The organism is Pantoea sp. 9140 (assembly GCF_000745295.1).
GTDB lineage: Bacteria > Pseudomonadota > Gammaproteobacteria > Enterobacterales > Enterobacteriaceae > Pantoea > Pantoea vagans.
Map to the genome: position 1 here is coordinate 4,018,794 of NZ_JQNO01000001.1, position 57,671 is coordinate 4,076,464.

The window sequence follows — 57,671 nt, forward strand, 5'->3', positions numbered from 1 at the left end:
ATCATAGTCGGGCGGGTAGTCGTTTTTGTACTCTTCAATCGGCGGCAGGCCACAGGATTGCGGCGTGTCACGCATCAGTGCAAAGGCAATAATCGCAATGGCAATGGCACCAAACGCGGGCATATAGAGTGCCGCTTTCCAGTCGTTGAACCACGCCATGCCGAGCAGGAAGAGCAGTGGCGGAATACCACCGCCCACGTTATGCGCACAGTTCCAGACCGAAACGATCCTGCCGCGCTCCTTCTGCGACCACCAGTGAACCATGGTGCGCCCACAGGGTGGCCAGCCCATGCCCTGGAACCAGCCGCAGATAAACAGCAGTACGAACATCACCATGATGCTGGAGGTCGCCCAGGGGACGAATCCCATGATAAGCATCACTGCTGCGGCCAGAATCAGGCCAGCCGGTAAGAAGACGCGCGGGTTTGATCGGTCAGAGACCGAGCCCATGATGAATTTTGAAAAGCCGTAGGCAATGGAGATGCCGGACAGGGCAAACCCGAGATCGCCACGTGAAAAACCCTGCTCGACCAGATAGGGCATGGCGAGTGCGAAGTTTTTTCTGACCAGGTAGTAGGCAGCATAACCAAAGAAGATCCCGATGAAAATTTGCCAGCGCAGACGACGGTAGAGCGGATCAACGTGATCCGCCGCCACCTGCGGCTGACGTTGTGCAGGTTTAAAAATGCTCAGCATCAGTGAGGCCCTCCAGGGCACATTATGGTTTTTCATTCCCGGCAGGTTGGAGCAGGAAAGTGCAGAACAAAATGGATGCAGAATGTTCCATTTCGCGCAAAGAATAGTGTTAGTTGCGCAACGTTACTGTGATGAATGACACATTTGTTACAGTTTTATTACAGCAAGGAGCGGAAGTGATCACCGGATGGATCATTTCGCGCATTTTATCTGGCTGAAAACCTATTCTGTCGATTGATGTGTCAGGAAGTGTAAGCAGGCTATCCGGTCGGCTGTTTAATTGCCTGGATTATAATCAGATGTCAACCAGATTTCACAGCCTGACGGCGGCACATTGTTTACACTGTCGGCCTGTTAATTTCGGGGTCGTTGCCGTGTTTTTATTGATTATTACCACCATTCTGTGGGCCTTTTCGTTCAGCCTGATTGGCGAATACCTCGCCGGGCAGGTGGATAGCTGGTTCTCTGTGCTGATGCGGCTGGCGCTGGCTGCGCTGGTATTTTTGCCTTTCCTGCGCAGGCGGGGTTATCGCCCTTCGACGCTACTGCTGTATATGCTGGTGGGAATGCTGCAGCTGGGCGTGATGTATCTGCTGAGCTTCGAAGCCTATCTCTACCTTAGCGTGTCAGAATTCCTGCTGTTTACGGTGATGACGCCGCTCTATGTGACGCTGATTTACGATCTGATCAGCCGTCGTCCGCTGCGCATCGGCTATATCTTCAGTGCGTTACTGGCGGTAGCGGGTGCGGCCATTATTCGCTATGACAAAGTCAGCGATCATTTCTGGTTTGGTCTGCTGTTAGTACAGCTGGCTAACATCTGCTTTGCGGCAGGCATGGTGGGCTATAAGCGTCTGCAGGAGACCCGACCCATGCCGCAGCACACGGCCTTCTCCTGGTTCTATCTGGGGGCGGTGTTGATTGCCGTCATCGCCTGGTGCGCCTGGGGCAACCCACAGAAGTTACCGACCACCTCATTGCAGTGGGGCATTCTGGTCTGGCTGGGCGTTGCGGCTTCCGGTCTCGGCTATTTTATGTGGAACTACGGTGCGACACAGGTCGATGCCGGTACGCTGGGCATAATGAATAACATGCACGTGCCCGCCGGGCTGCTGGTGAATCTGGCTATCTGGCAGCAGAAACCGCACTGGCCGAGCTTTATTGCGGGCGCGCTGGTGATCTTCGCCTCGCTGTGGGTGCATAAGCGCTGGGTGGTGGGGCGCGGTGACCGGTCATAAGGTGAAAGGGGTGCGCTGCCACAGACCATAAACAGGCTTTGAAAAGTGGCTGTTGAATGGGTGCCGCCTCCCGGGCTGGGGCGTCCGATCGCGAAGGAATCTCACCTCCCTGTCGATCGGCCGGGCCATCCCTGGCCCGGACGCTTCGCTCTTCTGACGCGCCAGCCCATGAGGTGCGACAGCCTCATCGCTGTTAAATGCGTGGCTCAGCGCGAGCATGAAGGAGGGAATGGCGGGCTGAGAAGTAAAGCGTCCGCCGCATGGCTGGCCCGGTGCTGCTCTTGTCAAAGCAATGATGAAGCGGGAGGGAAGGGGGGCGCAGCTGAGGAGCAAAGCGTCCGAGCCAGGGATGGCGAGGCCGTACTGCATGGATGCAGGCTTTCTTTGCGATCAGATGCGCCACCTCGCGATCAGATGCGCCACCTCTGACCACGCAGGGGTCAGAAGCGATCAGAAATTAAGCTGGCTTCTCACTCTTAGGGCGCTGAATCATCGCCAGCCCTTTCAGGAAGTTACGCAGAATCTGATCGCCGCACTCGCGGTAATTTTTATGATCGGGCTTGCGGAAAATCGCACCGACTTCCGCCTGCGAAACGGTAAAGTTCACGCGTTTGAGCACATCAGGGATATCAGTGGTTTTTAAATCGAAAGCGATACGCAGTTTTTTCATGAAGATGTTGTTCGTCATCTTGCGTTCAATCGACGGTGCGGGCGCATCTTCACTCTTGCCGCGACGGTAAAAGATCAGGCCATTCAGGAAATAACCCATCAGCACATCGGGGCAGGGACGGAACGCCGCATCGTCATCTTTTTTCAGCCACGCCTGAATATCTGTCTGCGGCACGTCACATTCTGCCAGCGCAAAAATCTCCACCATTTTGGCATCGCTCAGGTTGAGCATGTAGCGCACGCTGCGCAGAATATCGTTGTTAGTCATGGTGAGATCTTCTCATGGTCAGTCGACAGGCTGCGCATTATAGGGGATTTTGCCCGCGTTCGCGCAGGTTTGTGCTGGCCGGATTACCGTTGCAACACCGTACCGGGCAGCGCGGCATCGCGCACAAAAGGCAGATGCTCACAGGCGTGCTGACGGGCAAAACGGATAAACGCCTCCAGCACCGGCTGACGCTGCTCACCTTCACGCACGGCGGCATAAAGACGGCTCCACAGACCCTCACCCAGCGTGCGCGTGACGACCAGACCCTGCTTCTCAAAACTCTCCACCACCCAATGCGGCAGTGCGGCAATCCCCATCCGTGCCGACACCATCTGAATCATCAGCAGGGTGTTATCCACACTTTTCAGGGCCGGACTGACGCCAGCGGGCTGCAGGAAGTGACGCCAGATATCCAGACGCTGACGCTGCACCGGATAGATCATCAGCACTTCATCGGCTAAATCTTCCGGTGAAATCTGCTCAACCTGCGCCAGCGGGTGATCCGTCGCCAGCACCAGCCGCACTTCATAATCAAACATCGGCGAGTAGAACAGGCCCGAGCGCGCCAGAATGTCGGAGGTCAGCACCACATCCAGCTCACCCTGTTGCAGAGCGGGCTGGGGATCAAAGGTCACACCCGATTTAAAATCCATCACCACCTGCGGCCAGCTCTGCCGGAATTTATCCAGCGCGGGCGTCAGCCACTGAATGCAGCTGTGACACTCAATCGCTACCCGCAGCGTGGTCTGATGCGGCTCATGGCAGGCCTGCAACGCCTGCTGAATCTGCGGCAGCACCTGTTCCGCCAGCTGCAGCAGAATATCGCCCTGCGGCGTAAAACGCAGTGGCTGACTTTTACGCACGAACAGGCGGAATCCCAGCCGCTGCTCCAGATCGCTGAACTGGTGAGACAACGCCGATTGCGTCTGATGAAGCTGGGCCGCCGCCGCCGCCAGCGATCCGGTATTGCGCAGAGCCTGAAGCGTCCGCAGGTGCTTGAGTTCGATCATGAGAGTCCTTCACATCGAAAATGAACATATTGCGCTTGAGCAACATACAGTACCCGCAGAGTATAGCAGTGTAAACATCTGGACGGCTAAACATCTTTGGCTGCCCATTTAAGCCAAAGTGAAAGATTATCTGGAGAACAGCATATGACTATCCTGAACCATACTCTCGGCTTTCCCCGTATTGGCCTGCGCCGTGAACTGAAAAAAGCCCTGGAGAGTTACTGGGCGGGCGACAGCACGCAGCAGGCATTACTGGCAACGGGCCGCGAGCTGCGTGCCCGACACTGGCAACAACAGAAAGAGGCGGGTGTCGATCTGCTGCCGGTCGGCGATTTCGCCTGGTATGATCATGTGCTGACCACCAGCCTGCTGCTGGGCAACGTGCCCGCGCGTCATCAGAACAAAGAAGGGACCGTTGATCTCGACACGCTGTTTCGTCTGGGGCGCGGTCGTGCGCCGACTGGCGAGCCTGCGGCGGCGGCAGAAATGACGAAATGGTTTAACACCAACTATCACTACATGGTGCCGGAATTTACTCAGGACCAGACCTTTAAACTGACCTGGACTCAGCTACTGGATGAAGTGGATGAGGCGCTGGCGCTGGGCCACAACATCAAACCGGTGCTGCTGGGACCGGTGACGTATCTGTGGCTGGGTAAAGTTAAAGGTGAGCCGTTTGAACGTCTGTCGCTGCTGGAAAGGATTCTGCCAGTCTACCGGCAGGTGCTGGCAGAACTGGCGAAGCGCGGCATCGAATGGGTTCAGATCGATGAACCCGCCCTGGCGCTGGAGCTGCCGCAGACGTGGCGCGATGCGTTTAAACCGGCGTATGACGCCCTGCAGGGGCACAGTAAGCTGCTGCTGACCACCTATTTTGACAGCATCGGCCAGAACCTTGATGTCATTCGTAAGCTGCCGGTGCAAGGCCTGCATGTCGATCTGGTCCATGGCCACGATGATATTGAGCAACTGAATCAGCAACTGCCCGCCAGCTGGCTGCTGTCGCTGGGCGTGATTAACGGTCGTAACGTCTGGCGAGCCGATCTGAGCCGCTGGTTCAGCCGTCTGCAACCGCTGATCACTCAGCGTGAACAGGTATGGATTGGCTCTTCCTGTTCTCTGCTGCACAGTCCGATCGATCTGAGTGTGGAGACCCGGCTGGATGATGAGGTCAAAAGCTGGTTCGCCTTTGCGCTGCAGAAATGTGCTGAGCTTTCACTGCTGAGTCAGGCACTGAATAACAATGATGCGACGCTGCTGGACGCCTGGAGCGCACCGGTACGTGCCCGTGCTCACTCCCGCCGCGTGCATAATGCGGCGGTGGGACAGCGGCTGCAGGCCATTACGCCGCAGCACAGTGAACGCCAGAACGCCTACCCGGTGCGGGCAGCGCTGCAGCGTCAGCGTTTCAATCTGCCCGCGTGGCCCACTACCACCATCGGCTCATTTCCGCAGACCACTGAAATTCGCGGCCTGCGCCTCGACTTTAAACAGGGCCGTCTCGACAGCAATCATTACCGCACCGGCATCGCGGAGCACATCAGACAGGCGATTACCGAACAGGAGCGGCTGGGACTGGATGTGCTGGTACACGGTGAAGCGGAACGTAACGACATGGTTGAGTACTTCGGCGAGCATCTGGAGGGATTTGTCTTTACCCAGAATGGCTGGGTGCAGAGCTACGGTTCCCGCTGTGTGAAACCGCCTGTGATCATCGGCGATGTCAGTCGCCCAGAGGCGATTACCGTTGAGTGGGCGAAGTATGCGCAGTCGCTGACCGACAAGCCGGTAAAAGGAATGCTGACCGGCCCGGTGACGATTCTGTGCTGGTCATTCCCGCGTGAAGATGTATCACGGGAAACCATCGCGAAGCAGATCGCGCTGGCGCTGCGTGATGAGGTGGAAGATCTGGAGAAAGCAGGCATTGGTATTATTCAGATCGATGAACCTGCCCTGCGTGAAGGTCTGCCACTGCATCAGTCTGAGTGGGCGGACTATCTGAACTGGGCGGTGGAGGCGTTCCGGCTGAATGCGGCGGTGGCGCGGGATGAAACCCAGATTCATACGCATATGTGTTACTGCGAGTTTAACGACATCATGGACGCCATCGCGGCGCTGGATGCGGATGTGATCACGATTGAAACCTCACGGTCTGACATGGACTTACTGGAGTCGTTCGAACACTTCGACTACCCGAATGAAATCGGCCCCGGCGTCTATGACATTCACTCGCCTAATGTTCCCAGTGTGGCGTGGATAGAGGCACTGTTGCTGAAGGCGGCGAAACGGATTCCGGAAGCGCGGTTGTGGGTGAACCCGGACTGCGGTCTGAAAACGCGTGGCTGGACGGAAACACGTCAGGCGCTGGCGAATATGGTGACGGCGGCAAAGAAACTGCGTGGTGAGACGGCGTAGGAAAGGGACCGGGTGGCAAAAACAGGGGCGCAGAAGCGCCCCTTGTTCATTTATTTTGCTGCCACGCCATACTGCCTGAACCAGGCCAGCATCCGCTGCCAGCCATCATTGGCTGATTCAGCATGGTAGCTCGGGCGGTAGTCAGCATTAAACGCATGTCCCGCCTCGGGATAGACGATGATCTCGGCGGTCGCATTGGCGGCATGCAGCGCCTGACGCATCTGCTCGACGCTCTCCAATGGAATACCGTCATCCTGACCACCATACAAACCTAACACCGGCGCACTCAAATCGACCGCAACATCAATTGGATGCTTCTGTTGCTTCAGCGTGCGCTCACCGATTAATCGTCCATACCAGGCAACCGCGGCGCGTAGCTGTGGGTTATGCGCGGCGTAGAGCCAGGTAATGCGGCCACCCCAGCAAAAACCGGTGATGCCCATGCGACGGATATCACCGCCGTTACGTGCTGCCCAGTTAGCGGCATGATCGAGATCGGCCAGCACCTGCGTATCCGGCACTTTGCTGACCAGTTCGCTGAACAGGGTCGGGATATCGTTATACTCAGTCGGGTCGCCTTCGCGGAAATAGAGCTCAGGCGCAATCGCCAGATAGCCTTCCAGTGCCAGACGACGGCAGATGTCCCGGATGTGTTCATGGACGCCAAAGATCTCCTGCACCACCAGCACCACAGGCAATGGGCCTTCCGCTGAGTGCGGTTTTGCAAAAAACGCTGGCATGTTTTCGCCCTGGCTGGGCACTGAGGTTTCACCTGAGTGAATTGCCGGGCTTTCGGTAATAATGGTGGTAGAGGCGGTGGGCTGCACGGCAGGGGCAAAGCCGCCCGTCGCCGGTTTTTGTGCCATAGTGTCACTGGGTTTCATTATTCTCTCCGTGCAAGCATTTGCGCAATCACGTAACTATAGCCTGGCCGTAAAGCGTCTGCGTCCAGGTGTCGGGTAACAGAATCAGCAGTGAATAAAATCATCCACCTCTTTAACACTGCGCCGACCCTGACACAGCCTCGCTAAGGGCTATCCGGAAGAATAAGACGTAATTGTGTGATTAAGATCACATTTTATCTTTCGGGAAATGTAACTTTCATTTTCTTAAGTGAATGTTGTCACATATTTATCGAGCGTGCTGGCGTAGAGTAGCGCGCTACCTTCCCTTAACAGGAGTCTGAAAATGACACAGTCTGACGTTTTCCATCTTGGCCTGACAAAAGCCGATCTGCAGGGCGCGACCCTGGCGATTGTGCCTGGCGACCCGGAGCGTGTGAAGAAAATTGCCGGACTGATGGAAGATGCCACGCATCTCGCCTCACACCGTGAATTTACCTCCTGGCTGGCAAAACTTGATGGTAAGCCGGTCGTGGTCTGCTCAACAGGCATCGGCGGTCCTTCTACATCGATTGCGGTCGAAGAGCTGGCGCAGCTTGGCGTGCGGACCTTCCTGCGTGTCGGTACCACGGGTGCTATCCAGCCACACATCAACGTTGGCGATGTGCTGGTGACCACCGCGTCCGTTCGCCTGGACGGAGCAAGCCTGCATTTTGCCCCGATGGAATTCCCGGCTGTCGCTGACTTCGCCTGCACCACCGCACTGGTTGCCGCCGCTGAAGCCTGTGGCGCGAAAACCCATATTGGCATCACCGCCTCTTCTGACACCTTCTATCCGGGCCAGGAGCGCTACGACACTATTTCAGGCCGCGTCGTCAGTCGTTTCAAAGGATCGATGAAAGAGTGGCAGGAGATGGGCGTGCTCAACTATGAGATGGAATCTGCAACGCTGTTAACCATGTGCGCCAGCCAGGGTCTGCGGGCCGGCATGGTCGCGGGCGTGATTGTGAACCGTACTCAGAAAGAGATTCCGGATGCGGTCACCATGAAGCAGACAGAAAGTGACGCAGTGAAGATTGTGGTCGAAGCGGCGCGTCGTTTATTATAACGCCTGCGTCTGGCAGCAGGTTTTTTGTCCAGACTCAAAACCTGTTGCCGGTAGTTAACGGCGCGTAACATCAGTGAAATCTGAGAGTTTTTATGCGCAATACGATTCCTGTCCGACGTCCTGTCCCTGGTGCTAATCCTGCGGCAATCAATGCCCGGCTGGAACGCAGTGCCGAACGTTTTCGCGCTGCCATGCAGGAGGGTGACCACGCGCTGGCTGCCCGGTGCTGCGAAGAAGTCTTGCGCTCAATGCCCAATCAGATGCAGGTGCTGAGCGACTACGCGCTCTGCCTGCTGCGTCTGGGTCAGTACAATAAATCGTACAAAATCTACCAGAAAATTTATCAGTCACCGCCCGCCGTGCAGGCCATGGCCTCTGAAACCTGGCTGGATGGCTTAACCGAAGTGTGCGGCTGGCTGGGCAAAAAGGAAGAGGTGGTACGTTTCGGTCTGGCGTCGCTGATGCGCTCTGATGCGCGTTTCAGTCAGGGACAACGTGCCGCGTTTCCTGCTTCGCAACCTGAGCCTGTCGATCTCAGCCAGCCACATCAGAATGTCATCGCTTTCTGCCTGTATGGCGATCAGCCACGCTATTGCGAAACGCTGATTAAAAACGTTGAGGTGGCGCCTGAGTTCTATCCCGGCTGGGTTTGCCGCATCTACCTTGATGACAGCGTGCCGCAGCATGTCTGGCAGCGCCTGAACCAGCCACACGTCCAGCTGGTCGATATGTCTCACGAGAAAACGCTGTTTCCGACCCTGTGGCGTTTTCTGGTGCTCGACGATCCGACGGTGAAGCGCTTTATCGTGCGCGATGCCGACTCGCTGCTTTCGGAGCGCGAAGCGGCCGCGGTTAACGCCTGGCTGGCATCGCCTTACTGGTTCCACCACATGCGCGACTACTTCTCTCATACCGAACTGCTGCTGGCGGGAATGTGGGGCGGCTGTCACGGCGTCTTTCACAACGTGGAACAGGCGATGCGTGATTTCATTGCCCGGTATCAGGGCAGTCAGCGCTTCACCGATCAATATTTTCTTAAAGTGGCGTTATGGCCGACAGTGCGTGAAAGCCTCCTGAGCCATGATGAGCTGTTCAGTTTTCATCAGGCCCGGCCGTGGCCTGATCATGCGCCCGTGCGCTGGCAGACGCCGCATTTCCACGTTGGCAGCAATGCCGGTTTTGCCAGTATGACCGGTAAATCCAGCGCCCCTGAGGGCAGCAGACAGCGCGTTGCGATCACCTCCGGCGAGACAACCTGGCATTATCTGGCGCAGGTCAAAAACGGCGAGTGGCTATTACCGATGCCATTCTTCCTGATTGATGAGTGGCAGGCTGGAAAGCTGACGGTAGCGGCCCTGTAAGGCGCTGAATGCCGGTAAATTTATCTGGACATTCATACAGTGCGACTCTACCTTTTTCCTCAGCAGCCTGAGTCGCGGGGAAATCATGGATCAGCACATCATTATCAGCGCCTGTCTGGCGCTGGCCGGGTTGGGGATTGGCTGGATGCTGGCACAGTTACGTGCCGGCCATCAGGTCGCCAGTTTTCAGACCGAGCGCCGTCTGCAGGAAGAGGCGCAACAGCGCCAGCAGCAGCAAATCGAACAGCTTCAGCAGCAGACGCAGCAGCGTGAGCAGGAGCTGCGTCAGCTTCATGGCGCGCTGAGCGGGGCGAATGAGCGCCTGCAACAGCTCGATTACTGGCGCAATGAAAGCGAACAGCTTAATCGTGAACTGCGTAATCAGCTGGAGGTGAACAGCGCGCAGGAAGCAGAGCTGCGCGAAGTGACCATCCGCCTTGAAGAGACCCGTTTTGCCGCTGAAGAGAAACAGCGCCTGCTGACCAACAGCGAACAACGCCTGAGCGCCCAGTTTGAAAACCTCGCCAACCGTATTTTCGAAAACAGTGGCCGTCGCGTCGATGAACAGAACCGCCAGAGTCTGGACGGGCTGATTGGCCCGCTGCGTGAACAGCTGGATGGTTTCCGCCGTCAGGTGCATGAAAGCTTTGGCGCAGAGGCACGTGAACGGCACACACTGACTCATGAAATCCGGCAGTTACAGCAGCTGAATGCGCAGATGGCGCAGGAGGCGCTTAACCTGACCAAAGCGCTCAAGGGCGACAATAAAATCCAGGGTAACTGGGGTGAAGTGGTGCTGAGCCGGGTACTGGAAGCCTCCGGGCTGCGTGAAGGCTACGAATATGAAACTCAGGTCAGCATCCAGTCAGAACAGCACGGCAGGATGCAGCCGGATGTCATTGTGCGTCTGCCGCAGGGCAAAGATGTGGTGGTGGACGCCAAAATGACGCTGGTGGCCTATGAGCGCTACTTCAATGCGGATGATGAGATCGAACGTGAGCAGGCGATCCAGGAACATGTCAGCGCGATGCGAGCGCACATTCGCCTGCTGGGACGAAAAGATTATCAACAATTGCCCGGTTTACGGTCGCTGGATTATGTGTTGATGTTCATTCCGGTCGAGCCGGCTTTTTTGCTGGCGATTGACCGTCAGCCTGAGCTGATTGGCGAGGCGCTGCAGCAGAACATTATGCTGGTCAGTCCCACCACGCTGCTGGTGGCGCTGCGTACCATTAACAATCTCTGGCGCTATGAGCATCAGAGCCGCAATGCGCAGCGTATTGCTGACCGGGCCACGCGCCTCTATGACAAGATGCGACTGTTTGTCGATGACATGAGCGGCATTGGTCACAGCCTGGATAAGGCGCAGAACAGCTATCGCGAGGCGATGAAAAAGCTGGCAGAAGGGCGCGGCAACCTGATTGCGCAGACGGAAGGATTTCGTGCGCTGGGCGTGGAGATCAAACGCCCCATCAATCCCCAACTGGCCGAGCGGGCCATGCCGGAAAACCGGGCCGCTGACGACGCAGATGACGACAGGGATGCGGATGAAAGTGAGAGTCGTGTGAGACGCCTCCACGAATAGTATGGGCGCAGCGTGCCTGACTTCCGTGACTCTGATACACTTCGGGAAGTATTGTTTGTGGAGCAGGTAAAACCGATGGCAGATGAATCACAGCAGGAAACTACCCATTTTGGCTTTCAGACGGTCGCCAAAAGCGAAAAAGCTGACAAAGTCGCGGATGTGTTTCACTCCGTAGCAGCAAAATATGACCTGATGAACGATTTGATGTCGTTTGGCGTCCATCGTATCTGGAAGCGTTTTACCATTGACAGCAGCGGCGTACGTCGCGGTCAGCGCGTGTTAGATCTGGCGGGTGGTACCGGCGATCTCACCGCCAAATTCTCTCGCCTGGTGGGCGAAACCGGTCAGGTTGTCCTGGCGGATATCAACAGCTCCATGCTGAAGATGGGCCGCGAAAAACTGCGCAATCAGGGCGTGGTGGGCAACGTAAGTTACGTCCAGGCCAACGCAGAAGCGCTGCCTTTCCCCGATAACTATTTCGACTGCATCACCATCTCTTTTGGTCTACGCAACGTCACGGAAAAAGAGAAGGCGCTGGCCTCCATGTTCCGTGTCCTTAAGCCGGGCGGACGCCTGCTGGTGCTGGAGTTCTCTAAGCCTGTTCTGGATCCGCTGAGCAAAGCGTATGACGCTTACTCGTTCCACATTCTGCCGCGCATCGGACAGCTGGTAGCGCAGGATGCAGAGAGCTATCGCTATCTGGCCGAATCAATCCGCATGCATCCCGATCAGGAGACCCTGAAAGCGATGATGAACGATGTCGGTTTTGAAAATACCACTTACTCCAATATGACCGGCGGCATTGTTGCGCTGCATCGCGGATTTAAGTTCTGAGTGAGATGGTAATGAACCTGACTCCCTTGATTACCGCAGGTCTGGAAACGGCGCTGAACCGTATCCTCTATCGCGATCGTGGCCTGAAAGCGGCGCGGCAACGCCTGAATGGCAAAGTGCTGACGCTGCGCCTGAGTGAGTTTTCGCATCCGCTGGTGCTGGTTTTCAGTGAGCAGCAGCTCGACGTATTAGCGGACTGGCAGGATCGCAGTGACTGCACGGTGATCACCTCGCTGAAAACGCTGCCTAAGCTGCGCGATCGCCAGCAGCTGACGCCGCTGATCCGCAGCGGTGAGCTGCAGGTTGAAGGTGACCTGCAGGTGGTGCAGCAGTTCTCCGCGCTGATGGATCTGGCTGAGCTGGATCCGGCAGAATATCTGGCTCCCTGGGTCGGCGATATCGCCGCTCAGGGCATCAGTCAGCGCTCACAACAGGCATTCCGCTTTTTCAAAGGTGAAGTGCAGCGTCGCCAGGATTATCTCGGACAGGCCATTACCGAAGAGTGGCGTGTTGCGCCTGGCTCGCTGGAGTTAGCCTGGTTTTCTGAGGAGGTCGACGCGATGGAACGTTCGCTTGAGGCGCTTGATGCGCGTCTGGCGCAGCTGGAGGCAAAATGAGTTTTGGAGAGATCCGCCGTTTATATCTGATCATGAAGGTCTTTCTGACCTATGGCCTTGATGAACTGATCCCTCAGACACGCCTCACTTTCCTGTTTCGTCTGTGGCGTCGCTCTGTTTTCTGGATCCCGAATCTGTATAAGCATGAACCGATTGGCGCACGCATGCGCATGGCGATGGAGCAACTTGGGCCGGTCTGGATCAAGTTTGGCCAGATGCTGTCGACGCGTCGCGATCTTTTCCCGCCGCTGATCGCCGATCAACTGGCAATCCTGCAGGACCGCGTTGCGCCGTTCGATGGCGTCAAAGCCAAAGCGCAGATTGAAGCCTCAATGGGCGCACCGATTGAAACCTGGTTTGATGATTTTGATATCAAGCCCCTGGCGTCGGCATCCATTGCGCAGGTACACACCGCCACACTGAAATCGACCGGTAAGAAAGTGGTCATCAAGGTGATTCGCCCCGATATTTTGCCGGTCATCAGAGCGGACATGAAGCTTATCTATCGCCTGGCACGCTGGGTTCCGCGTCTGCTGCCGGATGGCCGTCGTCTGCGTCCGGTCGAGGTGGTGCGCGATTATGAGAAAACCCTGCTTGATGAACTGAATCTGTTACGCGAAGCCGCCAACGCCATTCAGCTGCGCCGGAACTTTGAAGATAGCCGCATGCTCTATGTGCCGGAAGTCTATTCAGATTACTGCAGCGAAACCATGATGGTGATGGAGCGCATATACGGCATTCCGATTTCAGACGTAGCGACGCTGGAGCGTCATGGTGTGAACATGAAGCTGCTGGCAGAGCGTGGCGTGCAGGTCTTCTTCACCCAGGTTTTCCGCGACAGCTTCTTCCATGCGGATATGCATCCGGGCAACATTTTTGTCAGCTATGAGCATCCGGAAGACCCGCAATATATCGGCATCGACTGCGGTATCGTGGGTTCGCTGAACAAAGAAGATAAGCGTTATCTGGCAGAAAACTTCATCGCCTTCTTCAACCGTGACTACCGTAAGGTTGCAGAGCTGCACGTTGACTCAGGCTGGGTACCGCCCGATACCAACGTTGAAGATTTCGAGTTTGCGATCCGTACAGTCTGTGAGCCGATTTTTGAAAAACCGCTGGCTGAGATCTCCTTCGGCCATGTGCTGCTGAATCTGTTTAACACTGCACGTCGCTTTAATATGGAAGTGCAGCCGCAACTGGTATTACTGCAAAAAACGCTGCTCTATGTGGAAGGGATTGGCCGTCAGCTCTATCCGCAGCTCGACCTGTGGAAGACGGCTAAGCCGTTCCTGGAAGACTGGATTAAGGATCAGGTCGGTTTGCCCGCTATTATTCGTGCGGTCAAAGAGAAAGCGCCATTCTGGGCTGAAAAGTTACCTGAGTTGCCAGAACTCTTTTACGACAGTATGCGCCAGCACAAACTCTTACGGCACAGCGTCGATAAGTTAGTGGGCGACATGAACGCGCAACGCGTCCGTCACCATCAGGCGCGATACCTGTTTGGCGTCGGTGCAACGTTGCTGTTAAGTGGAACGGCGGTGCTGCTCACCCGCCCGGATTGGGACTTCTTCCCGGCGGTATTGATGGCTGCGGGAATCGTCTCCTGGTTAATCGGCTGGCGTAAGACAAACTGATTGTCACGTCTGTTTAAAAAAAGGTAATGTCGCTGGCTAAAGCCCGGTTAAAAAGGGCACTCTGTCCTGCATTACCTTATCGTTTTCACAGAATATTAGAGGCTATCTCATGGGCGGTATCAGTATCTGGCAATTGTTAATCATTGCCGTGATTGTTGTTCTTCTGTTCGGTACCAACAAATTACGTAATCTGGGTTCAGATTTAGGTTCTTCGATTCGTGGCTTCAAAAAAGCTATGAGTGACGAGGATGACAAAAAGGATCAGCCGAAAGAGCAGGACGCTGACTTCGCAGCCAAAACACTGGCGGACAAACAGCAAACGTCGGCTAACAAAGAAGAAGCCAAGAACGACAAGCAGGTGTAAACCGTGTTCGATATTGGTTTTAGTGAACTGGTATTGGTGTTCGTTATCGGGCTGATTGTTCTCGGCCCGCAACGTTTACCGGTTGCGGTGAAAACCGTGGTCGGCTGGATCAGGGCGATTCGCTCGCTGGCAGCCAATGTACAACATGAACTGGCGCAGGAGCTCAAGCTGCAGGAATTGCAGGAGAGCCTGAAAAAGGTGGAAGAAGCGGGCCGCGGTACGCTCTCCCCTGAGCTGAAAGAGTCGATGGAAGAGCTGCGTAAAACCGCGGATTCAATGAAACGCTCGGTCAGTCAGAGTATCGACATTGAAAAAGAGGAAGATGAGGCGAACACCATTCATTCGGCTCAGCACAGGCATGTACCTCAGGCGGCTTCTGAGACGGTGCAGGCATCTGAACCTGGCCCGGTTGAACTTTCGGCAACGCCGGCTAGCGCAGAACATCAGGCCAGTGCCCCGGCACAGGCTCCATCAGCGGTTTCATCCGCTCCGGCTGTGCAATCCTCTGCCGTACCTGCCGCTGTGGCCAGCGCTCCGGCACAGGCACCTGCAGGTGATGTTGCCAGACCGGCAGATTCTGCGCGTAATCCCGCAGCCTCCCCTTCTGCAAGTGATGAACGATAATGGCCGTTGAAGATACCCAACCGCTCATCAGTCATCTGATTGAGCTGCGTAAGCGACTACTGAATTGCATTCTCGCTGTATTAGCGATCTTCCTGGTGCTGGTTTACTTCGCCAATGACATCTATCAGCTGGTCGCGGCACCGTTGATCAGCCAGATGCCGGTTGGATCGAGCATGATCGCGACCGATGTGGCCTCACCGTTTTTCACCCCGATTAAGCTGACCATTATTGTGTCAGTGTTTCTTGCGGTGCCGGTGATCCTCTATCAGGTCTGGGCCTTTGTCGCTCCGGCGCTCTACCGGCATGAGCGTAAGCTGGTTATGCCGCTGCTCTTTTCCAGCACCTTCCTGTTTTATTTCGGCGTGGCCTTTGCCTATTTCGTGGTCTTCCCACTGGCATTTGGTTTTTTCACCAAGACCGCACCGATTGGCGTCACCGTCGCAACGGATATCTCTAAGTACCTCGATTTTGTCATGACGCTGTTTATGGCATTTGGCGTGGCGTTCGAAGTACCGGTGGCGATTGTGTTGCTGTGCTGGACCGGGATCACTAGTCCGGAAGAGTTGAAGAAGAAGCGTCCCTATATTCTGGTGGGTGCCTTCGTGGTCGGGATGTTGCTCACACCGCCGGATGTTTTTTCCCAAACTTTGCTCGCTATTCCGATGTACTGCCTGTTTGAAGTCGGCGTATTCTTTTCCCGGTACTACGTGGGTAAAGGCCGACGCTTACAGGATGAGGAAGAGAACACCGACGCCTGATGCTGACAGCCTTACCCGCACTGGCGGGAAGCGTTCACTCCAAACCGCCCTGATGGGCGGTTTTTGTTTATAAACAGTGGGAAATATTATGTTTGATATCGGTGTAAACCTGACCAGCACGCAATTCGCCTCCGACCGGCAAAAGGTGGTTAAACGCGCGCGTGATGCGGGCGTCACCGGCATGCTTATTACCGGCACTAACGCGCTGGAGAGCCAGCAGGCTCAGCGACTGGCTGAAGCTCAATCCGGCTTCTGCTGGTCTACTGCGGGCGTTCATCCTCACCATGCCAGCGAATGGTCCACGGAAATCGCCAGCACTCTGCGTCGCCTGGCTGAAAAACCGGAAGTGGTGGCCATTGGTGAGTGCGGGCTCGATTTCAACCGCAACCTGTCGGCGCATGAGCAGCAGGAGTATGCGTTTGACGCGCAGCTGGCGCTTGCGGCCGAACTCAACATGCCGGTGTTTCTGCACTGCCGTGAAGCCCATGCCCGTTTCGCCGCGGTACTTGAACCCTGGCTGCCGAAACTGGCTGGTGCGGTGATCCACTGCTTTACCGGCACGCGTGATGAGCTGGAGGCCTGTCTGGCGATGGGACTATCGGTGGGGATTACCGGCTGGGTTTGCGATGAGCGTCGTGGGCTGGAGCTGCGCGAGCTGCTGCCGCTGATTCCGGCTGACCGGCTGCTGCTGGAAACGGATGCGCCTTATCTGCTGCCGCGCGACATGCGTCCGCGCCCGACCTCACGCCGGAACGAACCCTGCTTTTTACCGCATATTGTTAATCAGGTGGCGAAATGGCGGGGCGAGACTGCTGAGGAACTGGCGACCCGCATCGATCAGAATGCGCGGACGTTGTTCCGACTGGCTTAAATCTTACGGAACTGCTTGTTGTCGACGCTGCGCATCACCTGCTTGTTCAGCAGATTCAGCAACAGAATCGAGCGCGTTTCACCATCCGGCTCGGCAAAAATGGCGCGCAGCCCTTCAAACGTCCCCTCGGTGATGACGACTTCATCGCCGCTTTGTGGTGTCTCAGGGTCAAGCAGGATTTGCGGAACGTCGGTTTCCAGCGCTTCGATCACCGCCGATGGCACGGTTGCGGGCGTGGTGCCAAAGCGCACGAAGTGACTGACACCGCGTGTGCTGCTAATCGTCGTGGTGTGAATCGCTTCCGGATCGAATTCGATAAACAGGTAATTTGGAAACAGTGGCTCACTCACCGTGGTGCGTTTGCCGCGCACGATTTTTTCCAGAGCGATCATTGGACTGAGGCAATGCACTTCCTGCCGCTCCAGATGCTCCTTCGCGCGCAATAGCTGTCCACGTTTGCAATAGAGTAAGTACCAGGATTCCATAACTGCTCCCATTGAATGGACGCTAAGAATAGCAAACCTGCTGCCAGAGTTATAGCGCAGGGGCAGGGTAAAGCGTCCTGCAGCGAAAATAAACTGAGACTTTTCCTAACATGCCGGATGGCAGTAAAAGCATTGATGGGTAATTGACGTCGGCTATTCCTCTGTATCAGACTCGATGACCATCACATCTGCACAAGGATCCTCTGATGGAACTCTTTCTGTTGAGCAATGGCAAGCTGGCGGATGATGCGCCGTTGCTGGGCTATGCGCAGCCACAGCTGCTCGCCATGATCGCGCGACGCGCTATCCGATCGGCGGTACTGATCCCCTACGCAATTATTCGTGGCGATCAGCAGCAGCGCGCTGATGAGCTCAGCGCTTCTCTTGGAATTCAGGTGGAGCGGGTTCAGGCATTCGCTTCGCCAGCTGATGCAATTGCCCAGGCAGAGCTGATTTTAGTCAGCGGTGGCAACACCTGGTTTCTGAATCAGATGCTGCATGAACAGGGTCTGATCGGAGCGATTCAGCGCGCGGTGCGGGAGCGGCAGGTACCCTATGTCGGCTGGAGCGCAGGCTGCAACGTGGCAACGCCCTCAATCCGTACCACTAACGATATGCCGGTACGCAGCAGCGTGGTGTTACCTGCGCTGGGCCTCTTTCCGGTGCAGATCAATCCCCACTATCTGGATGCCAGCGTCAGCGGCCACATGGGCGAAACCCGTGACGAACGTCTGGCGGAGTTCTGTGCCGTTAACCCTGCTGAGTCGGTCATTGCGCTGCGTGAAGGCAGTTTTCTGCATCTGCATGACAACCAGCTGCGTTATCACAGCGTGCGTAACGAAGATTTTAAACTGTTTCGCCACGGCGAGCCGATTCAGGGGTATCACGATGCCCGTGCGTTACAACCGCTGGTTCCCTTTCAGTGCGTATGAGGCGGCCATATAAACCTCAGCAACTCCGTGTAATCAGACCTATAATGGCCGACTCACTCTGGCCGGAAAGCTAAAGCCGCATGAAATATCACGATTTAAGAGACTTTCTCGCGCTGCTCGAACAGCGCGGTGAGCTAAAGCGCATTACCCAGACGATCGATCCTGAACTGGAAATGACCGAAATTGCCGACCGCACCCTGCGTGCCGGTGGCCCCGCTCTGCTGTTTGAAAACCCGAAAGGGTATGACATGCCGGTGCTGTGCAATCTGTTCGGCACGCCAAAGCGCGTGGCCATGGGCATGGGCCAGGAAGAAGTCAGCGCACTGCGTGAAGTGGGTAAACTGCTGGCCTTCCTGAAAGAGCCGGAGCCGCCAAAAGGCTTCCGCGATCTGTTCGATAAGATGCCGCAGTTTAAGCAGGTCCTGAACATGCCAACCAAACGCCTGCGCAATGCACCCTGTCAGGAAGAGGTGTTCAGCGGCGATGAAGTCGATCTGACGCGTATTCCGGTGATGAAATGCTGGCCTGGCGATGCGGCACCGCTGATTACCTGGGGATTGACCGTCACGCGCGGCCCGCATAAAGAGCGGCAGAATCTTGGCATTTATCGACAGCAGGTGATCGGCAAAAACCGTCTGATTATGCGCTGGCTGTCGCACCGTGGTGGTGCGCTCGATTATCTGGAGTGGACGAAAGCGCATCCGGGTGAGCGTTTTCCGGTCTCGGTGGCGCTGGGTGCCGATCCCGCCACCATTCTCGGTGCCGTCACGCCGGTGCCTGACACGCTGTCAGAATATGCGTTTGCCGGGTTGCTGCGCGGCAATAAAACCGAAGTGGTGAAGTGCCTGTCGAACGATCTTGAAGTGCCGGCCAGTGCGGAAATCGTACTGGAAGGGTATATCGAAGCGGGCGATATGGCGCCAGAAGGACCTTACGGCGATCACACCGGCTACTACAATGAAGTAGATAGCTTCCCGGTGTTTACCGTGACACATATTACGCAGCGCCATAAGCCTATCTATCACTCCACCTACACCGGCCGGCCGCCGGATGAGCCTGCGGTGTTGGGTGTGGCGCTGAATGAAGTGCTGGTGCCAATCCTGGTGAAGCAGTTCCCGGAGATCGTGGACTTCTATCTGCCACCGGAAGGTTGCTCATACCGGCTGGCGGTCGTAACGATTAAAAAGCAGTACGCCGGGCATGCCAAACGTGTCATGTTTGGCGTCTGGTCGTTTTTACGGCAGTTCATGTACACCAAATTTGTTATTGTGTGTGACGATGATGTTAATGCGCGTGACTGGAACGACGTGATCTGGGCCATTACCACCCGTATGGATCCGGCCCGCGATACGGTATTAGTGGAAAATACCCCGATCGATTATCTCGATTTCGCCTCGCCCGTTTCCGGGCTGGGGTCGAAAATGGGGATGGATGCGACCAATAAGTGGCCAGGTGAAACGCAGCGTGAATGGGGCACACCCATCGTTAAAGATCCGGCGGTCACCGCGCGCATTGATGCTATCTGGGATGAGCTAGGTATTTTTGATCAGCCGCCACAGCGTTGATGGCGAGCACAACCATAAAGACGACCCGACAGAGGGAACGCATGACAACGTTAAGCTGTAAAGTAACTTCGGTTGAGGCGATTACCGACACGGTCTATCGCGTTCGCCTGATCCCTGAAGCGGAATTCAGTTTTCGCGCGGGACAGTATCTGATGGTAGTGATGGATGAGCGCGACAAGCGTCCGTTCTCGCTGGCCTCAACGCCGATGGAAAAAGATATTATCGAGCTGCATATCGGCGCGTCCGATCTGAATCTCTATGCCATGGCCGTAATGGACCGCATCCGTAACGATCGCCAGATCACGGTTGATATGCCGCACGGCGATGCCTGGCTGCGTGAAGAGAGCACTAAACCGCTGATCCTGATTGCAGGCGGCACCGGTTTCTCCTATGCCCGTTCGATTTTGCTCACCGCACTGGCGGAACAGCCAGAGCGCGACATCGCCATTTACTGGGGCGGACGTGAGCTTAAGCATCTGTACGATATGGATGAGCTGGATGCGCTGGCCGTGAAGCACCCGAACCTGAAGGTGATCCCGGTCGTCGAGCAGCCTGAAGCAGGCTGGCAGGGCCGTTCTGGTACGGTACTGACCGCAGTGATGCAGGACTTCAGCACGCTGAGTGAGCATGAGATCTACATCGCCGGACGTTTTGAGATGGCGAAGATTGCCCGCGACCGTTTCTGTGCCGAGCGTGGCGCAGTGGAATCACAGATGTATGGCGATGCGTTTGCCTTTATCTGATTCCTGGTAGCAGACAGAAAAAACCCGCCGATCAACGGCGGGTAAATCTGACAAAGTAAGACTCAACGTATTAAAGACGCTCGAATACGGTTGCGATCCCCTGGCCCAGTCCGATGCACATGGTGGCGAGGCCAAAACGGGCATCGCGTCGTTCCATGATGTTCAGCAGCGTAGTGCTGATGCGCGCACCGGAACAGCCCAGCGGATGACCTAAAGCAATCGCGCCGCCATTCAGATTGACCTTCTCATCCATCAGTTCCAGCAAACCTAAGTCTTTAATACAGGGCAGGGTCTGCGCGGCAAAGGCTTCGTTCAGCTCAAACACGTCGATATCACTGACGCTCAGTCCCGCCCGTTTCAATGCCAGTTTGCTGGCCGGAACCGGTCCGTAGCCCATGATCGACGGATCACAGCCGACCACTGCCATGCTGCGGATACGTGCACGTGGCGTCAGCCCCAGTTCACGGGCGCGTGATTCACTCATAATCAGCATGGCGGCCGCGCCATCGGACAGGGCCGACGACGTACCCGCTGTGACGGTGCCATTCACCGGATCGAAGGCGGGTTTGAGTGCCGCCAGACCTTCGGCGCTGGTCTCCTCGCGGATCACCTCATCGAAAGCATAGCGCTTAAGAATGCCGTCGCTGTCGTGACCATAGGTGGCGACAATCTCCGTTGCAAAGTCCCCGCTCTGTGTGGCCTGCCATGCGCGCTGGTGCGAACGCAGGGCGAACGCATCCTGCTGCTCACGGCTGATATGATGCATACGTGCCAGCATCTCGGCGGTTAAGCCCATCATGCCCGCAGCTTTAGCGACGGTGCGGCCCAGGCCGGGATGAAAGTCGACGCCGTGATTCATCGGCACGTGTCCCATATGCTCCACGCCGCCAATCAGGCAGCACTGCGCATCGCCGACCATAATGGCGCGGGCCGCATCGTGCAGCGCCTGCATTGACGAACCACACAGCCGGTTAACGGTCGTGGCAGGCACAGAGTGCGGGATTTCAGCCAGCAGCGCGGCGTTACGCGCGATATTAAATCCTTGTTCCAGCGTCTGCTGTACGCAGCCCCAGACGATATCGTCGAGGGATGCCGGGTTCACCGCCGGGTTGCGGCTCAGGATTTCGCGCATCAGGTGCGCGGAGAGATCTTCAGCGCGCACGTTCCGAAAGGCTCCGCCTTTTGAACGTCCCATTGGCGTGCGCACCGCATCAACAATCACCACATTTTCCATCTTCTTGCCCTCAGGCGCTTTTCAGCGCGGCTTCATCAATCGGTTTGGCGGCGGGATACCAGCTTTCATGCTGATGGGCTTTCTGCACCAGCAGCGCAGGCAGGGCATACAGGCCACCAAGCGCGCTGTAGCGCCGGGCCTGATCGACCACATTGCTGTTGCCCAAGGTATCGAGATAGCGGAAAGCGCCACCACGGAACGGCGGGAAGCCGAGACCATAGACCAGTGCCATATCCGCTTCAGCAGGCGAGGCGATAATCTTCTCTTCCAGGCAGCGCACCACCTCATTCAGCATCGGAAGCATCATACGGTTCAGGATCTCTTCATCGCTGAAGACCCGCGCGGGCTGACAGACCTGTTGCAGCAGCGTATCCACTTCAGCATCCGGCACTTTCTTCAGCTTGCCCTTTTTATCCTCTTCCCAGCGCCAGAATCCTTTGCCATTTTTCTGACCAAAACGACCGGCATCAAACAACAGATCGATCGCATCGCGATAGTCGTGCTTCATGCGATCCGGGAAACCATCCGCCATAACACTTTGCGCGTGGTGCGCGGTATCGATGCCCACCACATCCAGCAGCCATGAAGGCCCCATCGGCCAGCCGAACTGTTTTTCCATCACTTTATCAATCTGACGGAAATCAGCGCCGTCGCGCAGCAGCAGGCTGAAAGCGGCGAAGTAGGGGAACAGCACCCGGTTCACAAAGAAGCCGGGGCAGTCATTCACCACGATAGGCGTTTTGCCCATTTTGCTGGCCCATGCCACCACTTTACTCAGTGTCGCTTCACTGGTTTTCTCGCCACGAACCACTTCGACCAGCGGCATACGCGGCACCGGATTGAAGTAGTGCATGCCACAGAAGTTTTCCGGGCGCTGCAGCGCCTGCGCCAGCTGGCTGATAGGAATGGTTGAGGTATTGGAGGCCAGAATCGCATCCTGACGCAGATGCTGTTCGGTTTCCGCCAGCACTTTGGCCTTGATCAGCGGGTTCTCGACCACGGCTTCCACCACCACATCGGCCTGGTCAAAACCGGCGTAATCCAGGGTGGGCTGAATAGTGGCGATCACACTGGCGAGTTTACTGCCGTCGATTTTGCCGCGCTCCAGCAGCTTATTGAGCAGCTTGCTGGCTTCATTCATCCCCAGCGTTAACGCCTGCGGATTAATGTCTTTCATTCTGACCGGCACGCCTTTCCAGGCAGACTGGTAGCTGATGCCGCCACCCATAATGCCCGCGCCCAGTACCGCTGCCTGAGCCGGAGCGCCGCTTTCGCTGCCGCGTTTTTTCGCCAGGCTTTTAACGTACTGGTCGTTGAGGAAGATGCCGACCAGTGCGCGGGCTTCATCAGACTGCGCCAGTGGCACAAACGCCGCCGTTTCAAGTTTCAGCGCATCATCACGACCCAGGCTGGCTGCCGCTTCAATGGTTTTTACGGCCATTAGCGGAGCGGGATAGTGTTTACCTGCGGTCTGCAGCACCATCGCTTTCGCAATCGTGAAGCTCATCGCCGCTTCAATCGGGCTGAGTTTCAGCGGTGCCAGTTTCGGTGCCCGGCGTGCGCGCCAGCTGTCATCTGCGGCAGCGGCCTTAAGCATGGTGATCCCCGCCTCGCGCAGTTTCTCACGCGCCACGACCGCATCGACCAGACCGAGTTTCAGGGCGGCATTGCCATCCACATCTTTACCCGCTGCAATAATTTCCAGCGCGCTGTCGGCACCCAGCAGGCGCGGTAGTCGCACGCTGCCGCCAAATCCGGGCATGATGCCGAGTTTTGTTTCCGGCAGGCCAATGCGCGCGTCAGCGGTGGCGATACGCAGATCGGTTGCCAGTACGCATTCGCATCCACCACCCAGCGCATAGCCGTCAATAGCGGCCAGGGTTGGCACCGGTAAATCTTCCAGACGGTTAAAAATGCTGTTGGCGTAGCTCAGCCACTGGCTTAGCTTTTCGGTGGGTGCATCAAACAGAGAAAGGAACTCGGTGATATCCGCGCCCACAATAAAAGCAGGTTTAGCGGAGCTCAGCAGCAGGCCGCGCAGGTCTGGCTGCTGTTCCAGCACCGCAATCGCCTCGCCCAGACTGGCGACCGTTTGCGTATCGAGCTTATTGACCGAGCCTGTAGCGTCAAAAACCAGCTCGGCGATGCCATCGTCCAGCCAGTGAAGAGTAAGGTTAGCGCCTTGGTAGAGCATGTGCGTCTCCTGAAACCGCGAAAGGTGATCTGGTCATACCAGATGATCGTGAGTGTGGGAGCGATGTTAATTATTTGCAAACTGCTCTTTGCTTATTTGCTAACAAGATCACAGCTGCGCCGACTTCGGCATCTGCACAAGGGGTATGCTAAACTTGCGGCCATTTTGCGACACTGGAGAGACGTCAATGGATTCACTGAAGACCTTGTATCACGCGCATATCGCCACGTTGCAACAACGGGCGCAGCAGGTGCTGGCACGCAATAAACTGGATGCGATGTTGATCCATTCCGGTGAATTGTTGACGGTGTTTCTGGATGACCACACCTATCCGTTTAAGGTGAATCCGCAGTTTAAGGCCTGGGTGCCGGTAACGCAGGTGCCTAACTGCTGGCTGTGGATTGACGGGGTGAACAAACCGAAACTGTGGTTCTACTCTCCGGTGGATTACTGGCACAACGTTGAACCGTTGCCGGATAGCTTCTGGACCGCGGATGTTGAGGTTATCGGCCTGAAAAATGCCGATGAGATTGCGCAACTGCTGCCTGCACAGCGCGATAACGTCGCCTATATCGGCCCGGTTAACGCGCGTGCAGCTCAGCTCGGTATCACTTCCGGCAATATCAATCCGAAAGCGGTGATCGACTTCCTGCATTTCCATCGCAGCATCAAAACAGATTATGAACTTGCCTGCCTGCGCCAGGCACAGAAGCTGGCGGTTGCCGGTCATCGCGCAGCGAAAGAGGCATTCTCTGCAGGCTTAAGCGAGTTCGATATCAACCAGGCCTATCTGACCGCAACCGGGCATCGCGATACTGATGTGCCTTACGGCAATATCATCGCGCTGAATGAACACGCTGCGGTGCTGCACTACACCCGGCTGGATCATCAGCCACCGGCGAAACGCCACAGCTTTTTGATTGATGCCGGTGCTGAGTATCTTGGCTATGCCGCCGATTTAACCCGCAGCTATGCGGCGCAGAGCAGTTCGCTCTATGCCAGAATGGTTGAGGCGATGAACGCGGAAGAGCTGGCGCTGATCGCTACGCTGAAAGCGGGCGTGCGCTACACCGATTATCATCTTCAGATGCACCAGCGTATTGCGAAGATGTTGCTGAAGTTTGAGCTGGTGCAGGGGATTAGCGAAGAAGCGCTGGTGGCTGAAGATCTGACCGGTCCGTTTATGCCACATGGTCTGGGACATCCGCTGGGTCTGCAGGTGCATGACGTGGCTGGCTTTATGCAGGATGATCAGGGCACCCATCTGGCCGCGCCCGCGCAATATCCTTATCTTCGCTGCACCCGCGTGCTGCAACCGGGCATGGTCTTAACCATCGAGCCGGGCTTCTATATTATTGACTCATTACTGGCGCCGCTGCGTGCAGGCCGTTTCAGTCAGCACTTTAACTGGCAGGCTATTGATGCGCTTCGGCCTTATGGCGGGATTCGTATCGAGGACAACGTGGTGATCCATGCGCATCGCGTTGAGAATATGACCCGCGATCTGCATCTGGCCTGATGGACGCTTTTGATATTCCGGCTGTGCCAGTTAGCAGCAGTGAGGAGACGATCAAAAAGAGTCGCTTCATTACGCTACTGGCACACACCGAAGGAGCTGAGGCGGCACGCGCGTTTGTCCAGCAGGTGAAAAGCGAGCATCCCGCTGCCCGGCATCACTGCTGGGCGTGGGTCGCGGGCGCACCGAATGATTCCCAGCAGCTTGGCTTCTCTGATGATGGGGAACCCTCGGGCACGGCCGGCAAACCGATGCTTGCGCAGCTGATGGGCGCAGATATTGGCGAGATTACCGCCGTCGTCGTACGTTATTACGGCGGCATCATGCTGGGAACCGGCGGCTTAGTAAAAGCCTATGGCGGTGGGGTCCAGCAGGGACTTAAGCTGCTGCCACGGCAGCGCAAAGTACCGATGAAGCTGTTCACCTTGCAATGCGACTATCCACAGCTCAGCGATATTGAACGGCTGGTTCAGCGTTTCGACGGTAAGGTGACCGACAGTCAGTTTCAGGATCGCATTGCATTGACGCTGGCTGTACCTTACGGACAAATCGACGGATTCAAAAAAAATCTGTCAGACTTTAGTCGGGGCGCGTTATCGCTTATCCCGCTCACACCCTGATGTTCATCTCTATTATTTAAAGGAACGGCTGAATGCACTTTCGCGCCATTACCCGCATAGTCGGTCTGCTGGTGATCCTCTTTTCAGTGACGATGATTTTGCCCGGTCTGGTCGCCCTCATTTATCGCGATGGGGCGGGGCGGGCGTTTAGCCAGACCTTTATGATGGCGCTGGTGATTGGCTCGCTGCTTTGGTGGCCGAATCGTAAAAAGAAAACCGAACTCAAACCGCGCGAAGGGTTCCTGATCGTCGTCCTGTTCTGGACGGTGCTGGGTAGCGTAGGGGCCATGCCCTTTATCTTTGCCGAGCAGCCGCATCTTTCGGTGACGGATGCATTCTTTGAATCGTTCTCGGGCCTGACAACAACCGGTGCCACCACGCTGGTGGGGCTGGACTCGTTGCCCAAGGCGATTCTCTTCTATCGGCAGATGCTCCAGTGGCTGGGCGGTATGGGGATTATCGTGTTAGCGGTGGCGATACTGCCGATTCTGGGCGTCGGGGGCATGCAGCTCTATCGCGCTGAAATGCCGGGGCCGCTGAAAGATAACAAGATGCGGCCACGTATCGCCGAGACGGCCAAGACACTCTGGCTGATCTACGTTCTGCTGACGGTGGCCTGTGCGCTGGCATTGTGGCTGGCGGGCATGCCGGCGTTTGATGCTATCGGCCACAGCTTCTCGACCATCGCCATTGGCGGCTTTTCTACCCACGATGCCAGCATCGGCTATTTTCATAGTGGCACCATCAATACCATCGTGGCGGTGTTTCTGCTGATCTCAGGCTGTAATTACGGCCTGCACTTTGCCATGTTAAGCGGACGTAATTTGCGCGTGTACTGGCGCGACCCGGAATTCCGCATGTTCATTGGCGTTCAGCTGACGCTGGTGTTGATCTGCACGCTGGTGCTCTGGTTCCACAATGTCTATGCCAGCGGCTGGCAGACGCTGAATCAGGCCTTCTTTCAGGTCGTTTCCATGGCAACGACGGCGGGATTCACGACCGACAGCATCGCACGCTGGCCATTGTTCCTGCCGGTGCTGCTGTTGTGCTCAGCCTTTATTGGCGGCTGTGCCGGTTCAACCGGCGGTGGCCTGAAGGTGATTCGCATTCTGCTGTTATGCAAGCAGGGTAACCGTGAGCTTAAGCGTCTGGTTCACCCGAATGCGGTCTACACCATTAAGCTGGGTAATCGGGCGCTTCCGGAACGTATCCTTGAAGCCGTCTGGGGATTCTTCTCGGCCTATGCACTGGTATTCCTGGTCAGCATGCTGGCGATCATCGCCACCGGTGTCGATGACTTCTCGGCTTTTGCTGCGGTTGCCGCGACGCTCAACAACCTCGGGCCGGGTTTAGGGGTTGTGGCCGATAACTTCACTTCAATGAATGACGTGGCGAAATGGATTCTTATTTCTACCATGCTGTTCGGGCGTCTCGAGGTATTTACCTTGCTGGTGCTGTTCACGCCTACTTTCTGGCGCGAATAATTAATAAGGATGCTGACATGAAAGCGCTGATTCTCTATTCCACTCGCGACGGACAAACAAAGAAAATTGCCTCTTCTATTGCTGAGGTGATCCGTCAGCAGCAGCCATGTGATGTGCTGGACATTCAGGATGCTACCCTGCCGGACTGGGCGCAGTATGATCGCGTGCTGATTGGCGCCTCGATCCGCTACGGCCATTTCCAGCCGGTCGTCGATAAGTTCGTGAAGCAGCACCTCAAGGAATTGCAGCAGCGTACCAGCGGTTTCTTTTCGGTGAACCTCACGGCACGGAAACCAGAGAAACGTTCTCCTGAAACCAATGCTTATACGCAGAAGTTTCTGACCAGCTCGCCGTGGCAACCCGATTGCTGTGCCGTGTTCGCGGGCGCACTTTATTATCCGCGCTATCGCTGGTTCGATCGCGTCATGATTCAGCTGATTATGCGTATGACTGGTGGTGAGACAGATTCAACGAAAGAAGTGGAATACACGGACTGGCAGCAGGTACGCACTTTTGCCAATGATTTTGCACAGTTACCAGGCAAATCGTAGCGAAATAGCGCGATTTGATGAAAATTACTGCGAACGATAATCTTTTCGTAATAAACACTTGTCAGCCCGCGCGAACTCCCTATAATGCGCCTCCATCGACACGGAACACCGGCAACGGGAAACGGGCTGAGAGGCACAGGAGACTGCGCCGCCGGAGAAAAACTTCTGAAATAGAAGTTGACTCTGCAGGAGGAAAGCGTAATATACGCCACCTCGCGACAGGACGCTAACGCACTGTTCGCACTGCTCTTTAACAATTTATCAGACAATCTGTGTGGGCACTCGCAGGATTGATATCAGCGTCTCAGGACGCAACAAAATATCAAAGCCTCACGAGTGAACACATAATGAAATTCATTATGACGTTTTACAGATGAGCACCGCTTAACTTGTTTAAGCAAATCAAACTTAAATTGAAGAGTTTGATCATGGCTCAGATTGAACGCTGGCGGCAGGCCTAACACATGCAAGTCGGACGGTAGCACAGAGAGCTTGCTCTCGGGTGACGAGTGGCGGACGGGTGAGTAATGTCTGGGGATCTGCCCGATAGAGGGGGATAACCACTGGAAACGGTGGCTAATACCGCATAACGTCGCAAGACCAAAGAGGGGGACCTTCGGGCCTCTCACTATCGGATGAACCCAGATGGGATTAGCTAGTAGGCGGGGTAATGGCCCACCTAGGCGACGATCCCTAGCTGGTCTGAGAGGATGACCAGCCACACTGGAACTGAGACACGGTCCAGACTCCTACGGGAGGCAGCAGTGGGGAATATTGCACAATGGGCGCAAGCCTGATGCAGCCATGCCGCGTGTATGAAGAAGGCCTTCGGGTTGTAAAGTACTTTCAGCGGGGAGGAAGGCGATGCGGTTAATAACCGCGTCGATTGACGTTACCCGCAGAAGAAGCACCGGCTAACTCCGTGCCAGCAGCCGCGGTAATACGGAGGGTGCAAGCGTTAATCGGAATTACTGGGCGTAAAGCGCACGCAGGCGGTCTGTTAAGTCAGATGTGAAATCCCCGGGCTTAACCTGGGAACTGCATTTGAAACTGGCAGGCTTGAGTCTTGTAGAGGGGGGTAGAATTCCAGGTGTAGCGGTGAAATGCGTAGAGATCTGGAGGAATACCGGTGGCGAAGGCGGCCCCCTGGACAAAGACTGACGCTCAGGTGCGAAAGCGTGGGGAGCAAACAGGATTAGATACCCTGGTAGTCCACGCCGTAAACGATGTCGACTTGGAGGTTGTTCCCTTGAGGAGTGGCTTCCGGAGCTAACGCGTTAAGTCGACCGCCTGGGGAGTACGGCCGCAAGGTTAAAACTCAAATGAATTGACGGGGGCCCGCACAAGCGGTGGAGCATGTGGTTTAATTCGATGCAACGCGAAGAACCTTACCTACTCTTGACATCCACGGAATTCGGCAGAGATGCCTTAGTGCCTTCGGGAACCGTGAGACAGGTGCTGCATGGCTGTCGTCAGCTCGTGTTGTGAAATGTTGGGTTAAGTCCCGCAACGAGCGCAACCCTTATCCTTTGTTGCCAGCGATTCGGTCGGGAACTCAAAGGAGACTGCCGGTGATAAACCGGAGGAAGGTGGGGATGACGTCAAGTCATCATGGCCCTTACGAGTAGGGCTACACACGTGCTACAATGGCGCATACAAAGAGAAGCGACCTCGCGAGAGCAAGCGGACCTCACAAAGTGCGTCGTAGTCCGGATCGGAGTCTGCAACTCGACTCCGTGAAGTCGGAATCGCTAGTAATCGTGGATCAGAATGCCACGGTGAATACGTTCCCGGGCCTTGTACACACCGCCCGTCACACCATGGGAGTGGGTTGCAAAAGAAGTAGGTAGCTTAACCTTCGGGAGGGCGCTTACCACTTTGTGATTCATGACTGGGGTGAAGTCGTAACAAGGTAACCGTAGGGGAACCTGCGGTTGGATCACCTCCTTACCTGAAGATACCTTCCGGCGCAGTGTCCACACAGATTGTCTGATAAAAAGTAACGAGCAGAAAAAACCTCTACAGGCTTGTAGCTCAGGTGGTTAGAGCGCACCCCTGATAAGGGTGAGGTCGGTGGTTCAAGTCCACTCAGGCCTACCAGATTTGTCCTCATGCTGCGTTGTGTCGACGGCTCGCATAGTTCACTATGCTTCGCATCGACACGCCTTGCCTGAGAAAAAATCGCATTCTTTACATGAAGAATGTTACTCCTGGTAGTAGTGGTCTCTGCAGTAACTGTATGGGGCTATAGCTCAGCTGGGAGAGCGCCTGCCTTGCACGCAGGAGGTCAGCGGTTCGATCCCGCTTAGCTCCACCATACCGTTTTAACTGTTTTTCTGAATACCTCAGAGCGTACCGGCAACGGTATGCTGCGAAGTATTATGCTCTTTAACAATCCGGAACAAGCTGAAAATTGAAACGACGTGTCGTTTTCATTCTCCGTAATAAGAATGAAAAATACGATACGTTCGAGTCTCTCAAATGCTTGCAGCTCGCAGCGTTGAAAAACGCCTGTGGGTTGTGAGGTTAAGCGACTAAGCGTACACGGTGGATGCCCAGGCAGTCAGAGGCGATGAAGGACGTGCTAATCTGCGTAAAGCGACGGTAAGGTGATATGAACCGCTACAGCCGTCGATGTCCGAATGGGGAAACCCGGTGCACTCTGTGCATCATTGCAGCATGAATACATAGTGCTGCAAGGCGAACCGGGGGAACTGAAACATCTAAGTACCCCGAGGAAAAGAAATCAACCGAGATTCCCCCAGTAGCGGCGAGCGAACGGGGAGCAGCCCAGAGCCTGAATCAGCATGTGTGTTAGTGGAAGCGTCTGGAAAGCCGCAGGGTACAGGGTGATACTCCCGTACACAAAAGCACACGTGCTGTGAGCTCGATGAGTAAGGCGGGACACGTGGTATCCTGTCTGAATATGGGGGGACCATCCTCCAAGGCTAAATACTCCTGACTGACCGATAGTGAACCAGTACCGTGAGGGAAAGGCGAAAAGAACCCCGGCGAGGGGAGTGAAACAGAACCTGAAACCGTGTACGTACAAGCAGTGGGAGCCTTCTTTATGGGGGTGACTGCGTACCTTTTGTATAATGGGTCAGCGACTTATATTCTGTAGCAAGGTTAACCGTATAGGGGAGCCGCAGGGAAACCGAGTCTTAACTGGGCGTTAAGTTGCAGGGTATAGACCCGAAACCCGGTGATCTAGCCATGGGCAGGTTGAAGGTTGGGTAACACTAACTGGAGGACCGAACCGACTAATGTTGAAAAATTAGCGGATGACCTGTGGCTGGGGGTGAAAGGCCAATCAAACCGGGAGATAGCTGGTTCTCCCCGAAAGCTATTTAGGTAGCGCCTCGTGAACTCATCTTCGGGGGTAGAGCACTGTTTCGGCTAGGGGGCCATCCCGGCTTACCAACCCGATGCAAACTGCGAATACCGAAGAATGTTATCACGGGAGACACACGGCGGGTGCTAACGTCCGTCGTGAAGAGGGAAACAACCCAGACCGCCAGCTAAGGTCCCAAAGTCATGGTTAAGTGGGAAACGATGTGGGAAGGCACAGACAGCCAGGATGTTGGCTTAGAAGCAGCCATCATTTAAAGAAAGCGTAATAGCTCACTGGTCGAGTCGGCCTGCGCGGAAGATGTAACGGGGCTAAACCATGCACCGAAGCTGCGGCAGCGACACTATGTGTTGTTGGGTAGGGGAGCGTTCTGTAAGCCGTCGAAGGTGTGCTGTGAGGCATGCTGGAGGTATCAGAAGTGCGAATGCTGACATAAGTAACGATAAAGCGGGTGAAAAGCCCGCTCGCCGGAAGACCAAGGGTTCCTGTTCAACGTTAATCGGAGCAGGGTGAGTCGACCCCTAAGGCGAGGCCGAAAGGCGTAGTCGATGGGAAACAGGTTAATATTCCTGTACTCGGTGTTACTGCGAAGGGGGGACGGAGAAGGCTATATCAGCCGGGCGACGGTTGTCCCGGTTTAAGCGTGTAGGCGGAGGGTCCAGGTAAATCCGGTCCCTTATCAACGCTGAGGCGTGACGACGAGGCACTACGGTGCTGAAGTGATAAATGCCCTGCTTCCAGGAAAAGCCTCTAAGCATCAGGTAACACAGAATCGTACCCCAAACCGACACAGGTGGTCAGGTAGAGAATACCAAGGCGCTTGAGAGAACTCGGGTGAAGGAACTAGGCAAAATGGTGCCGTAACTTCGGGAGAAGGCACGCTGGCGCGTAGGTGGAGGGATTTACTCCCCGAGCCGAAGCCAGTCGAAGATACCAGCTGGCTGCAACTGTTTATTAAAAACACAGCACTGTGCAAACACGAAAGTGGACGTATACGGTGTGACGCCTGCCCGGTGCCGGAAGGTTAATTGATGGGGTTATCCGTAAGGAGAAGCTCTTGATCGAAGCCCCGGTAAACGGCGGCCGTAACTATAACGGTCCTAAGGTAGCGAAATTCCTTGTCGGGTAAGTTCCGACCTGCACGAATGGCGTAATGATGGCCAGGCTGTCTCCACCCGAGACTCAGTGAAATTGAACTCGCTGTGAAGATGCAGTGTACCCGCGGCAAGACGGAAAGACCCCGTGAACCTTTACTACAGCTTGACACTGAACATTGAGCCTTGATGTGTAGGATAGGTGGGAGGCTTTGAAGCGCGGACGCCAGTCTGCGTGGAGCCAACCTTGAAATACCACCCTTTAATGTTTGATGTTCTAACGTAGGCCCGTAATCCGGGCTGCGGACAGTGTCTGGTGGGTAGTTTGACTGGGGCGGTCTCCTCCTAAAGAGTAACGGAGGAGCACGAAGGTCAGCTAATCACGGTCGGACATCGTGAGGTTAGTGCAATGGCATAAGCTGGCTTGACTGCGAGAGTGACGGCTCGAGCAGGTGCGAAAGCAGGTCATAGTGATCCGGTGGTTCTGAATGGAAGGGCCATCGCTCAACGGATAAAAGGTACTCCGGGGATAACAGGCTGATACCGCCCAAGAGTTCATATCGACGGCGGTGTTTGGCACCTCGATGTCGGCTCATCACATCCTGGGGCTGAAGTAGGTCCCAAGGGTACGGCTGTTCGCCGTTTAAAGTGGTACGCGAGCTGGGTTTAGAACGTCGTGAGACAGTTCGGTCCCTATCTGCCGTGGGCGCTGGAGAATTGAGGGGGGTTGCTCCTAGTACGAGAGGACCGGAGTGAACGCACCACTGGTGTTCGGGTTGTCATGCCAATGGCATTGCCCGGTAGCTAAGTGCGGAAAAGATAAGTGCTGAAAGCATCTAAGCACGAAACTTGCCCCGAGATGAGTTCTCCCTGACCCCTTGAGGGTCCTGAAGGGACGTTGAAGACTACGACGTTGATAGGCCGGGTGTGTAAGCGCAGCGATGCGTTGAGCTAACCGGTACTAATGACCCGTGAGGCTTAACCTTACAACGCCAGAGGCGTTTTTGAGAGACACGATTTTCAGCTTTGTACCGGATATTCTGCGCGGCCCCTGTGGCGGCGCAGAGACAGAATTTGCCTGGCGGCTTTAGCGCGGTGGTCCCACCTGACCCCATGCCGAACTCAGAAGTGAAACGCCGTAGCGCCGATGGTAGTGTGGGGCCTCCCCATGCGAGAGTAGGGAACTGCCAGGCATTAAATAAGTGAAGAAGCCCCGCACGCGAGTGCGGGGCTTTTTTACGTCTGCAGATCGTGAAAAACCGCACCATAATCTCCGAAAACAGCCTGAGAACCCCTCTCTGATACGGTAAACTACGGCCAGATAACTCAGTAAAGGCCGTCAAATGTCCAGCCAGCATCCCTCCTTAAAAGCCGACAATACGCTTGGGCTTGAAGTACACACACAAAAACGCATCGTCGCAGAGACGCCAGCCGCTATTCTGGCCGCATGGCAGGATAGCCAGCGTAATCAGACACCTTTCCTTGTGCTCGGGGAAGGCAGTAACGTCCTCTTCCTGGAGGATTTTGCCGGTACCGTGGTGCTGAATCGCATTAAAGGCATCAAAATTCAGGATGAATTTGAGTGCTGGAAGTTGCATGTCGGGGCAGGTGAAAACTGGCATCAGCTGGTTAAGAGTACGCTGGAAAAAGGGATCACTGGCCTGGAAAACCTGGCGTTGATCCCTGGAATGACGGGTTCGGCACCGATTCAGAACATTGGTGCCTATGGTGTGGAATTAAAAGATGTCTGCGAATATGTGGATGTACTTAATCTGCACAGTGGTGAGACAGAACGCCTCGATCGTGAAGCCTGTGAGTTTGGCTATCGTGACAGCATTTTTAAACATCGCTACCAGTCAGGCTATGTCATCGTCGCCGTCGGGATGATCCTGCCTAAGCAATGGCAGCCGGTATTAACCTATGGCGATCTGAAAACGCTTAATCCGGTGACGGCTAATGCCTGGGATGTCTATCACGCGGTGTGTCAGATGCGGCAGAGCAAATTACCGGATCCGAAAGTCACCGGTAATGTCGGCAGCTTCTTTAAAAACCCGGTCGTCACCGAGGCGCAGTGTAGCTCCCTGCTAACCCAATTTCCCGCTATGCCACACTATCTGATGCCAGATGGAGAAACCAAGCTGGCCGCAGGGTGGCTTATCGATCAGTGTCAGCTGAAAGGGTATCGCATCGGAGGCGCCGCCGTTCACCAGCAACAGGCTCTGGTGCTGATTAACGCTGACCATGCCACGCCTGAGGATATCGTTGCGCTGGCAAAAACTGTGCGCGCCCGGGTGGGTGAAAAATTTGATGTCTGGCTGGAGCCTGAAGTCCGCCTTATTCAGGCGCAGGGTGAGTGCAATGCTGTCGGGGTGATCGCATGAAAGACCACAGTGTCCCGCTAAAACTGGTCGATATTTTATCTGATGGTGAGTTTCATTCTGGCGAGCAGCTGGGCGACACTCTGGGCATGAGTCGTGCCGCCATCAACAAGCACATCCAGACACTAAAAAGCTGGGGTCTGGACGTCTATACCGTGACAGGGAAAGGCTACAGTCTCTCTGCCCCGATACAGCTGCTGGATGAGCAGGCGATTCTGTCACAGGTGAAGCAGGGCAATGTCTCGATTATCCCGGTGATTGATTCCACAAATCAGTATCTGCTGGAACGCATGCATGACATGCCCTCTGGCACCGCCTGTATCGCTGAATATCAGCAGGCAGGTCGTGGCCGTCGTGGTCGTCAATGGTTCTCTCCTTTTGGTGCCAACCTCTACATGTCCATGTACTGGCGTCTTGAGCAGGGTCCGGCTGCGGCGATGGGTCTTAGCCTGGTCATTGGCATTGTCATGGCTGAAACATTACGTGCACTCGGGGCCGATGATGTCCGGGTAAAGTGGCCCAATGATATTTACCTGAACGATCGGAAACTGGCAGGTATTCTGGTCGAACTGACCGGGAAAACCGGTGATGCTGCGCAGATCGTGATGGGAGCTGGCATCAACCTGGCGATGCGAACAGCGGATGCTTCACAGATTAATCAGGGCTGGATTAACCTGCAGGAGGCCGGAGTAAGCGTGAACCGCAATGAGCTGGCAGCCCGTCTGATCAACAGCCTGCGCGAGGCCCTGCCGCTGTTTGAGCAGGAGGGATTAACTGCCTTCATCTCGCGCTGGGCGGCACTGGACAATTTTATTAACCGGCCCGTTAAGTTGCTCATCGGCGAACGTGAAGTGCATGGTATTGCACGGGGTGTCGACAGCCAGGGTGGTTTATTACTGGAGCAGGATGGTGAAATAAAAGCCTGGGTGGGCGGGGAAATATCACTGCGTCCTGTCTGATCAAAAAAGCCTGCACTAATGCAGGCTTTTTTATGACCGCTGTTATTTACGCAGGCGAACCTTATCGACCGCATGATCACCACTTTTGGTCATGATCAGGCTGGCCCTTTCACGTGTCGGCAGGATATTTTCCTGCAGGTTAAGCCAGTTAATCTCTTTCCATAGATTACCTGCTATCTCAACCGCTTCTGCCTCTGAGAGCTGGGCGTAATGGTGGAAGTAGGAGTCTGGATCGGTAAAGGCACCCTGACGGAATTTCAGGAATCGATTGATATACCAGCTTTGCAGAAGGTCTTCCTCTGCATCTACATAGATAGAGAAGTCAACGAAGTCCGAAACAAAGACATGATGAGGGTCATGGGGATAGTCCATGCCGCTCTGTAATACGTTCAGACCTTCCAGAATAAGAATATCTGGCTGCTGTATCACTTTATCGCCATCAGGGATGACATCATAAATCAGGTGCGAATAGACCGGGGCGGTCACCTGACTGGCGCCGGATTTTAAATCGGAGACGAAATTGACCAGCCGGTGCATATCATAAGATTGCGGGAAGCCTTTTTTCTTCATTAAGCCACGCTCTTTCAGCACGGCATTAGGGTGAAGGAAGCCATCCGTCGTGATCAATTCCACTTTACGATGTTCAGGCCAGCGACTGAGCAACGCCTGCAGTACACGCGCAGTCGTACTTTTACCGACCGCGACGCTCCCCGCGATACTGATGATATAGGGGATTTTCTGGCTATTGGTGCCCAGAAATTGCTCCAGTACCGCCTGCCGACGAACGTTAGAGCTGATATAGAAATTAAGCAGACGCGAAAGTGGCAGATAAATTTCTGCAACTTCCTCCAGCGAAAGATCTTCGTTGATGCCCTTGAGCTGCGCGATCTCTTCCTCTGACAGCGTCATAGGCACAGAATCACGTAATGCAGCCCACTGCTCACGAGTGAACTCCAGATAAGGCGTTGTCAGGGGGGTTGTTTTATCCATAAGCATGCATCTGACCGCAAATTCATTACTATCAACCGCGTATTAGCCGATAAGCAGGACAGCACGGGTGAAGTGAATCACGAATCGCTGGTTTATCAGTGAGAACAATGGGCTGGAGGGTATCACCAGTATGGCTTTTAACAGAAGTAAAAAGATAAACGCGATCGCGCTTTCGTCGGCATACCCACAAAACGCTACAGTGCCTTTAATTTTTACTGCTTTATCGTTGTTTATGATATTGCAGGCCGGCACAGGTAATGTGCGACGTTTAATCTGCTTATACGGTCATCGCTGTGCCTGCTTGGCCGAACGGCGTAATAAGACGCTTGCAGTGAGGCTGATACATGTCACGCGCAACCTTTCGCAAAAAAACAAACAGTACAAAGACATTTTAAACGCTTCCTTTCAGCGCAAATCGTGATAGTGAGAAAGAATGCGCATGACAATATGCCCCTGCTTTCGATAGAAGTGCGCCGCTCCATGAGAAAAAAGGGTTCAGCCAGGGTCAAAAAAACCTCATTCAGCACCCCGACGTAAAAAAAGGGTGCTGGCCACTCATTTTATTCGCATAAAAGAGAAGGGCAGAGGGAGTTAAGATGGTGGCGCGCTTTAGTCTGATCCTGTGAAAACAGCGCCAGATTGCACAAATAATCTGCATAAAAACGTTAAAATGCGATGATTTGCACAAATAGTAAGCGATAGAAAAAAATATGCGATTTTTTAGTTGCATCCAGGGCCCGACCTTCCTAGAATGCGCTCCACTTGATGCCGGCTTAGCTCAGTTGGTAGAGCAACTGACTTGTAATCAGTAGGTCACCAGTTCGATTCCGGTAGCCGGCACCAATCAAGTAGGTGGGATTCCCGAGCGGCCAAAGGGAGCAGACTGTAAATCTGCCGTCACAGACTTCGAAGGTTCGAATCCTTCTCCCACCACCATCTCAGCCTCGCGGTTGAGTACAGATAAACGGCCTGTTTATCTGTCAGGTGAGTCACTTATCACCCTGAATTCAGACTGAGCGTTAGCGAAGTCAACGTCGGTCAGCTTCGCTGGCAGGCAGTAGATAGCAGAGAAGCATTCACTGTTATCTGCAAGCTACAGAAAGAACAGGTAGCCGAGTTCCAGGATGCGGGCATCGTATAATGGCTATTACCTCAGCCTTCCAAGCTGATGATGCGGGTTCGATTCCCGCTGCCCGCTCCAGATGTGCTGATATGGCTCAGTTGGTAGAGCGCACCCTTGGTAAGGGTGAGGTCCCCAGTTCGACTCTGGGTATCAGCACCACTTCCTTTAATCTCCCTCCTGATTTTCTCTGTAACTTCCTTGCAGTCAGGCATTGCCTGGTTAATGTGATGATATCATTGATATATCCGTGTCTTAGAGGGACTAGCGATGGCTAAAGAGCAATTTCAACGTAACAAACTGCACGTAAACGTGGGTACCATCGGTCACGTTGACCACGGTAAAACCACCCTGACTGCAGCTATCACTACCGTACTGGCTAAAACCAACGGCGGCCAGGCTCGTGCGTTCGACCAGATCGACAGCACGCCTGAAGAAAAAGCCCGCGGTATCACCATCAACACCGCTCACGTTGAGTATGAGACTGCTGCACGTCACTACGCTCACGTTGACTGCCCAGGCCACGCCGACTATGTGAAAAACATGATCACCGGTGCTGCGCAGATGGACGGCGCGATCCTGGTTGTTGCTGCGACTGATGGCCCGATGCCACAGACCCGTGAGCACATCCTGCTGGGTCGTCAGGTTGGCGTTCCTTACATCATCGTGTTCCTGAACAAGTGCGACATGGTTGATGATGAAGAGCTGCTGGAACTGGTTGAGATGGAAGTGCGTGACCTGCTGTCACAGTACGACTTCCCAGGCGACGACACTCCAATCGTTCGTGGTTCTGCTCTGAAAGCGCTGGAAGGCGTTCCTGAGTGGGAAGCGAAAATCATCGAACTGGCTGAACACCTGGACAACTACATCCCGGATCCAGTCCGTGCGATCGACATGCCGTTCCTGCTGCCAATCGAAGACGTATTCTCAATCTCTGGCCGTGGTACTGTTGTTACCGGTCGTGTTGAGCGCGGCATCGTTAAAGTCGGCGACGAAGTTGAAATCGTGGGTATCAAAGATACTGCGAAATCAACCTGTACCGGTGTTGAGATGTTCCGTAAGCTGCTGGACCAGGGTCAGGCAGGCGAAAACTGTGGTGTTCTGCTGCGCGGTATCAAGCGTGAAGACATCCAGCGTGGCCAGGTTCTGGCTAAGCCAGGCTCAATCAAGCCACACACCCAGTTCGAGTCAGAAGTTTACGTTCTGTCTAAAGACGAAGGTGGCCGCCATACTCCGTTCTTCAAAGGCTATCGTCCACAGTTCTACTTCCGTACAACTGACGTAACCGGCTCAGTAGAGCTGCCAGAAGGCGTTGAAATGGTCATGCCAGGCGACAACATCAAAATGGTTGTTACCCTGATCCACCCAATCGCAATGGACGAAGGTCTGCGCTTCGCAATCCGCGAAGGTGGCCGTACCGTTGGCGCGGGTGTTGTTGCTAAAGTTATCGCATAATTACCGATAACGTTTGACGCAATGCACACGGAAAGGGCATCATTTGATGCCCTTTTTGCACGCTGTTTCATAGAACCTGGCTCATCAGTGATTTTTTGAATCATAATCATTGCTGAGACAGGCTCTGTTATGCGGCGTTGGATACCGAGTTACGCCCCAAAAGCTCATTCGGTTTGGACGCCTCGCACTGCGGGGCAGAATAGTTTCTGAATTATTGTGGCAGGTTGGTTTATGAGTGCGAATACCGAAGCTCAAGGGAGCGGGCGTGGCCTGGAAGCGGTAAAGTGGGTAGGTGTTGTATTACTGCTGCTTGCAGCGATTGTAGGTAACTACCTCTATCGTGATGTGTCACTGCCACTGCGTGCATTAGCCGTAGTTGTACTGATTGCAGCGGCTGGCGGCATTGCGCTTTTAACGACCAAAGGCAAAGCGACCGTGGCTTTTGCTCGTGAAGCAAGAACAGAAATGCGTAAGGTTATCTGGCCAACCCGCCAGGAAACGCTGCACACCACGTTAATCGTTGCCGCGGTTACTGCCGTGATGTCACTGATTTTGTGGGGGCTGGATGGTATTCTGGTCCGTCTGGTATCGTTTATCACTGGCCTGAGGTTCTGAGATGTCTGAAGCTCCAAAGAAACGCTGGTACGTCGTACAGGCGTTTTCCGGTTTTGAAGGCCGCGTAGCCCAATCGCTGCGCGAGCATATCAAATTGCACAACATGGAAGAGCTGTTTGGTGAAGTCATGGTTCCGACTGAAGAAGTCGTTGAAATCCGTGGTGGCCAGCGTCGTAAGAGCGAGCGCAAGTTTTTCCCGGGATACGTACTGGTTCAGATGGTGATGAATGACGCCAGCTGGCATTTAGTACGCAGCGTCCCGCGCGTGATGGGTTTCATCGGCGGTACCTCTGACCGTCCTGCACCTATCAGTGATAAAGAAGTTGATGCGATCATGAATCGTCTGCAGCAGGTCGGCGACAAGCCTCGTCCTAAAACGCTGTTTGAACCAGGTGAAATGGTTCGTGTTAATGACGGTCCGTTCGCTGACTTTAACGGTGTGGTTGAAGATGTGGATTACGAGAAGAGCCGCCTGACGGTATCCGTTTCCATCTTTGGTCGTGCAACACCGGTTGAGCTCGACTTCGGTCAGGTGGAGAAAGGTTAACCTCTTTCCGCTCACAAATTAGCTGTTGCAGCAGGCGCGAAATTTAACTACAATTTCGCGCCTTTTGTTTTTATGCGCTGGCAACAGCGTATAAATCGTTATCACGGGGAGCCTTTACAGGCGCTATAACCCAATTGAGGAAATATCATGGCTAAGAAAGTCCAAGCCTACGTCAAGCTGCAGGTTGCAGCTGGTATGGCGAACCCAAGTCCACCGGTTGGTCCAGCTCTGGGTCAGCAGGGTGTTAACATCATGGAATTCTGTAAAGCGTTCAACGCGAAGACCGAATCTCTGGAAAAAGGTCTGCCGACTCCTGTTGTTATCACCGTATACAGCGACCGTTCTTTCACCTTCATTACCAAAACGCCTCCGGCTGCCGTACTGCTGAAAAAAGCAGCGGGCATCAAGTCTGGTTCTGGTAAGCCGAACAAAGATAAAGTCGGTAAAGTGACTCGTGCTCAGGTACGTGAAATCGCAGAAACCAAAGCTGCGGACATGACTGGTTCTGACGTTGAAGCGATGACTCGCTCAATCGAAGGTACTGCTCGTTCCATGGGCCTGGTAGTAGAGGACTAAGAAATGGCTAAGCTGACCAAGCGCATGACCGTAATTCGCGACAAAGTTGACGCGACCAAGCAGTATGACATTGCTGAAGCTGTTGCTCTGCTGAAAGAACTGGCAACTGCCAAGTTCGTTGAAAGCGTTGACGTTGCTGTCAACCTCGGCATTGATGCACGTAAATCTGATCAGAACGTTCGCGGCGCGACCGTTCTGCCACACGGTACTGGTCGTTCAGTACGTGTTGCTGTCTTCGCCCAGGGCGCTAACGCTGAAGCTGCTAAAGCAGCTGGCGCAGAGCTGGTAGGCATGGAAGACCTGGCTGATCAGATCAAGAAAGGCGAAATGAATTTTGACGTTGTTATTGCTTCTCCGGATGCAATGCGCGTTGTTGGCCAGCTGGGCCAGATTCTGGGTCCACGTGGCCTGATGCCAAACCCGAAAGTCGGTACTGTAACCCCTAACGTTGCTGAAGCGGTTAAGAACGCTAAAGCCGGTCAGGTTCGTTATCGTAACGACAAAAACGGCATCATCCACACTACCATCGGTAAAGTGGACTTTGACGCTGACAAACTGAAAGAAAACCTGGAATCCCTGCTGGTTGCGCTGAAAAAAGCTAAACCATCACAGGCTAAAGGCGTGTACATCAAGAAAGTCAGCCTTTCAACCACCATGGGCGCCGGCGTTGCCGTTGACCAGGCTGGTCTGAACGCAACAGCAAACTAATTGCTGCTTGAAACGGGCGAAAAATTCACCTAGAATCTTACGCCCGTTGTTCTGTTATTAGCAGAACAGGACACCAGAGAGCCAGAACCGACTGTTGCGTTTATCGCCATTCCCTCTGACTCTGCTGCGTCGCACAGAATTTAGGTTGGAGCCAGGCCTTATCCTGGCCTCCGTCCAAGACCGCAGGCGCTGTTTATCTCCGGATATTCCGCTTAATCCCCTGCGTAGACGGTGACAGAACCAAAAGAATTTTTTCTTAGCTGGATTCTGCTCACCGTGTTCGAGCGCTTATTACCCCGCGGGGTGAGTAAGTGAAGTGAGTTCCGGGGAAATCCTTTCCCGGTCAAATCCAGGAGCAAAAGCTAATGGCATTAAATCTTCAAGACAAACAAGCGATTGTTGCTGAAGTCAGCGAAGTAGCCAAAGGTGCGCTTTCAGCGGTTGTTGCGGATTCCCGTGGCGTTACCGTTGATAAAATGACCGAACTGCGTAAAGCAGGCCGTGAAGCTGGCGTTTACATGCGTGTTGTTCGTAACACCCTGCTGCGCCGCGTCGTTGAAGGTACTCAGTTTGAGTGCCTGAAAGACACGTTTGTTGGTCCGACCCTGATTGCATATTCTATGGAACACCCGGGCGCTGCTGCTCGTCTGTTCAAAGATTTCGCGAAAGCGAATGCAAAATTTGAGGTCAAAGCTGCAGCCTTTGAAGGTGAGCTGATCACGGCGGCCAATATTGACCGTCTGGCAACGCTGCCGACCTACGAAGAAGCACTGGCACGTCTGATGTCGACCATGAAAGAAGCCGCTGCCGGCAAACTGGTCCGCACTCTGGCTGCTGTACGCGATGCAAAAGAAGCGGCTTAAGGCCTTATTCTTTTCTTCGTACCTGCTTACGTATAAACTTTTTCTGATTCTTAGGAACAATTGTCATGTCTATCACTAAAGACCAAATTCTGGAAGCTGTTGCAGCGATGTCCGTAATGGAAGTTGTTGAGCTGGTTTCTGCTATGGAAGAAAAATTCGGCGTTTCTGCTGCTGCTGCTGTAGCTGTTGCTGCGGGCCCGGCTGAAGCTGTTGAAGAAAAAACTGAATTCGACGTCGTACTGAAAGCTGTTGGCGCGAACAAAGTAGCAGTCATCAAAGCCGTACGTACTGCAACTGGTCTGGGCCTGAAAGAAGCCAAAGACCTGGTTGAAGCAACTGGCGTAATCAAAGAAGGCATCAGCAAAGATGACGCAGCTGCACTTGAAGCTGCTCTGAAAGAAGCTGGCGCTGAAGTTGAAGTTAAGTAAGACAGCCTTCGGGTTGCAGTCTGAGTAGTTTCAGACTGATGGCTGGTGACTTTTTGGTCACCAGCCTTTTTGCGCTACAGGGTCTCAATGGGGTTTCACACTGTTTGTCCATTGTTACTCTTCAATATCTTTCTCTATCGACGACTTAATATACCGCTTTCCTGTGCGGGTTCCCTGCCTTCACAAAAGCGATGAAATGATTTAAGCGTGATAGAAAGAGGTATTGCACTGCTGCCGCGCAGCCAGTGAATCAAACAAAATCGTGTTGCATGAACTGTCCTGTCAGGACGGACAGCGTGGGTCGACTTGTCAGCTAGCTGAGGAACCCTATGGTTTACTCCTATACCGAGAAAAAACGTATTCGTAAGGATTTTGGTAAACGTCCGCAAGTACTGGACATACCTTATCTCCTTTCCATCCAGCTCGACTCGTTCCAGAAGTTTATCGAGCAAGATCCAGAAGGTCAGTACGGACTGGAAGCTGCATTCCGCTCTGTATTCCCTATTGCGAGCTACAGCGGCAACTCTGAGTTGCAGTATGTCAGCTACCGCCTGGGTGAACCTGTCTTTGACGTGAAAGAGTGTCAGATCCGTGGCGTGACCTATTCGGCACCGCTGCGCGTGAAACTGCGTCTGGTGATCTATGAGCGCGAAGCGCCAGAAGGCACCGTAAAAGACATTAAAGAACAAGAAGTCTACATGGGCGAGATTCCGCTCATGACCGACAACGGTACCTTTGTTATCAATGGTACCGAGCGCGTTATCGTTTCTCAGCTGCACCGTAGTCCCGGCGTGTTCTTTGATAGCGATAAGGGTAAAACCCACTCATCGGGTAAAGTGCTGTACAACGCACGTATCATCCCTTACCGCGGTTCATGGCTCGACTTTGAGTTTGACCCGAAAGATAACCTGTTTGTCCGTATTGACCGTCGTCGTAAGCTGCCGGCCACTATCATCCTGCGCGCGTTACAGTTCACTACACCTCAGATCCTCGATATCTTCTTCGAGAAAGTGGTGTTTGAAATCCGTGACAACAAGCTGCAGATGGAGCTGGTGCCTGAGCGCCTGCGCGGTGAAACCGCTACCTTCGATATCGAAGCGAACGGCACCGTCTACGTCGAAAAAGGTCGCCGCATTACTGCGCGCCATATTCGTCAGCTGGAAAAAGATGGCATTCAGCACATCGAAGTCCCGGTTGAATATATCGCGGGCAAAGTGGTCGCTAAAGATTACATCGATGAGAGCACCGGTGAGCTGATTGTTGCAGCGAACATGGAACTGTCACTGGATCTGCTGGCTAAACTGAGCCAGTCCGGCCACAAGCGCATCGAAACGCTGTTCACCAACGATCTGGACCACGGTCCATATATGTCCGAGACCCTGCGTGTCGACCCAACCAGCGATCGCCTGAGCGCACTGGTTGAGATCTATCGCATGATGCGTCCTGGTGAGCCGCCAACACGCGAAGCTGCAGAGAACCTGTTTGAGAACCTGTTCTTCTCAGAAGATCGTTACGATCTTTCTGCGGTCGGTCGTATGAAGTTCAACCGCTCATTGCTGCGTGATGAAATCGAAGGTTCAGGCATCCTGAGCAAAGATGACATCATCGAAGTGATGAAAAAGCTGATCGACATCCGTAACGGTAAAGGCGAAGTGGACGATATCGACCACCTCGGTAACCGTCGTATTCGTTCAGTGGGTGAAATGGCTGAGAACCAGTTCCGTGTTGGTCTGGTCCGTGTTGAGCGTGCGGTTAAAGAGCGTCTGTCTCTGGGCGACCTTGATACGCTGATGCCACAGGACATGATCAACGCGAAGCCGATTTCGGCTGCGGTGAAAGAGTTCTTTGGTTCAAGCCAGCTTTCTCAGTTTATGGATCAGAACAACCCGCTGTCAGAGATTACGCACAAACGTCGTATCTCTGCTCTCGGCCCGGGTGGTTTGACGCGTGAGCGTGCCGGCTTCGAAGTGCGTGACGTACACCCAACGCACTACGGTCGTGTCTGCCCAATCGAAACCCCTGAAGGTCCGAACATCGGTCTGATCAACTCCTTGTCTGTCTATGCACAGACCAATGAGTACGGTTTCCTTGAAACACCTTATCGCCGTGTTATCGACGGTCTGGTTTCTGACGAGATTCACTACCTCTCTGCTATCGAAGAGGGTAACTACGTTATCGCTCAGGCGAACGCCCCTCTGGATGACAACGGCGCGTTTGTTGATGACCTGGTCACCTGCCGTAGCAAAGGCGAATCGAGTCTGTTCAGCCGCGATCAGGTTGACTACATGGACGTTTCCACCCAGCAGGTGGTTTCTGTCGGTGCATCCCTGATCCCGTTCCTGGAACACGATGACGCCAACCGCGCCCTGATGGGTGCGAACATGCAACGTCAGGCCGTTCCGACTCTGCGTGCTGATAAGCCGCTGGTTGGTACCGGTATGGAACGTGCTGTTGCCGTTGACTCCGGTGTAACAGCCGTGGCGAAACGTGGCGGTACCGTACAGTACGTTGACGCATCACGTATCGTTATCAAAGTTAACGAAGACGAAATGCATGCTGGCGAAGCCGGTATCGACATTTACAACCTGACCAAATATACCCGTTCTAACCAGAACACCTGCATCAACCAGATGCCATGTGTTTCTCTGGGTGAGCCGGTTGAGCGCGGCGACGTGCTGGCAGATGGCCCGTCCACCGATCTGGGTGAACTGGCTCTGGGCCAGAACATGCGCGTGGCGTTCATGCCGTGGAACGGCTACAACTTCGAAGACTCCATCCTGGTCTCCGAGCGCGTGGTTCAGGAAGATCGCTTTACGACTATCCACATTCAGGAACTGGCTTGCGTGTCGCGTGACACCAAACTAGGGCCGGAAGAGATCACTGCTGATATCCCGAACGTGGGTGAAGCTGCACTCTCTAAACTGGATGAGTCAGGCATCGTCTACATCGGTGCTGAAGTGACCGGTGGCGACATTCTGGTTGGTAAGGTAACGCCTAAAGGTGAAACCCAACTGACGCCAGAAGAAAAACTGCTGCGCGCTATCTTCGGTGAAAAAGCCTCTGACGTGAAAGATTCGTCACTGCGCGTGCCGAATGGCGTGTCAGGTACTGTGATCGACGTTCAGGTCTTTACCCGCGATGGCGTGGAAAAAGACAAACGTGCGCTTGAAATCGAAGAGATGCAGCTGAAGCAGGCCAAAAAAGACCTGTCTGAAGAACTGCAGATCCTGGAAGCGGGCCTGTTCAGCCGTATCCAGAACGTACTGATTTCGGGTGGCGTTGAAGCAGACAAACTGGACAAGCTGCCGCGCGAGCGCTGGCTGGAACTGGGTCTGACTGACGAAGCCAAGCAAAACCAGCTGGAGCAGCTGGCAGAGCAGTACGACGAACTGAAGCACGAGTTTGAGAAAAAACTCGAAGGTAAGCGTCGTAAGATCACCCAGGGCGATGATCTGGCACCAGGCGTGCTGAAAATTGTTAAGGTTTATCTGGCTGTTAAGCGTCAGATTCAGCCGGGTGACAAAATGGCAGGCCGTCACGGTAACAAAGGTGTTATCTCCAAGATCAACCCGATCGAAGATATGCCTTACGATGAAAACGGCACGCCGGTTGACATCGTTCTGAACCCGCTGGGCGTACCATCGCGTATGAACATCGGTCAGATTCTGGAAACGCACCTGGGTATGGCAGCGAAAGGTATCGGCGAGAAAATCAACGCCATGCTGAAGAAGCAGGAAGAAGTCGCGAAACTGCGCGAATTCATCCAGCGCGCCTATGACCTGGGTACCGATCTTCGTCAGCGTGTTGATCTGAACACCTTCTCTGATGACGAAGTACTGCGTCTGGCTGAGAACCTGAAGAAAGGTATGCCAATCGCCACGCCGGTGTTTGATGGCGCGAAAGAGAGCGAGATCAAAGAGCTGCTGCAGCTCGGCGGCCTGCCTTCTTCCGGTCAGATTACCCTGTTTGACGGCCGTACCGGTGAGCAGTTCGAACGTCAGGTAACCGTTGGCTACATGTACATGCTGAAACTTAACCACCTGGTTGATGACAAGATGCATGCACGTTCTACCGGTTCCTATAGCCTGGTTACTCAGCAGCCGCTGGGTGGTAAGGCGCAGTTCGGTGGTCAGCGCTTTGGTGAGATGGAAGTATGGGCACTGGAAGCATATGGTGCCGCGTATACCCTGCAGGAAATGCTTACCGTTAAGTCTGATGACGTCAACGGCCGTACCAAGATGTATAAAAACATCGTTGACGGTAACCATCAGATGGAACCGGGCATGCCGGAATCCTTCAACGTACTGTTGAAAGAGATTCGCTCGCTGGGTATCAACATCGAGCTGGAAGACGAGTAACCCCTTTTCAGGCTGCGGCTTGCCGCCGCCTGAAAGCGCAGGGTTTAAAGCGCTCGCAATTGTACTGGTTACGGGGCGTTCAATTTCGGTTGGACGCCCCCTGAGTCTCACTCCGACGGGAGCTAATCCGTGAAAGACTTACTTAAGTTTCTGAAAGCGCAAACTAAGACCGAAGAGTTTGATGCGATCAAAATTGCGCTGGCTTCGCCAGACATGATCCGTTCCTGGTCTTTTGGTGAAGTGAAAAAGCCAGAAACCATTAACTACCGTACTTTTAAGCCAGAGCGCGATGGTCTGTTCTGTGCCCGTATCTTCGGGCCGGTAAAAGACTATGAGTGCCTGTGCGGCAAGTATAAGCGCCTCAAACACCGTGGTGTGATTTGTGAGAAGTGCGGCGTTGAAGTGACCCAGACTAAAGTACGCCGTGAGCGTATGGGCCACATTGAACTGGCGTCGCCGACTGCGCACATCTGGTTCCTGAAGTCACTGCCATCGCGTATCGGCTTACTGCTGGATATGCCACTGCGTGACATCGAGCGCGTGCTCTACTTTGAATCTTACGTGGTAATCGAAGGTGGCATGACCAACCTCGAGAAGCGTCAGATCCTGACTGAAGAGCAGTACCTTGACGCTCTGGAAGAGTTCGGTGACGAGTTCGACGCCAAAATGGGCGCCGAAGCGATCCAGGCCCTGTTGAAAAACATGGATCTGGAGCAGGAGTGCGAGCAGCTGCGTGAAGAGCTGAACGAAACTAACTCCGAAACCAAACGTAAAAAACTGACCAAGCGCATCAAGCTGCTGGAAGCGTTCGTCCAGTCTGGCAACAAGCCAGAGTGGATGATCCTGACCGTGCTGCCTGTTCTGCCACCGGATCTGCGTCCGCTGGTACCGCTGGATGGTGGTCGTTTCGCTACGTCGGATCTGAACGATCTGTATCGTCGCGTGATCAACCGTAACAACCGTCTGAAGCGCCTGCTGGATCTGGCTGCGCCAGACATCATCGTGCGCAACGAAAAGCGTATGTTGCAGGAAGCGGTCGATGCACTGCTGGACAACGGTCGTCGCGGTCGTGCGATCACCGGTTCTAACAAGCGTCCGCTGAAATCGCTGGCTGACATGATCAAAGGTAAGCAGGGTCGTTTCCGTCAGAACCTGCTGGGTAAACGTGTCGACTATTCTGGTCGTTCGGTTATCACCGTTGGTCCATACCTGCGTCTGCATCAGTGCGGTCTGCCGAAGAAAATGGCACTCGAACTGTTCAAACCGTTTATTTACGGCAAGCTGGAACTGCGTGGCCTGGCCACCACCATCAAAGCCGCGAAGAAAATGGTTGAGCGCGAAGAAGCGGTTGTCTGGGATATCCTCGACGAAGTGATCCGTGAGCACCCGGTTCTGCTGAACCGTGCGCCTACGCTGCACCGTCTGGGTATTCAGGCCTTTGAACCGGTTCTGATCGAAGGTAAAGCGATCCAGCTGCACCCGCTGGTTTGTGCGGCTTATAACGCCGACTTCGATGGTGACCAGATGGCTGTTCACGTACCGCTGACGCTGGAAGCCCAGCTGGAAGCGCGTGCGCTGATGATGTCGACCAACAACATCCTGTCACCTGCGAACGGCGAGCCAATCATCGTTCCTTCTCAGGACGTTGTACTGGGTCTGTATTACATGACCCGTGACTGTGTTAACGCCAAAGGCGAAGGCATGGTGCTGACTGGCCCGAAAGAAGCTGAGCGTATTTATCGCGCCGGCCTCGCCTCTCTGCATGCTCGCGTTAAGGTGCGTATCACCGAACACGAGAAGAATGAGCAGGATGAGTGGGTTGCTAAAACCAGCATCATCGATACCACGATTGGCCGTGCCATCCTGTGGATGATCGTGCCAAAAGGTCTGCCTTTCTCCATCGTTAACCAGGCGCTGGGCAAAAAAGCTATCTCCAAAATGCTGAACACCTGTTACCGCATTCTGGGCCTGAAGCCGACCGTTATCTTTGCTGACCAGACCATGTACACCGGTTTCGCTTATGCTGCCCGTTCAGGCGCGTCAGTCGGCATCGACGACATGGTTATTCCAGAGAAGAAAGTGGAAATCATCACTGAAGCGGAAGCGGAAGTGGCTGAGATCCAGGAGCAGTTCCAGTCTGGTCTGGTAACCGCAGGCGAACGTTATAACAAAGTCATCGATATCTGGGCTGCAGCCAACGAACGTGTTGCCAAGGCGATGATGGAAAACCTCTCTACCGAAGTCGTCATTAACCGTGACGGCGAAGAAGAGCGCCAGGTTTCCTTCAACAGCATCTTTATGATGGCTGACTCAGGTGCGCGTGGTTCTGCTGCACAGATTCGTCAGCTGGCCGGTATGCGTGGTCTGATGGCGAAGCCAGATGGCTCCATCATCGAAACACCAATCACGGCGAACTTCCGTGAAGGGTTGAACGTACTCCAGTACTTCATCTCAACCCACGGTGCACGTAAAGGTCTTGCGGATACCGCACTGAAAACAGCGAACTCCGGTTATCTGACGCGTCGTCTGGTTGACGTTGCCCAGGATCTGGTGGTTACCGAAGATGACTGTGGTACACACGAAGGCATCATGATGACGCCTGTCATCGAAGGTGGCGACGTTAAAGAGCCACTGCGTGAACGTGTACTGGGTCGTGTGACTGCTGAAGACGTTCTGAAGCCGGGTACTGCTGATATTCTGGTCCCACGCAACACGCTGCTCGATGAGCACTGGTGTGACGTGCTGGAACTGAACTCAGTCGACAGCCTGAAAGTCCGCTCGGTAGTAGGTTGTGAAACCGACTTTGGTGTGTGTGCGCATTGCTACGGTCGCGACCTGGCACGTGGTCACATCATCAACAAAGGTGAAGCGATCGGTGTTATCGCGGCACAGTCCATCGGTGAGCCAGGTACACAGCTGACGATGCGTACGTTCCACATCGGTGGTGCGGCATCACGTGCGGCTGCTGAATCCAGCATTCAGGTGAAGAACAAAGGTACCATCAAGCTGACCAACGCCAAGTCGGTAACGAACTCGGCAGGCAAGCTGGTGATCACCTCGCGTAACGTTGAACTGAAAATGATCGACGAATTTGGTCGTACCAAAGAGAGCTATAAAGTTCCTTACGGTTCTACCATGGCGAAAGGTGATGGTGAGCAGGTTGCAGCGGGCGAAACCGTCGCAAACTGGGATCCGCATACCATGCCAGTCATCACCGAAGTGGGCGGTTTCATTCGCTTCACGGATATGGTTGATGGCCAGACGATTACCCGTCAGACAGATGACTTAACCGGTCTGTCTTCGCTGGTGGTTCTGGACAGTGCTGAACGTACTGCAGGCGGTAAAGATCTGCGTCCTGCGCTGAAAATTGTTGATGCCAACGGCAACGACGTTCTGATCCCAGGCACCGATATGCCGGCTCAGTACTTCCTGCCAGGTAAAGCGATTGTTCAGCTGGAAGATGGCGTTAAGATCAGTGCTGGTGACACGTTAGCGCGTGTTCCGCAGGAATCTGGCGGTACCAAGGATATTACCGGTGGTCTGCCACGCGTTGCTGACCTGTTCGAAGCGCGTCGTCCGAAAGAGCCAGCTATTCTGGCGGAGATCAGCGGCATCATCTCCTTCGGTAAAGAGACCAAAGGTAAGCGTCGTCTGGTCATTACTCCGCTGGATGGCAGTGAGCCATACGAAGAGATGATTCCGAAATGGCGTCAGCTGAACGTGTTCGAAGGTGAACGTGTTGAGCGCGGTGACGTGGTTTCCGATGGCCCAGAGTCTCCACATGACATCCTGCGCTTGCGTGGCGTGCATGCGGTGACCCGTTACATCACTAACGAAGTGCAGGAAGTTTACCGTCTGCAGGGCGTTAAGATTAACGATAAGCACATCGAAGTCATCGTTCGTCAGATGCTGCGTAAAGCAACCATCGTGAGCGCAGGAAGTGCAGACTTCCTGGAAGGTGAGCAGGCTGAATTCTCTCGCATCAAGATCTCTAACCGTGATCTGGAAGCGAACGGAAAAGTCGGCGCAACCTTCATGCGTGACCTGCTGGGTATTACCAAAGCGTCACTGGCTACCGAATCGTTCATCTCTGCAGCCTCGTTCCAGGAGACCACACGTGTCCTGACCGAAGCAGCAGTAGCAGGCAAGCGTGACGAACTGCGCGGCCTGAAAGAGAACGTGATCGTGGGTCGTCTGATCCCGGCCGGTACCGGTTATGCGTACCATCAGGATCGTATGCGCCGCAAAGCGGCAGGTGAAGTTCCGGTTGCACCGCAGGTGACTGCGGATGAAGCCTCAGCCAGCCTGGCTGAACTGTTGAACGCCGGTCTCGGCGGCAACAAAGACGATTAATCGTCCTTTGCCTGATAAAAACCCTGCCTCGGCAGGGTTTTTTTTTGTCTCAGATTCAGCCATTCCAGTCACTGCGGCTGATACCAATATCTTTCAGCTGACTGTCGCTTAACTTCGACAGGATGAGGCGTGTCTCACGTCGCAGCTGCCAGCGTTTGTAACTGCGCCACAGATAACGAACCAGGTGGTAAGGCGTGCCTGTAAACGGTTTAGCTGCGCGATTCTCGTCATATCCCATGATAGTGCCCTCAGTGAAGTATCTGAGGACCATTTTCAGTGGATTACTCTGTATGATACAGACGCAAAAATCACTTTTATTTAACATACAGATTGCCGTCATGACGATCTGAATGGTAAAAAAGAGACGGAACTGTACTGGTTACGGCTCAGCATCTGAGCCTGTGGAGATACAATGACCCGCTATGAACATCTGGCTACGCTGCTGGCTCAGCGTATCGAACAAGGCTTATATCGCAGCGGTGAGCGCCTGCCTTCAGTACGCAGTCTGAGTACGGAGCATGGCGTCAGTATCAGTACCGTGCAGCAGGCTTATCATCTGCTGGAAGAGAAGCAGATGATTACACCGCAGTCGCGCTCCGGCTATTTTGTGGCGTCACGCAAAGCAACGCCGCCGATCCCTGCGCTGACCCGTCCCGCCCAGCGGCCGGTTGAGGTGACACAGTGGGATGCGGTGCTGGAACTGATTAACGGCCGTCTGGAAGATGATGTGTTGCAGCTGGGAAGTGGCATGCCCGATTTGAGCCAGCCGACGCTTAAGCCGCTGTGGAAAGCTTTCAGCCGCCAGGCGCAGAAGCAGGACATGGCGCTGCTGAATTATGACAACCTTTATGGTGTGCTCGCGCTGCGGCAACAGGTTGCACGGCTGGCGATAGACAGCGGCTGTCAGCTCACGGCCGATGACATTGTCATTACGACCGGCTGCCACGAAGCGTTATCGGTCGCCGTACGCGCGGTCTGTGAGCCGGGCGATATCATTGCTGTTGAGTCACCGTCGTTTCACGGCATCATGCAAACCCTGCGCGGCTTTGGCATTCGTGCCATTGAAATCCCGACGGATGCGGTCACCGGCATCAGTCTGGAAGCGCTGGAACTGGCCTTTGATCAATGGCCGATCAAAGCGGTGGTCGTGGTGCCGAACTGCAATAATCCGCTGGGATTCATCATGCCCGAACAGCGTAAGCGGGCATTGCTGGCGCTGGCGCAGCGGTTTGATGCCGCGGTGATTGAAGATGATGTCTATGGTGAGTTAGCCTGGGAATATCCGCGTCCGCCCACCATTAAAGCGCTGGATCTCGATGGCCGGGTTCTGCTGTGCAGCTCCTTTTCCAAAACGCTGGCGCCGGGTCTGCGCGTCGGCTGGGTTGCACCTGGTCGTTATCGCGATCGCGTGCTGCACATGAAATATATTGTCACAGGCTCAACCGCGACGCAGCCTCAGCATGCGGTCTCTGAGTTTATCCGCCAGGGACATTATCAGCCCCATCTGCGCCGGATGCGGCAAATCTATCATCGTAACTATGAAACCTTTAGCTGCTGGGTACGCCACTACTTTCCCTGCGGCATTTGCGTTTCCCGTCCTCAGGGCGGCTTTCTGATGTGGATTGAACTCCCCGAAGCGTTTGATGCGGTCCGGCTTAACCGGGAACTGCGCGAGTCAAAAATTCAGATTGCTGTAGGCTCACTGTTTTCAGCGTCGGGTAAATATCGTAACTGTCTGCGCTTAAACTACGGGCTGCCGATCAACGAGCAGACTGAGCAGGCGCTGGCGCTGGTGGGTGCGGCCGTCGAACGTGCCATGCTCTCGTGCCAGCATGAGACGCAGACTTCCACCTCGACTCCCGCATAGCGAAAAGAAGAAGCAGGGCCGGCAAGAGGAGGGAACCGGCCCTGGTCAGATAACCTTAACCTGACGGATGCCACGTTAAGGTTTTGGATCACAGCACGCCATCGGCAACATTCCACTTTGCGCGCTGCTTTCCCGGAAGAATTCTGGCGTTACCGATTTTGCAGCCAATATGCGCGGCAGGTTCCATAAATGCTTAATCGCCTGGTCCTGCCAGCGCCAAAAGCGTGCGCGTTGCTGCACGCCAGTCATCTGCCTGAGTAATCGCACTCACCACCGCAATGCTGCCGACGCCGGTGGCCAGCACCTCAGGTGCCCGTGCAATCGAGATACCGCCAATCGCCACGGTGGGAATATGCGACAGACGTGTCAGGTGTTGATTCAGCTGTGCAATGCCCTGCGGTGCAGAAGGCATCTCTTTGGTCTGCGTCGGGAAAATATGCCCAAGTGCGATGTAAGAGGGCTGGATTGCCAGAGCGCGATCCAGTTCCGCATCGTCGTGGGTAGAGAGTCCCAGTCGTAACCCGGCCTGATGAATGCAGGCAAGATCGGCGACATCCAGATCCTCCTGACCCAGATGTACGCCATAAGCATGATGTTTAATCGCCAGCTGCCAGTAATCATTGATAAACAGACGCGCGTCGTAGCGTTTGCCCAACGCAATTGCCTGAGCAATGGCGGGCTCGGCGGCCTCATCAGGCTGATCTTTGATACGCAGCTGCAGCGTGCGAACGCCCATCTCCAGCAGGCGTTCGAGCCACTCGGGGCTATCAACCACCGGATAAAGTCCCAGACGCGGGGCGGTAGCGGGAAATGCAGGCATCCTTACTCCTCCTTAATGGCATCGGCAGGGTGATAGAGCTCACTGCCGCGGCTGCGGAAACGATCTGACATCTGCGCCATGCCAACTTCAACCGGCTCGGCACGGGCATCCTGGCGTGCCGCAAACTCGCGCACCTCCTGGGAAATTTTCATTGAGCAGAATTTGGGGCCGCACATTGAGCAGAAATGGGCCACCTTGCCCGACTCCTGCGGCAGGGTTTCATCATGCATCGCCCTTGCCGTATGGGGATCCAGCGCCAGGTTAAACTGATCTTCCCAGCGGAATTCAAAGCGCGCTTTGGACATGGCGTTATCACGGATCTGCGCACCGGGGTGGCCTTTCGCCAGATCGGCAGCATGCGCCGCGATTTTGTAGGTGATCAATCCCTGCTTCACGTCCTCTTTGTTCGGCAGACCCAGATGCTCTTTGGGCGTGACGTAGCACAGCATGGCGCAACCAAACCAGCCAATCATGGCGGCACCGATACCCGAGGTGAAGTGGTCGTAGCCGGGCGCGATGTCAGTGGTCAGCGGGCCAAGCGTGTAGAAGGGGGCTTCATCGCACAGGTCGAGCTGTTCGGTCATATTACGGCGGATCATATGCATCGGCACATGTCCCGGACCTTCAATCATCACCTGAACGTCATACTCCCAGGCAATACGCGTCAGTTCACCCAGGGTTCGCAGTTCGGCAAACTGCGCCTCATCGTTGGCATCCTGAATCGAACCCGGACGCAGACCATCGCCCAGCGATAGGGAGACATCGTAAGCGGCGCAGATTTCACAGATCTCCCGGAAGTGCTCATACAGGAAGCTCTCCTGATGATGCGACAGGCACCATTTGGCCATGATCGATCCCCCCCGCGACACGATCCCGGTGAGACGTTTCGCCGTCATCGGGACATAACGCAGCAGCACGCCCGCGTGGATAGTGAAGTAATCGACGCCCTGTTCCGCCTGCTCCAGCAGCGTGTCCCGGAATATTTCCCAGTTCAGCGCCTCAGCCACGCCATTCACTTTTTCCAGCGCCTGATAGATCGGCACGGTACCGATGGGCACCGGGCTGTTTCGCAAAATCCATTCTCGCGTTTCATGAATATAGCGACCGGTAGAGAGATCCATCACCGTATCGGCACCCCAGCGGGTCGACCAGACCAGCTTTTCCACTTCTTCCTCGATAGAAGAGGTGACTGCCGAGTTACCGATATTGGCGTTGACCTTAACCAGGAAGTTACGGCCAATGATCATCGGCTCCGATTCCGGGTGATTGATATTGGCAGGGATGATGGCGCGTCCGGCTGCGACCTCCTGACGGACAAACTCCGGGGTAATGTCGGCGGGCAGATGTGCGCCAAAGCTGTGCCCCGGATGCTGTTGCAGCAGTACCTCACTGCGTATTCGCTCACGGCCCATGTTTTCCCGCAGGGCGATGAACTCCATCTCCGGGGTAATCGTGCCCTGACGGGCATAGTGCAGTTGCGTGACACGGCGGCCTGCACGGGCGCGGCGCGGTGTCGGCAGGTGATCGAAGCGCAGATGATCCAGCCCCTCGTCAGCCAGCCGCTGCTGGGTATAGCCCGAGCTGTTCTGTTCGAGAAGCTCACTGTCGTCGCGCTCAGCAATCCAGCGAGCGCGCAGCTTTTCCAGACCACGATGCACATCGATCTGCGCCGCGGGATCACCATAAGCACCCGCCGTGTCATAGACCGGCACCGCTTCATTTTGCTCATAGAGAGGCTGTTCTTTGGTGCCGCCGATGTGGGTCGGGCTTAGGGTGATTTCACGCATCGGCACGCGAATATCTTCCCGGCTGCCGGTAATCCAGATGCGACGGGACTGGGGAAAAGCACTGCCGCTTTGCAGGGAATCGATAAATTCCTGCGCCTGGGCACGTTGTTCACGACGGGTCATTTTTGGGTCAGACATAGCAATCTTCCTGTTAAGGGGGAACGATGCTTGTCCGGAGTTCGGAAGGAGTAACCGTATAGACAGCACAGGCATGCTGGCATACAGAGAATTTTTACTCTTGTTCCCTACGCAGGTTCTAACCTGGTCAGGTTCCGCGGATCCCGAATTAACGGTCTCAGCCCAACTGGGCACTCCGACAAGAAGCAGTTTTTACGCGGGTGTCTGATAACAGACCCGGGCGTAAAAACCTTACATTTCAACGCTAAAATAACAAAGGTTCTCTGGAGAGTACTCCTCAGAACCTGTTCAGCATAAAAGGGCTACGGGATAATCTCAAGCCCTTTGCCGTTGTTAACCATCAAGCCGGACGCGCGATATGGCTGTCATTCGCCACTGGCGGCGTAGCAAGCTGGTTATCCCAGGCCAGCTGGATCAGCTTATCTTCCAGCGTAAAGCGTGATTCCAGCACTTCGCCCACTTCGGAGAGTGCCTGCTGGAAGGTCATGCAGTTTTCATCGTCAATCGCCTGCTGCAGGTGACCGTCATACAGCTGCATCAGACGCTCAGTATTCGCTTCCAGCGGAGGGTAGATCTGCGCGGCAGCGATCATCGGGCTGTCGCCACTCATTTCGCTGATTACGCGCTCATAGATACTGAAGTGACCGGCAGAAAGATAGTCGACCAGGCCGTGACAGAAGTTGTCGAGCGCCTGCTCGTCAAGACGCGTCAGCGCCTCTTTTTTAGGTTTAAGACCGACCAGGTGATAATAGGTCACCAGTAGCTGGCGGCGTGCTTCAAGCCACGAATCGACCAGTTCATTACTGCCACCTACGCGTTCAGCCAGGACGTCTAACTGGTTAAGCATATCTAACTCCATGTGAGTTATAGTTGTTTATCTACACACTTAACATCAGGGCTTCAGCGTGCGGGTTGACGCTAAGGATGACGAAATAAATGCAATGCGAAATCTCAAGCGTAGACGCTGGATGGTGGATTGTCAGCCATGAACAGAAACTTTGGTTGCCACAAGGTGATTTACCCCACGGAAACGCCGAAAAATTTG

General features: G+C 54.6%; 44 protein-coding genes, 6 tRNA genes, 3 rRNA genes and 1 riboswitch (2 of these 54 cut by a window edge). Of the genes, 41 read left to right on the top strand and 12 right to left on the bottom strand.

The annotated features are described in order from the left end of the window. On the bottom strand, positions 1-696 hold the 5' portion of the coding sequence (gene glpT / locus FA92_RS18620; protein ID WP_033784431.1) for a glycerol-3-phosphate transporter. It extends 645 nt beyond the left edge of the window; the window shows 696 of its 1,341 coding nt (coding positions 1-696); its start codon is at positions 694-696; its stop codon lies beyond the left edge, outside the window. A 374-nt stretch (positions 697-1,070) separates the two neighbouring features. Here glpT and FA92_RS18625 point away from each other — a divergent pair, with 374 nt between their 5' ends. Next, the gene (locus FA92_RS18625; RefSeq protein WP_033784700.1) at positions 1,071-1,934 is read left to right on the top strand and encodes a carboxylate/amino acid/amine transporter; all 864 of its coding nucleotides are present in this window, start codon (positions 1,071-1,073) and stop codon (positions 1,932-1,934) included. 457 nt (positions 1,935-2,391) lie between these two features. Here FA92_RS18625 and FA92_RS18635 read toward each other — a convergent pair whose 3' ends face one another. Together FA92_RS18635 and metR are read right to left on the bottom strand one after the other, a co-directional pair. Then, the gene (locus FA92_RS18635; RefSeq protein ID WP_013359705.1) at positions 2,392-2,871 is read right to left on the bottom strand and encodes a DUF1456 family protein; all 480 of its coding nucleotides are present in this window, start codon (positions 2,869-2,871) and stop codon (positions 2,392-2,394) included. An 83-nt stretch (positions 2,872-2,954) separates the two neighbouring features. After that, positions 2,955-3,881: an HTH-type transcriptional regulator MetR gene (gene metR / locus FA92_RS18640; RefSeq protein ID WP_013359706.1), complete on the bottom strand. Its 927-nt coding sequence runs from the start codon at positions 3,879-3,881 to the stop codon at positions 2,955-2,957. A gap of 144 nt (positions 3,882-4,025) precedes the next feature. Here metR and metE point away from each other — a divergent pair, with 144 nt between their 5' ends. Continuing rightward, positions 4,026-6,296: a 5-methyltetrahydropteroyltriglutamate--homocysteine S-methyltransferase gene (gene metE / locus FA92_RS18645; protein WP_033784433.1), complete on the top strand. Its 2,271-nt coding sequence runs from the start codon at positions 4,026-4,028 to the stop codon at positions 6,294-6,296. 50 nt (positions 6,297-6,346) lie between these two features. On the opposite strand, the gene FA92_RS18650 is transcribed toward metE, so the two are convergent. Next, positions 6,347-7,180, bottom strand: coding sequence for a dienelactone hydrolase family protein (locus tag FA92_RS18650; RefSeq protein ID WP_013359708.1), 834 nt, complete (start codon positions 7,178-7,180; stop codon positions 6,347-6,349). Between the two features lie 304 nt (positions 7,181-7,484). Here FA92_RS18650 and udp point away from each other — a divergent pair, with 304 nt between their 5' ends. The 10 genes from udp (at position 7,485) to tatD (ending at position 16,894) form a co-directional block, all read left to right on the top strand. After that, on the top strand, positions 7,485-8,246 hold the full coding sequence (udp, locus tag FA92_RS18655) for a uridine phosphorylase (RefSeq protein ID WP_033784434.1): 762 nt from the start codon (positions 7,485-7,487) through the stop codon (positions 8,244-8,246). Between the two features lie 92 nt (positions 8,247-8,338). Continuing rightward, positions 8,339-9,607 carry a tetratricopeptide repeat protein gene (locus FA92_RS18660; protein ID WP_033784435.1) on the top strand — a complete coding sequence of 423 codons (1,269 nt, stop codon included), beginning with the start codon at positions 8,339-8,341 and terminating at the stop codon, positions 9,605-9,607. 85 nt (positions 9,608-9,692) lie between these two features. Continuing rightward, entirely contained in the window at positions 9,693-11,192 is a 1,500-nt protein-coding gene (rmuC, locus tag FA92_RS18665; protein ID WP_033784436.1) for a DNA recombination protein RmuC, read from the top strand. A 75-nt stretch (positions 11,193-11,267) separates the two neighbouring features. Then, positions 11,268-12,026 (top strand): bifunctional demethylmenaquinone methyltransferase/2-methoxy-6-polyprenyl-1,4-benzoquinol methylase UbiE, encoded by a 759-nt coding sequence (gene ubiE / locus FA92_RS18670; RefSeq protein ID WP_008926452.1) that lies wholly within the window; start codon positions 11,268-11,270, stop codon positions 12,024-12,026. Between the two features lie 11 nt (positions 12,027-12,037). Further along, on the top strand, positions 12,038-12,643 hold the full coding sequence (locus FA92_RS18675) for an SCP2 domain-containing protein (protein ID WP_013359712.1): 606 nt from the start codon (positions 12,038-12,040) through the stop codon (positions 12,641-12,643). Next, positions 12,640-14,277, top strand: coding sequence for a ubiquinone biosynthesis regulatory protein kinase UbiB (gene ubiB / locus FA92_RS18680; protein ID WP_033734835.1), 1,638 nt, complete (start codon positions 12,640-12,642; stop codon positions 14,275-14,277). Before FA92_RS18675 ends, ubiB begins: the two co-directional genes overlap by 4 nt. 109 nt (positions 14,278-14,386) lie before the next feature. After that, a complete protein-coding gene (tatA, locus tag FA92_RS18685) occupies positions 14,387-14,641 on the top strand; it encodes a Sec-independent protein translocase subunit TatA (protein ID WP_009088506.1) in 255 nt (84 codons plus the stop codon). A 3-nt stretch (positions 14,642-14,644) separates the two neighbouring features. Continuing rightward, positions 14,645-15,265 carry a Sec-independent protein translocase protein TatB gene (gene tatB, locus FA92_RS18690; protein ID WP_033784437.1) on the top strand — a complete coding sequence of 207 codons (621 nt, stop codon included), beginning with the start codon at positions 14,645-14,647 and terminating at the stop codon, positions 15,263-15,265. Further along, positions 15,265-16,023: a Sec-independent protein translocase subunit TatC gene (gene tatC, locus FA92_RS18695; protein ID WP_013359715.1), complete on the top strand. Its 759-nt coding sequence runs from the start codon at positions 15,265-15,267 to the stop codon at positions 16,021-16,023. Before tatB ends, tatC begins: the two co-directional genes overlap by 1 nt. Before the next feature lie 88 nt (positions 16,024-16,111). After that, entirely contained in the window at positions 16,112-16,894 is a 783-nt protein-coding gene (gene tatD, locus FA92_RS18700) for a 3'-5' ssDNA/RNA exonuclease TatD (protein ID WP_033784438.1), read from the top strand. Here the strand turns inward: tatD and rfaH are convergent. Further along, positions 16,891-17,379 (bottom strand): transcription/translation regulatory transformer protein RfaH, encoded by a 489-nt coding sequence (gene rfaH, locus FA92_RS18705; RefSeq protein ID WP_033734838.1) that lies wholly within the window; start codon positions 17,377-17,379, stop codon positions 16,891-16,893. The genes tatD and rfaH overlap by 4 nt on opposite strands. Positions 17,380-17,585: 206 nt before the next feature. On the opposite strand from rfaH, the gene pepE reads away from it, so the two are divergent. From pepE to fre, 3 genes are all read left to right on the top strand, one after another. After that, complete coding sequence (gene pepE / locus FA92_RS18710; protein ID WP_033784439.1) at positions 17,586-18,311, top strand: dipeptidase PepE; 726 nt, start codon at positions 17,586-17,588, stop codon at positions 18,309-18,311. An 80-nt stretch (positions 18,312-18,391) separates the two neighbouring features. Then, the gene (ubiD, locus tag FA92_RS18715) at positions 18,392-19,876 is read left to right on the top strand and encodes a 4-hydroxy-3-polyprenylbenzoate decarboxylase (RefSeq protein WP_013359719.1); all 1,485 of its coding nucleotides are present in this window, start codon (positions 18,392-18,394) and stop codon (positions 19,874-19,876) included. A 41-nt stretch (positions 19,877-19,917) separates the two neighbouring features. Further along, positions 19,918-20,619 carry an NAD(P)H-flavin reductase gene (fre, locus tag FA92_RS18720; RefSeq protein ID WP_008926461.1) on the top strand — a complete coding sequence of 234 codons (702 nt, stop codon included), beginning with the start codon at positions 19,918-19,920 and terminating at the stop codon, positions 20,617-20,619. A 70-nt stretch (positions 20,620-20,689) separates the two neighbouring features. On the opposite strand, the gene fadA is transcribed toward fre, so the two are convergent. Together fadA and fadB are read right to left on the bottom strand one after the other, a co-directional pair. Further along, positions 20,690-21,853 (bottom strand): acetyl-CoA C-acyltransferase FadA, encoded by a 1,164-nt coding sequence (fadA, locus tag FA92_RS18725; RefSeq protein ID WP_033784440.1) that lies wholly within the window; start codon positions 21,851-21,853, stop codon positions 20,690-20,692. Positions 21,854-21,863: 10 nt separating this feature from the next. Continuing rightward, on the bottom strand, positions 21,864-24,047 hold the full coding sequence (gene fadB / locus FA92_RS18730) for a fatty acid oxidation complex subunit alpha FadB (protein ID WP_033784441.1): 2,184 nt from the start codon (positions 24,045-24,047) through the stop codon (positions 21,864-21,866). A gap of 187 nt (positions 24,048-24,234) precedes the next feature. On the opposite strand from fadB, the gene pepQ reads away from it, so the two are divergent. The 11 genes from pepQ to birA all read left to right on the top strand — a co-directional run bounded on the left by pepQ (position 24,235) and on the right by birA (position 36,001). Then, entirely contained in the window at positions 24,235-25,566 is a 1,332-nt protein-coding gene (gene pepQ / locus FA92_RS18735) for a Xaa-Pro dipeptidase (protein ID WP_033784442.1), read from the top strand. Continuing rightward, positions 25,566-26,183 carry an IMPACT family protein gene (locus tag FA92_RS18740; protein WP_013359723.1) on the top strand — a complete coding sequence of 206 codons (618 nt, stop codon included), beginning with the start codon at positions 25,566-25,568 and terminating at the stop codon, positions 26,181-26,183. The genes pepQ and FA92_RS18740 overlap by 1 nt, the downstream gene beginning before the upstream one ends. 32 nt (positions 26,184-26,215) lie before the next feature. Continuing rightward, the gene (trkH, locus tag FA92_RS18745) at positions 26,216-27,667 is read left to right on the top strand and encodes a Trk system potassium transporter TrkH (RefSeq protein ID WP_013359724.1); all 1,452 of its coding nucleotides are present in this window, start codon (positions 26,216-26,218) and stop codon (positions 27,665-27,667) included. 17 nt (positions 27,668-27,684) lie between these two features. After that, positions 27,685-28,218, top strand: a complete 534-nt coding sequence (gene hemG, locus FA92_RS18750; protein ID WP_013359725.1) for a menaquinone-dependent protoporphyrinogen IX dehydrogenase — start codon at positions 27,685-27,687, stop codon at positions 28,216-28,218. Positions 28,219-28,628: 410 nt separating this feature from the next. Further along, positions 28,629-30,168 (top strand): 16S ribosomal RNA (locus FA92_RS18755). A 73-nt stretch (positions 30,169-30,241) separates the two neighbouring features. Further along, positions 30,242-30,318: transfer RNA gene (locus tag FA92_RS18760), tRNA-Ile, on the top strand. Positions 30,319-30,459: 141 nt separating this feature from the next. Further along, positions 30,460-30,535 (top strand) — tRNA-Ala (locus tag FA92_RS18765). A gap of 207 nt (positions 30,536-30,742) precedes the next feature. Further along, positions 30,743-33,650, top strand: a 23S ribosomal RNA gene (locus tag FA92_RS18770). 91 nt (positions 33,651-33,741) lie between these two features. After that, positions 33,742-33,857 (top strand): 5S ribosomal RNA (rrf, locus tag FA92_RS18775). Together the 16S, 23S and 5S rRNA genes with 2 tRNA genes alongside form the textbook arrangement of a ribosomal RNA operon. A 150-nt stretch (positions 33,858-34,007) precedes the next feature. Then, positions 34,008-35,045: a UDP-N-acetylmuramate dehydrogenase gene (gene murB, locus FA92_RS18780; RefSeq protein WP_033784443.1), complete on the top strand. Its 1,038-nt coding sequence runs from the start codon at positions 34,008-34,010 to the stop codon at positions 35,043-35,045. Then, positions 35,042-36,001, top strand: coding sequence for a bifunctional biotin--[acetyl-CoA-carboxylase] ligase/biotin operon repressor BirA (birA, locus tag FA92_RS18785; protein WP_033784444.1), 960 nt, complete (start codon positions 35,042-35,044; stop codon positions 35,999-36,001). Before murB ends, birA begins: the two co-directional genes overlap by 4 nt. Positions 36,002-36,043: 42 nt before the next feature. Here birA and coaA read toward each other — a convergent pair whose 3' ends face one another. After that, on the bottom strand, positions 36,044-36,991 hold the full coding sequence (gene coaA, locus FA92_RS18790) for a type I pantothenate kinase (RefSeq protein ID WP_033784445.1): 948 nt from the start codon (positions 36,989-36,991) through the stop codon (positions 36,044-36,046). 767 nt (positions 36,992-37,758) lie between these two features. Here coaA and FA92_RS18800 point away from each other — a divergent pair. The 13 genes from FA92_RS18800 (at position 37,759) to rpoC (ending at position 52,014) form a co-directional block, all read left to right on the top strand. Continuing rightward, positions 37,759-37,834, top strand: a tRNA-Thr gene (locus FA92_RS18800). Between the two features lie 8 nt (positions 37,835-37,842). After that, a tRNA-Tyr gene (locus FA92_RS18805) sits at positions 37,843-37,927 on the top strand. Positions 37,928-38,117: 190 nt separating this feature from the next. Continuing rightward, a tRNA-Gly gene (locus tag FA92_RS18810) sits at positions 38,118-38,192 on the top strand. Between the two features lie 5 nt (positions 38,193-38,197). Then, positions 38,198-38,273: transfer RNA gene (locus tag FA92_RS18815), tRNA-Thr, on the top strand. Positions 38,274-38,381: 108 nt separating this feature from the next. Beyond that, entirely contained in the window at positions 38,382-39,566 is a 1,185-nt protein-coding gene (gene tuf, locus FA92_RS18820) for an elongation factor Tu (protein WP_013359730.1), read from the top strand. A gap of 231 nt (positions 39,567-39,797) precedes the next feature. After that, positions 39,798-40,181 (top strand): preprotein translocase subunit SecE, encoded by a 384-nt coding sequence (secE, locus tag FA92_RS18825; protein WP_013359731.1) that lies wholly within the window; start codon positions 39,798-39,800, stop codon positions 40,179-40,181. 1 nt (position 40,182) lies between these two features. Continuing rightward, positions 40,183-40,728, top strand: a complete 546-nt coding sequence (nusG, locus tag FA92_RS18830; RefSeq protein WP_013359732.1) for a transcription termination/antitermination protein NusG — start codon at positions 40,183-40,185, stop codon at positions 40,726-40,728. Positions 40,729-40,875: 147 nt separating this feature from the next. Then, positions 40,876-41,304: a 50S ribosomal protein L11 gene (gene rplK, locus FA92_RS18835; protein ID WP_006121495.1), complete on the top strand. Its 429-nt coding sequence runs from the start codon at positions 40,876-40,878 to the stop codon at positions 41,302-41,304. Between the two features lie 3 nt (positions 41,305-41,307). Beyond that, entirely contained in the window at positions 41,308-42,012 is a 705-nt protein-coding gene (gene rplA / locus FA92_RS18840) for a 50S ribosomal protein L1 (RefSeq protein WP_010261038.1), read from the top strand. 365 nt (positions 42,013-42,377) lie between these two features. Continuing rightward, a complete protein-coding gene (rplJ, locus tag FA92_RS18845) occupies positions 42,378-42,875 on the top strand; it encodes a 50S ribosomal protein L10 (protein ID WP_003848098.1) in 498 nt (165 codons plus the stop codon). A 65-nt stretch (positions 42,876-42,940) separates the two neighbouring features. Then, positions 42,941-43,303, top strand: a complete 363-nt coding sequence (rplL, locus tag FA92_RS18850; RefSeq protein WP_009092660.1) for a 50S ribosomal protein L7/L12 — start codon at positions 42,941-42,943, stop codon at positions 43,301-43,303. A gap of 329 nt (positions 43,304-43,632) precedes the next feature. Further along, positions 43,633-47,661, top strand: a complete 4,029-nt coding sequence (gene rpoB, locus FA92_RS18855) for a DNA-directed RNA polymerase subunit beta (RefSeq protein WP_013359733.1) — start codon at positions 43,633-43,635, stop codon at positions 47,659-47,661. 129 nt (positions 47,662-47,790) lie between these two features. After that, a complete protein-coding gene (gene rpoC / locus FA92_RS18860; RefSeq protein WP_013359734.1) occupies positions 47,791-52,014 on the top strand; it encodes a DNA-directed RNA polymerase subunit beta' in 4,224 nt (1,407 codons plus the stop codon). A gap of 55 nt (positions 52,015-52,069) precedes the next feature. Here the strand turns inward: rpoC and FA92_RS18865 are convergent, their stop codons facing one another. After that, positions 52,070-52,252, bottom strand: coding sequence for a DUF1127 domain-containing protein (locus FA92_RS18865; protein WP_033734941.1), 183 nt, complete (start codon positions 52,250-52,252; stop codon positions 52,070-52,072). A gap of 174 nt (positions 52,253-52,426) precedes the next feature. On the opposite strand from FA92_RS18865, the gene FA92_RS18870 reads away from it, so the two are divergent. Further along, positions 52,427-53,881 carry a PLP-dependent aminotransferase family protein gene (locus tag FA92_RS18870; protein WP_033784447.1) on the top strand — a complete coding sequence of 485 codons (1,455 nt, stop codon included), beginning with the start codon at positions 52,427-52,429 and terminating at the stop codon, positions 53,879-53,881. Between the two features lie 193 nt (positions 53,882-54,074). On the opposite strand, the gene thiE is transcribed toward FA92_RS18870, so the two are convergent. The 3 genes from thiE to FA92_RS18885 all read right to left on the bottom strand — a co-directional run bounded on the left by thiE (position 54,075) and on the right by FA92_RS18885 (position 57,473). Beyond that, a complete protein-coding gene (gene thiE, locus FA92_RS18875; RefSeq protein ID WP_033784448.1) occupies positions 54,075-54,701 on the bottom strand; it encodes a thiamine phosphate synthase in 627 nt (208 codons plus the stop codon). Positions 54,702-54,703: 2 nt separating this feature from the next. Next, on the bottom strand, positions 54,704-56,626 hold the full coding sequence (gene thiC / locus FA92_RS18880; protein ID WP_013359739.1) for a phosphomethylpyrimidine synthase ThiC: 1,923 nt from the start codon (positions 56,624-56,626) through the stop codon (positions 54,704-54,706). Positions 56,627-56,713: 87 nt separating this feature from the next. Further along, positions 56,714-56,814: riboswitch (TPP riboswitch) on the bottom strand. A gap of 152 nt (positions 56,815-56,966) precedes the next feature. After that, positions 56,967-57,473 (bottom strand): Rsd/AlgQ family anti-sigma factor, encoded by a 507-nt coding sequence (locus tag FA92_RS18885; RefSeq protein ID WP_013359740.1) that lies wholly within the window; start codon positions 57,471-57,473, stop codon positions 56,967-56,969. 89 nt (positions 57,474-57,562) lie between these two features. On the opposite strand from FA92_RS18885, the gene nudC reads away from it, so the two are divergent. Then, positions 57,563-57,671, top strand: the 5' portion of a protein-coding gene (gene nudC, locus FA92_RS18890; protein ID WP_013359741.1) for an NAD(+) diphosphatase. It continues 662 nt past the right edge of the window; the window shows 109 of its 771 coding nt (coding positions 1-109); the start codon lies at positions 57,563-57,565; its stop codon lies beyond the right edge, outside the window.

Bases quoted from the DNA above. Each gene is read 5' to 3' on its own strand.
- FA92_RS18635 (WP_013359705.1), bottom strand. From the start codon at position 2,871: ATGACTAACAACGATATTCTGCGCAGCGTGCGCTACATGCTCAACCTG.
- metR (WP_013359706.1), bottom strand. From the start codon at position 3,881: ATGATCGAACTCAAGCACCTGCGGACGCTTCAGGCTCTGCGCAATACC.
- metE (WP_033784433.1), top strand. From the start codon at position 4,026: ATGACTATCCTGAACCATACTCTCGGCTTTCCCCGTATTGGCCTGCGC.
- FA92_RS18650 (WP_013359708.1), bottom strand. From the start codon at position 7,180: ATGAAACCCAGTGACACTATGGCACAAAAACCGGCGACGGGCGGCTTT.
- udp (WP_033784434.1), top strand. From the start codon at position 7,485: ATGACACAGTCTGACGTTTTCCATCTTGGCCTGACAAAAGCCGATCTG.
- FA92_RS18660 (WP_033784435.1), top strand. From the start codon at position 8,339: ATGCGCAATACGATTCCTGTCCGACGTCCTGTCCCTGGTGCTAATCCT.
- rmuC (WP_033784436.1), top strand. From the start codon at position 9,693: ATGGATCAGCACATCATTATCAGCGCCTGTCTGGCGCTGGCCGGGTTG.
- ubiE (WP_008926452.1), top strand. From the start codon at position 11,268: ATGGCAGATGAATCACAGCAGGAAACTACCCATTTTGGCTTTCAGACG.
- FA92_RS18675 (WP_013359712.1), top strand. From the start codon at position 12,038: ATGAACCTGACTCCCTTGATTACCGCAGGTCTGGAAACGGCGCTGAAC.
- ubiB (WP_033734835.1), top strand. From the start codon at position 12,640: ATGAGTTTTGGAGAGATCCGCCGTTTATATCTGATCATGAAGGTCTTT.
- tatA (WP_009088506.1), top strand. From the start codon at position 14,387: ATGGGCGGTATCAGTATCTGGCAATTGTTAATCATTGCCGTGATTGTT.
- tatC (WP_013359715.1), top strand. From the start codon at position 15,265: ATGGCCGTTGAAGATACCCAACCGCTCATCAGTCATCTGATTGAGCTG.
- tatD (WP_033784438.1), top strand. From the start codon at position 16,112: ATGTTTGATATCGGTGTAAACCTGACCAGCACGCAATTCGCCTCCGAC.
- rfaH (WP_033734838.1), bottom strand. From the start codon at position 17,379: ATGGAATCCTGGTACTTACTCTATTGCAAACGTGGACAGCTATTGCGC.
- pepE (WP_033784439.1), top strand. From the start codon at position 17,586: ATGGAACTCTTTCTGTTGAGCAATGGCAAGCTGGCGGATGATGCGCCG.
- ubiD (WP_013359719.1), top strand. From the start codon at position 18,392: ATGAAATATCACGATTTAAGAGACTTTCTCGCGCTGCTCGAACAGCGC.
- fre (WP_008926461.1), top strand. From the start codon at position 19,918: ATGACAACGTTAAGCTGTAAAGTAACTTCGGTTGAGGCGATTACCGAC.
- fadA (WP_033784440.1), bottom strand. From the start codon at position 21,853: ATGGAAAATGTGGTGATTGTTGATGCGGTGCGCACGCCAATGGGACGT.
- fadB (WP_033784441.1), bottom strand. From the start codon at position 24,047: ATGCTCTACCAAGGCGCTAACCTTACTCTTCACTGGCTGGACGATGGC.
- pepQ (WP_033784442.1), top strand. From the start codon at position 24,235: ATGGATTCACTGAAGACCTTGTATCACGCGCATATCGCCACGTTGCAA.
- FA92_RS18740 (WP_013359723.1), top strand. From the start codon at position 25,566: ATGGACGCTTTTGATATTCCGGCTGTGCCAGTTAGCAGCAGTGAGGAG.
- trkH (WP_013359724.1), top strand. From the start codon at position 26,216: ATGCACTTTCGCGCCATTACCCGCATAGTCGGTCTGCTGGTGATCCTC.
- hemG (WP_013359725.1), top strand. From the start codon at position 27,685: ATGAAAGCGCTGATTCTCTATTCCACTCGCGACGGACAAACAAAGAAA.
- murB (WP_033784443.1), top strand. From the start codon at position 34,008: ATGTCCAGCCAGCATCCCTCCTTAAAAGCCGACAATACGCTTGGGCTT.
- birA (WP_033784444.1), top strand. From the start codon at position 35,042: ATGAAAGACCACAGTGTCCCGCTAAAACTGGTCGATATTTTATCTGAT.
- coaA (WP_033784445.1), bottom strand. From the start codon at position 36,991: ATGGATAAAACAACCCCCCTGACAACGCCTTATCTGGAGTTCACTCGT.
- tuf (WP_013359730.1), top strand. From the start codon at position 38,382: ATGGCTAAAGAGCAATTTCAACGTAACAAACTGCACGTAAACGTGGGT.
- secE (WP_013359731.1), top strand. From the start codon at position 39,798: ATGAGTGCGAATACCGAAGCTCAAGGGAGCGGGCGTGGCCTGGAAGCG.
- nusG (WP_013359732.1), top strand. From the start codon at position 40,183: ATGTCTGAAGCTCCAAAGAAACGCTGGTACGTCGTACAGGCGTTTTCC.
- rplK (WP_006121495.1), top strand. From the start codon at position 40,876: ATGGCTAAGAAAGTCCAAGCCTACGTCAAGCTGCAGGTTGCAGCTGGT.
- rplA (WP_010261038.1), top strand. From the start codon at position 41,308: ATGGCTAAGCTGACCAAGCGCATGACCGTAATTCGCGACAAAGTTGAC.
- rplJ (WP_003848098.1), top strand. From the start codon at position 42,378: ATGGCATTAAATCTTCAAGACAAACAAGCGATTGTTGCTGAAGTCAGC.
- rplL (WP_009092660.1), top strand. From the start codon at position 42,941: ATGTCTATCACTAAAGACCAAATTCTGGAAGCTGTTGCAGCGATGTCC.
- rpoB (WP_013359733.1), top strand. From the start codon at position 43,633: ATGGTTTACTCCTATACCGAGAAAAAACGTATTCGTAAGGATTTTGGT.
- FA92_RS18865 (WP_033734941.1), bottom strand. From the start codon at position 52,252: ATGGGATATGACGAGAATCGCGCAGCTAAACCGTTTACAGGCACGCCT.
- FA92_RS18870 (WP_033784447.1), top strand. From the start codon at position 52,427: ATGACCCGCTATGAACATCTGGCTACGCTGCTGGCTCAGCGTATCGAA.
- thiE (WP_033784448.1), bottom strand. From the start codon at position 54,701: ATGCCTGCATTTCCCGCTACCGCCCCGCGTCTGGGACTTTATCCGGTG.
- thiC (WP_013359739.1), bottom strand. From the start codon at position 56,626: ATGTCTGACCCAAAAATGACCCGTCGTGAACAACGTGCCCAGGCGCAG.
- FA92_RS18885 (WP_013359740.1), bottom strand. From the start codon at position 57,473: ATGCTTAACCAGTTAGACGTCCTGGCTGAACGCGTAGGTGGCAGTAAT.